The sequence below is a fragment of the Pedobacter sp. KH_004 genome, assembly GCF_057840755.1.
In genome coordinates this window covers 5,016,336-5,072,579 of sequence record NZ_CM174519.1, presented here as the reverse complement: position 1 = coordinate 5,072,579, position 56,244 = coordinate 5,016,336, and the positions used below count along the sequence as shown (strand labels likewise).

The window sequence follows — 56,244 nt, the reverse complement described above, 5'->3', positions numbered from 1 at the left end:
TGATACAACAATTCATTCGCCAAAGCAAAGAACGTCTTCTTTCCTGCCGGAGAATTAATCGCTGTATTGATTCCGAAATATCGGGCAAGTACCCTGAACACATTTCCATCAACAACAGCTCTAGCTTCTCCTGATGAAAATGAAGAAATTGCTGCAGCCGTGTACTCACCAATCCCCTTTAACTTTAGTAGTTCATCATGCAGGCTTGGGAAGATTCCATTGAAATTATTGACTACAATTTGCGCAGTTGCATGCATATTTCTCCCTCTGGAGTAGTAACCTAATCCCTGCCAGAGCTTCAAAACTTTTGTTTCTGTAGCAGCTGCAAAGTCTTGTACAGTTGGAAAGTTTTCTAAGAATTTATTGAAATACGGTAAGCCTTGTTCAACACGGGTTTGCTGTAGTATAATCTCTGATAACCAGATAGTATAGGCATCTTTTGTATGCCGCCAAGGCAAATCTCTTTTGTTTGATTGATACCAATTTATCAGTTCATTTTGGAATGTCATTACTGCAAATTACGGTCTAATTATCGGTTTAAAAAAAAACTTGCAATCGAGTGATAACTTAACTGATAAAAAAATCATCTTTTATTTCCCTATCTCATTAAAAAGCAATACTTTTGCAACCCCAAAACAGTAGTAATATAAAACACAATATATATAAATAAGTAAATATGACTAAGGCAGATATTATTTCAGAAATATCAACAAAAACCGGAATTGAGAAGGTTGATGTACAGGAAACAGTTGAGGCATTTTTCAAAGTTATCAAAACGAGTATGATTGGCGGTGAAAATGTTTATGTAAGAGGCTTCGGAAGCTTTGTTGTTAAAAAGAGAGCGCAAAAAACTGCTAGAAACATCTCTAAAAACACTGCAATAATTATCCCAGAACATTTTGTACCTAGCTTTAAACCAGCAAAAGTTTTTGTTGATAAAGTGAAAAGCAACTCTAAAAAAATTAGCGTAGAAGCCTAAGTCTTAATTTATGAATAGCAGCATAAGATCAAAACAAATCATCATTATCGGAGCAGTTTTATTGCTTGTTGCTTTTTTATTTACCAGAGACATTAAAGGTTTAGTTAAACCAACTGAAGAGAACGGAAAAATGCCTGCAAGCGGCCAGATGGCTGGAGCAGAAAGTTCTCCTACTTCATCCGTACTTAGTATCGAAACTTCTTCTACAGCTGCAAAGAATGTGCTAAACAAAAATTTAGCTACTGATATTACCGCATTAGAAAATAGTTATAAAGGCGCTAAGGGAACAGAGAAACTTGATTTTGCAAAAAAACTGGCTCAGAAATGGGATGATGTTGAGCAAATCACACCATCAGCACTTTATTTAGAAGTTGTTGCGCAAGGCGAACCATCAACTAAAACATGGTTGGCTGCAGGAAACCAATTTATAAAGGCTTTTGAGAGTACACAGGATAGCTTGGCACAACCGGCATTATTGCAAAAGGCTAATACATCTTACAAAAAAGCATTAGAAACAGACTCTACGAATATAGAGGCAAAAACAGGTTTAGGTGTTACGATAGTAAACGGTTTGGGCGCACCAATGCAAGGTATTGCAATGCTGCTTGAAGTGGTTGCTAAAGAGCCTAAAAATGTTAAGGCTAACATGAACTTAGGAATCTTTTCTATTAAATCAGGTCAATTTGATAAAGCGATACCGCGTTTCAAAACAGTTATTGCAACATCACCAACACCTGAAGCTTACTTTTACTTAGGCACAGCCTTGGAAAATTTAGGCAGAAACAAAGAAGCAGTTGATGCTTACTTAGACAGCAAAAAATTAGCAGCTAACCCAACTTTATCGTCGTTCATTGATAAAAAAGTGGCTGAACTAAAGAATAAAAATTAATTAACGGATTAATAAAAACATTTAAAACTTAAAACTATGCCAAGCGGTAAAAAAAGAAAAAGACATAAAATGGCTACCCACAAACGTAAAAAACGTTTAAGAAAAAACAGACATAAGAAAAAATAGTTTCTTATTTTGATTAAGCCTTTTAAGCCTCATAGTGTAAACTGTGAGGTTTAAAGTATTTATGTGATTTTTTTTTCTCATGATAAAAGGCTACATCAAAGTTTTTTTTACGTTTACTATCCATTTGTTAATAGGCGAAAGCCTTAAATCTGTAGCTGTTGGTAAAAGAATTAATTATCAATTCGACTCCTGCCGGAGTTACCATAGCGTTGATTGAAGACAAACAACTTGTTGAGCTTCACAAAGAACAAATCAATAATAACTACGCCGTAGGCGATATTTATTTAGGCCGCATAAAAAAAATTATGCCCGGACTAAATGCTGCTTTCGTAGATGTTGGTTATGAAAAAGATGCTTTTTTGCATTATTTCGATTTGGGCCCTCAGGTGCAATCTTTAATTAAGCTAACTAAGATCAAGCGTAATGGCTCGGTTACAGGCACATTATTAGATAATTTAAAGCTAGAAGCCGATATAAACAAGGCAGGCAAGATTTCTGATGTGCTTTCCAAAAACATGCTCCTTCCTGTACAAATTGCAAAAGAGCCAATTTCTACAAAAGGTCCACGTTTGAGTTCCGACATTTCGATTGCCGGCAGGTATGTGGTACTGGTGCCATTCTCCAATACCATATCTGTATCAAAAAAAATTAAAAGTAATACCGAACGTAATCGCTTAAAAAAGATTATTGAAAGTATTAAGCCTCAAAATTTTGGGGTAATCATCAGAACCGTCTCTGAAGGCCGTGGAGTTGCCGAAATGCAAAAAGATCTTTTAGATCTAATTGCTAAATGGGAAAACTTCATTAAAAAGCTGCCTTCAACAGAGCCCTCAAAGCGAGTTTGGGGCGAAATGGACAGATCTTCTACGTTGATTCGTGATATTCTGAATCCTGATTTTACGAATGTTTACGTGAGCACACCTGAGCTTTTCGACGATATCCGTTCTTATGTACATGATATTTCTCCAGAAATGGAAAAAATCGTGAAGCTTTATAAGCAAAAAGAACCCATGTTCGATCACTTTGGGATAGAAAAGCAAATTAAAAATGCTTTCGGAAAAACAGTAAACCTACCGGGTGGAGCCTACTTAGTTGTAGAACATACCGAAGCACTTCACGTCATAGATGTGAACAGTGGAAACCGTACTGCCAGTAAAGAAAACCAAGAGGAAAATGCTTTACAGGTAAACAAAGAGGCGGCTAAAGAAATTGCTCGTCAGTTGCGCTTGCGTGATATGGGCGGCATTGTGGTAATCGATTTTATCGATATGCACAAGCCTACAAACCGTAAAATGCTATTCGATTATTTGCGTGAGCTGATGTTATTGGATAGAGCGAAACACACCATTTTACCTCCAAGTAAATTTGGTTTGGTTCAAATCACCAGACAACGTGTTCGTCCGGAGATGAATATTGTTACGGTAGAAAAATGTCCAGCCTGTGGAGGTACTGGAGAAATTAAAGCCAGTATCGTTTTAATGGATGATATTGAAAATAACCTGAATTATATTTTACGTGAACAGAATGAAAAAGGCGTAACCCTTTGCGTTCATCCTTACATAGAGGCTTATATAACCAAAGGGATTTTTAATTTACAGCGACGTTGGTTTTTTAAATATGGCCAATGGATCAAAGTAAAAGCTCAATCATCGTATTATCTAAACGAATTTCACTTTATCTCATCAAAAGATGAGGAGATAAAATTATAACTCAAACCTTTACTCAAAGCCTGAACTTTAAACGTTCAGGCTTTTTTGTTTAAAAGTGATTTAGCTTTTGCGAGCTTTAACACTTAAATTCGTAAATCTAAAATCAAAAATCACTTGGCAAAAACTAAAACAGCATTCTTCTGTCAGAGCTGCGGCTACGAATCGGCAAAATGGTTGGGTAAATGCCCCTCATGTAACCAATGGAATACTTTTGTAGAAGAAGTTATTGAAAAAAATGCATCATCAGTACCCACCTGGAAAACAGAAACCAGCGCCAGAAAATTAAGTAAACCCAGTAAGGTGGATGAAATTGAATCATCTATTGAAAGAAGAATTTTAACGGGCGATAAGGAGCTTGACCGCGTTTTAGGCGGTGGTTTGGTAGAAGGCTCATTAGTGCTCATCGGGGGAGAACCAGGGATAGGGAAATCAACATTAATGCTACAACTGGCATTGAACCTTAAAGGCAAAAAAATACTCTACATTTCCGGAGAGGAAAGTGAGCAACAAATAAAAATGCGGGCAGAAAGAATTAAAGAAAGTCCTTCTGCTGATTGCTATATCCTGACAGAAACATCTACCCAGAATATTTTTAAACAAATAGAAATTTTGGAGCCAGAAATTTTAGTGGTAGACTCCATCCAAACTTTGCATTCTTCGCACATCGATTCTACTCCCGGAAGTGTATCGCAAGTGAGAGAATGTACTGCAGAGCTTTTACGCTTTGCGAAGGAAACTGGGGTTCCTGTATTTTTGATTGGCCACATTACAAAAGATGGTGCCATTGCTGGCCCAAAAATACTCGAACACATGGTAGATACTGTTTTGCAATTTGAGGGCGACAGACACCATATTTACCGCATCTTACGTTCGATCAAAAACCGTTTTGGAGCCGCAGCCGAACTTGGAATTTACGAAATGCAAGGGAGCGGTTTGAGAGAGGTTTCCAACCCATCAGAAATTCTTTTATCGCAACGAGATGAGGAGCTTAGTGGAATTGCTGTATCTGCTATGTTGGAAGGTGCCAGACCAATGTTAATAGAGACCCAAGCACTGGTGAGTGCTGCCGCATACGGAACTCCGCAAAGATCTGCAACTGGCTTTGATACCAAAAGGATGAATATGCTCTTAGCAGTACTTGAAAAACGTTGTGGTTTTAGGCTAAGTACACAAGATGTATTCTTGAATATCGCTGGCGGAATTAGGGTGGAAGATCCCGCAATCGACTTGGCAGTTTTAATCGCGATCATTTCATCACAACAGGATATTCCAATATCATCGAAAAACTGCTTCGCTGCAGAGGTAGGTTTATCTGGAGAAATAAGGGCGGTAAATAGAATAGAACAACGAATTGCAGAGGCAGATAAATTGGGCTTTGAAACGATCTATATTTCCAAATACAATTTAAAAGGTATTGACATTGCTAAATATAGCCTGGAAATTAAAGCGGTAAGCAAAATTGAGGAAGTTTTTGGAATGATATTCGGTTAGATATGCGTGGATGTTGGGTGATATCTTCTACAAATTTATTTAGATAGTTGAGTTGTGTAACCATTTCCACATTTGATGTTTTTTGGCCCGACATCCTAAAATGTATTAATAATTGATAATTAATACAATAAAGAATACCTACTTATACATAGGCACTATGGATTAACATTTGCCTAACGCAATATGTTATATATCATGGGATGTGATCTATAACAATGGGGATGATTTTCCTCGTTATTGGGAGCTAACGAGGATTTTTTTTTGCTTTCGCTATTAAGAAAAATTTTAAATAACTTTGGTTCAGATAGGAAACTGCAACAAATCTTAAAAACTAAAATAATGAAAAAGATCATTTTAAGTCTTAGCTTCTGCTTATTCGCAGCGATCGGCTTTGCACAAACTGCATATACAGGTCAGAAATTTGGCGAAGAAGTTAAGCCTGGCGACGTGAAACCTGCGGCTAAAATGGAAGCTGCCATGGGCGACAAAAAAACTATCGACATGAAGATTGAAGGTAAAGTTGTTGATGTTTGTAAGAAAAAAGGATGTTGGATGACTTTACAAATGCCAAACGGCGATCCGATGCGGGTAACCTTTAAAGATTATGCATTCTTCATGCCAATGGATATTGTTGGCAAAAACGTGGTTCTGGATGGTATAGCTAAAAAGCAAACCATTTCGGTAGAAACGCTACGTCACTATGCTGAAGATGCTAAAAAATCACCAGAAGAAGTAGCTAAAATCACTGACCCTAAAAGGGAGTTGGCTTTTGAGGCTAAAGGTGTTGTGATCTTAGATAAATAAGAATAAAGATTAAGGATCAAAGATTAAAATCAAGCTTAACAAAAAAGCCTCGAAAATTTAAATTCTCGAGGCTTTTTTATGCTTAATTTAGACTTATAACACCCAGTTCCAGCCAAATTCATCAGGCGCTAAGCCATATCTGATATCATTTAACTTCTTAGCTATTCCATTAGAGATATGCCTTGTTGATGGATCTGATAATTGGTAGGTTTCCTCTTTGTAACCAATAACGCCAACATGAGTAACTGTAGCCGCGGTACCTGCTGCAAAAGCTTCAGTTAGCGTGCCATTTGTAATGCCTTCAATTACTTCTGCAACAGAAACCCTACGTTCTTCAACTTCAATGCCTGCATCCTTAGCCAATTTAATAATTGTATCGCGGGTAACGCCATCTAATACCGTACTACGAATGGAAGGTGTAACTAACTTTCCATTGATTACAAAGATTAGATTTGCAGTGCCTGCTTCTTCAATATATTCGTGAGTTACAGAATCTGTCCAGATTAATTGATCAAACCCTTCTTTTTTGGCTTGCTCAAAAGGATAAAGTGATCGGGCGTAATTTCCGGCGGTTTTTGCAAACCCAACTCCACCTTCATCAGCACGGGTAAATTCTGTCTCAATTTTAACTTTTAAAGCAGAACTATAATAAGGGCCGGTAGGCGTTGTTAATAAAGCAAATTTGTAAGTATCTGATGCTCTAACGCCTAAATAAGGATCTGTAGCAAACATAACCGGACGAATATAAAGTGCATAATCTTCCTGGTCGGGTACCCATTTCTCATCAACATTAATCAAAGCGGCTAATCCTTGCATAAAAATTTCTTCAGGAATAGTAGCCATAGACATCCTCGCTGCAGATTTATTAAAACGCTCAAAGTTTTTGTCCGCTCTGAAAACACTAATCTTCCCGTCAGGTTGGCGATAAGCTTTTAAACCTTCGAAAATAGCCTGACCATAATGAAGGGCAGAAATTGCCGGACTCATTGGAATAGGTCCGTAAGGAATAATTTGTAAATTTTTCCATTCGCCATCTTCGTAATCGGCGGTAAACATGTGGTCGGTAAAAACTTTACCGAATGGTAATTGAGAAAAATCTGTAACTGTCAAACGAGTTTGATCAGCCTTTGTGATTTTTATATCTAGTGTCTCGGTCATAATTTAAATTTTGGGATGAGAGAATTTTGAATGATCGATTGATTTGCGGATCGCAAATTCACTCACTCTATCACTCAATCCATCTATCATTTTCTAATTGACGCAAATTAGCAAAAAACGAGCTTTTTTAATAGTGTTTTCTGATATTAATGTTTGTTTTTGAGTGTTTTGAGTACACTAAGCACCCAGCCTTTTCCCCATTCTCCCATTTGTTCATCACTCCATAAAAAAGGGTAAAAAATTCGTTTCTGAAAACGCGGAGGCAAATATTTCTGCCAGTTGGTACCGCCGGTTGCGGCTACATCAATCGGATCTTTTTCTAAATAACGCACTGCTGATTTATAGTGCGACAATGGCCACTCGACATTGACATATAAATCGAGCTTCTGCAATTCTTCTGCAAGCGCAGAAACATCAACACCCTTTGCTGCCAGCTGATGATATAAAGCCGAGAAATTTGTAACTGATCTAGCTTTAGCCAGCTGTAAAAACTGAGCGGCATATTTTTTAATAAATTGCTTCAATGTTAAGGTTTGTTTACCAGATGATAACTCTGTAGCACCAAACTTCCAATAAATATGTTCAAACTGTTCTTCGATAGTAGCGGTGCTTAACGTTTCGCGTTTACTTTTATCAACCAAACGAATAAAATCTGTTGCGCATATCTCAATCATTCGATATTGCCCGGATTGAAAACCGCTAGCGGGCAATAAAGACATTCTGAATTTCAAAAATTGTTCTTTCTCCATTCCATCCACCATCACTTCGAAAGAAGTTGTTAATGCATTAAAATAAGCATTAATTCTTTTTACGCGAGCGGTAAAAAATTCGACAGTTAAATTCTCTTTTTCGGCTATTTGCCTGCATTCATGCAACGCCAGCTTAAAATATAGTTCTGTAATTTGGTGGTACATGATGAAAATTTCTTCATCAGGAAAGGGCGTTTTCGGACTTTGTAAACTTAGCAGAGTATCCAAATGGATATAATCCCAGTAGGTGAGAAAATCGGCATATAGAAACCCATCCAGGTAAGAAGCCATATCCTGCCCCATGGCAGTATATTTTTCTTGTAACTGATGAAGTTTATCTTTTATTTCAGGGGTAAAATCCATTATTTGAAGTTAGCTGTACAAAGGTGTTAAAGATTTTGGAACAAATTGCTAAAATTTATACATTTGAAAAACGGCGATGGGGTACCGCCAAAACCGCCAAACAGGCTGATGACTCCTGCAATTTTATTTAAATTGAATTCGAATGCCTGTTAAAAAACTAACAGAAGGATTTCTTCTGTCTATCAATTCCTTTATTAAAAAGGATTTCGGAGTAGTATTATTGAGCACTTTAAAATGGCTTTTAATAGCAGCGCTAATTGGTGCAATAGTTGGCTCTGCATCTGCCCTATTTTTAGTAACCTTAAATTGGGCAACAAATTTCAGAGAAAGCCACCTTTGGATCATTTCATTTTTACCAGTTGCAGGTTTTTTAATTGGCTTAGCATATCATTATTGGGGAAAGCATGTAGTTAAAGGAAACAATCTTTTAATTGAAGAATTACAATCACCCAAAAAGGTAATTCCATTAATTATGGCACCATTAATTTTTGCAGGAACGATCATTACTCATTTATTTGGAGGATCGGCAGGAAGAGAAGGAACTGCTGTACAAATTGGAGGTGCTTTTGCCGATCAGTTTACCAAGCTATTTAAGTTAAAGTCACGCGACAGAAAAATTATTCTCATCTGCGGAATTAGTGCTGGCTTTGCGTCGGTATTCGGGACGCCATTAGCAGGTGCAATTTTCGGCCTAGAGGTTTTCGTGGTTGGTAGTTTAGTGTACACTGCAATTTTGCCTTCGTTTTTAACAGCTATAATTGCCGATTATGCATGCAAAGTTTGGGGCGTTGGCCACACCCATTATTCCATTGGTATTGTGCCACAAATCGATGCCATTAATTTGTTACTATCGTTGGGTGCTGGAATTGTTTTTGGCTTAGTGGCCAGATCTTTCTCCGCCTTGAACCATGGCTTTTCTAACTTGTTCAGTAAAATAAAGTATCCGCCTTTAAGGCCAGTATTTGGTGGGATGATTTTAATTGTGATTATCTATTTCTTGGGTACAACAAGATATATAGGATTAGGAATTCCTGTAATTTCTGAAACATTTACCCAACAGGAGCCTTATTATACGTTTGCCATTAAACTTTTTTTAACGGCATTAACATTAGGTTGTGGATTTAAAGGTGGAGAAGTAACCCCCTTGTTTTTTATTGGCGCAACATTGGGTAGTTTCTTGAGTGTTTTTATTCCCTTACCTATCGGATTATTGGCTGGAATAGGTTTTGTAGCCGTATTCTCTGGCGCAGCAAATACGCCATTGGCTTGTATTTTTATGGGCGTAGAATTGTTTGGTGTAGCATCTGGAATGTACATTGCTCTTGCTTGCGTGGCGGCCTATCTATTTTCCGGGCATACTGGGATCTATCGTTCGCAAGCTATTGGTAGCCCAAAACATTTGTTATTAAAGAGACATCAGTTTTTGAGGTAAGCTTTGACAACGTTCTTTCTTAAGCGCTAGTAAAGTTGTCAAAACTTAAACCCATTGATAATGGTCAAAACCTTGAGCTAATACAAGACCCTAAATTTTATAGTGTGCTCAATTTTTTTTAGGGATTTGAATAATTGTTTATCGTATTCAGCATTGATATCGGTAATTGCATATCCAATTTCGGGATTCGTCATTAGAAACTGGCTTACAATGTTGATATCATGTTTGGCGAACACTGTATTAATTTTGGCCATAATGCCTGGAACGTTTTTATGGATATGAATTAACCGGTGCGATTTATCGATTTTCGGCAACTGCAAATTCGGGAAATTGGCACTCAAATAGGTAGCGCCGGTATTCATAAAATCAGCTACTCGTTTTGGAACAAAATCAATATTACGGGGATTGTTTTTCGGATCATCGAATACTACAATTCCTTGTTTAGTGCAAACATCAAAGTCGATTTTATTTTTTGCGCTTCCTAAATAACCAATCGTTTTAAGTTTCGCTGCATTTTTTAGTTGCTCTTTATCAATCTTTTCACCATCTGCTAAAACGATAATGCCGACATCTTTTACATATTTTTCTTCGAAAGAAGTTTTATGCCTGATGGACAAGCCGTCATTCTTCAGTATGGAAAGCGTTAATGGATCAACATCGCCAATAACTAAACAAAGAATCCTGTTTTTGGGGTAAGAAATTGCTCTTGGCAAATCATTCACATAGAGGAATTCGTCAAAACTCGGTGTTACGTGATCGGCTTTAGCAACAATGCTTTCACGGGCAATATTTTCTGTAAAAGCGAAAAACTTATTGATCAGCCCACTTTCCCGCAGCTGAAAATCTGAATATCCATCGCCAATACCGAAAAGTTCCCCTTCTAATTTTAAATGCTGCAATAACTTTACTTTCCCACCTTCTTCACTTAAAGGGTTCGCGTGATCATAATCTATAATTTTTCCATCGCCAGTGGTCACAAAAGTATTGGCATAAATATTTTCTTTTTTAATGTGATATTGGCTCACCACCGGCGTAATAAATTCTTTAAAACCGCCAGAAACGATTAAAACATCATCAGCATGTTTCTTGAAAAATTCTGCGTTACGCGAAAATGAGGTAGAAACTTTCTTTTTTAAATGTTTGATCAGTTGTTTCAAATGATCTTCATTTGCCTCCAGCAATTTAACCCGTTGCGCTAAACTTTCTGAAAATGAAAGCTTGCCTTCCATGGCTAAATTGGTGTAGTCCTCAATCTTCTGGAAAATCGCCTCTTTGTCTGGGTGGTTCTTCAAAGAGATTCTAGCGAGTTCATCAAGTGCTTCTACCTGAGTAAAGGTGCTGTCGAAATCGATAATGTAATACGCTTTTTGTTTGGGCATTATTTTAAGTGTTGGGTAATTTCATTTATACTTTGAGCAAGCGGTTTAAAAACGATCCCGGTTTGCTCAATCACTTTTTTATTATGGTAATAGCTTAAAGTGATACTACTTTTAGCAGTGTCTTTAGTTATTGATGGTTCATTTCTGGTGAATAAGGATGTGAATTTCAATGCTCTCCAGGCTATACCAAGCATCCATGCTTTTGCTTCTTTTGTTGGCGGCTTAACTCCAAAACCTATTGCTATCTGTGTAAATAAATCTTTGTAATGAATATCTTCAGATGATAAAATATAGCGCTCTCCTGAAACTTCAGCGTCCATTAACAAAATCATCGCTTTCACTACATCTTCTACATCTACAAAACCAGAAGCACCAGTTGTATAGAAAGGAAATCCGTCCTTTACTAATTTGAAGATGGCTCCGCTCCCCTCGAAACCTGCATTTTTCCCAATAATAACCGAGGGGTTTACAATTACGGCATCGAGCCCTTCATTAATTCCACGCCACACTTCCATCTCACTTTCATACTTCGATAATCCATAAGCATGTGCTTTTGAATCATACTGCCAAAAGCCTTTTTCAGAAATTTTATTTCCTCTTTTTGCTATTCCTAAAGCAGCAACTGAGCTCACATGTAAAAGCCTGCAATTATTTTCCGCACAGAGATTTACAATGTTTGATGTTCCATCGATATTGACATGGAACAATTGTTTTTTATGTTTAGCGCTTAAAGATACAAAAGCCGCACAGTGATAAACATGAGTTACTTTTTCAAAGGCTTCTTCCAGGTCAGCTGGTTCATTAATATCGCCCAAAACCCATTCAATTAAAGAATTGTCTTTAATTATAGCCGGAATTTTTGAATTTTCACGTTTCAGCGCTCTTACGGTTAAACCCTTATCGGTTAACTGTTTTAATAATTCAGACCCTAAAAATCCCGTTCCTCCGGTTACCAGTATCATTTTATTTTTTTCGAGCTATATGTGGAAATACGCATTCAAAAATAGATATTTGAGCCGAGAGTTTTAAATATATGTCATTAACGGATTTCTTTTCCCCAATAAACCCCGATAGTTTTATACCAAAGCAAGGATTTTTAACGAGCCAGCTGGGTTTAAAAGCACACATTTATACCGAATCGTTTCCTGATTTTGAAGAGAACACTTACGATTTGGCCATTATTGGTGTATTAGATGGAAGAGGCGCCGTAGATAATGAAGGGTGTGCGCTAGCACCTGATTATTTCAGGGAAAAATTTTACAAGCTTAACGAAGGCGCTTTCAGCACTAGGATTGTTGATTTAGGAAATATTAAGCACGGCGCAACGGTTGCCGATACTTACATTGCTATCAAAATGGTGGTGTCTGATTTGATCAAAAAAGACATTATCCCGATTATTATCGGCGGAGGCCAGGATTTAACCTATGCCCAATATTTAGGCTATGAAGATTTGGAGCAAAAAGTGGATCTGGTAATTATCGACAATCAATTTGATATTGGCGACGATGATACCCCTGGAATAGAAACAAGATCAGACTGTTACTTGAATAAAATCTTTCTTCATCAGCCCAATTATCTTTTCAATTACAGCAACATTGGGTATCAAACTTATTTTGTGAATCAGGAAAGCCTTAGTGTGATGGATAAGCTTTATTTTGATGTTCACCGCCTTGGAGAATTTGCTCAGGACATCACGTTGACAGAGCCGATTATCCGCAATGCGAACATGATCAGTTTTGATCTGGGCGCGATCCGATCGGCAGATGCTGCAGCGAATGCAAACACTACACCTAATGGTTTCGACGGTGAAGAAGCCTGCAGAATTGCCCGATATGCCGGCATGAACGATAAATTGACTTCAATTGGTTTCTACGAATTTAACCCGGCATACGATAATAATGGGCAGACCGCGTTTTTACTGGCGCAGATGATCTGGTATTTTGTAGATGGTTTTTATGCCCGTAAAAAGGATTTCCCGCTTACACCAAAATCACAATTTATGATTTACAGAACCAGTTTAAAAGATGGTTCAGGCGAAATGGTTTTCGTGAAAAGCAAAAAATCAGATCGCTGGTGGATGCAGGTGCCATATCCTTCAGGCCAATCGAAAAATGAACGTTATCACCTCGTACCTTGCCGTTACGATGATTACCAGACTGCAGTAAGCGGAGAAATGCCCGATCTATGGTGGCGTACTTTTCAGAAGTTGTCATAATCCAATAGGTAAACTGTAGAATTGCAAACATTCAAGCGCTACCATAATTTTACACAGGTAGTTGCGTTCTAGCTGTAGATATCACTACTTTTGAAAAAACAAATCTCATTCATGAAAAAAATATTATTATCTGCGCTGGCCTTGTTGCCTTTAGCAGCGTTGGCACAAAAACCGTTTACATTAAACGGCAATATAAAAGGATTAAAAGCTGGCGATAAAGTTTATCTGATTTACCAGGGCGATGGAAAAAATATTACCGATTCTACAACGGTAGTAAACGGAGTATTTTCTTTTAAAGGTACGGTTGAAAATCCTGCACAGGGAAGTCTTTATTTGAACAAAAACCCCTACGTTACCCGTCCTGCTGAAGGGGAAAAATTAGATGGTTTATCTATCTACGTAGAACCAGGAAATATCAATTTAACAGCTACAGATTCGTTGAAAAACGCTACAATTGCTGGCTCTCCAGTGAATGATGATGCCAGGAAATTAAAAGCATTAACCAAACCAGTTAATGATAAGTTGATGGCTATCGATGCTGAATATAGAGCATTTACTCCAGAGCAGAAAAAGGATGAAGCCTTAATGACTAAGTTAAGAGAGAAATTTGAAAAAGAATCAGAAGCGCTTCCGCCGCTTTTATTAAATTTCGCACAGAATAACCCGAAATCATATATCAGTTTGAGTGCGATTGGTCAATTAGCGAGCGATCCGGAACAAGCTGGTGCTGCTGAAAAGGCATTTACAGCGCTATCTCCAGAATTGAAGGCAACTCCCAACGGAAAACAACTTACACAAATGTTCGATGCGGGTAGAAAAACCGCTGTGGGTGTAATGGCCATGGATTTTACACAGGCGGATACTGCAGGCAAACCTGTTAAGTTGTCTGACTTTAAAGGGAAGTATGTTTTGGTTGATTTCTGGGCTTCATGGTGTGGCCCCTGTCGCCAGGAGAACCCAAATGTAGTAGTAGCCTACAACAAGTTTAAAGATAAAGGTTTTACCGTATTGGGTGTTTCGTTGGATCAGCCTGGTAAAAAAGCTGCCTGGTTAAAAGCCATTGCAGATGATAAGTTAACCTGGACTCATGTTTCTGATCTGAAATTCTGGAACAACGAGGTTGCCCAGCTGTATGGTATTCGCTCTATTCCAGCTAACTTTTTGATAGATCCAACTGGGAAAATTATTGCTAAAGGTTTAAGAGAACAGGCATTGCAAGACAAGCTTCAGGAACTTTTGGGAAGCAAATCGAAATAGATTCCATTTTATAACCAAGCCGCAGATTCGCAGATTTTATTTAATAAACAATCTGCAAATCTGCGGCTTTTTGGTTTTAAGGATTATTGTCTAATTTTCCAAAAAAATCAGAACTTCTTTAAAATAATCATTTAAGCCCTCATACTCATCTTCCCCTGGAATCCATGAGGCAAATTTCCAATAGTTCCAACTTCTATCTTCTTCTGAAGGTGGAATAATTAAAAAAAGTTGTTCGTTGCTACCTATTCTTATACTTTTTTTAAGTTGCTGGGAAATATCGTCCAAAGACTCATGTCCACTCCATATCTCGATCAGTTGACTATCCAAATCTTTTAAATAGCCAACTTTTTCAATTGCATCAAAAGTTGGTTCAGTACTATCTCTAGGTGATAAAAACCCATTCGTTACTCTTAGAAACTCTTTATAATCATCTGGAAGACTTATGGAAAGCCTTTCCTCTGCCATAAGTATTTGTAACTCTGTTGCAGGCTCATATCCTAACCAATTAGACTGCATTACCTGATCGGGAAAATCCTGCTCCCCTAGTGAGATTGCAACGTTGGAAATCTGCTCCAGTAGATCTGCTATCATTTATTATATCAAATCAAAACCAATATCTTCTCTAAAGTATTTACCATCGAAGTAAATTCTACCTGCATCGGCCGTAGCGGATTGCAAGGCAGTAAAAAGGTCTTTCTGTAAGCTTGTGATCGCAATAACTCTACCGCCATTGGTTTTCACTACATCATTATCAAGCAAGGTGCCTGCGTGAAAAGCATTTGAATGGCGTAAATTTTCAATCCCCGAAATCGCCTTGCCTTTTAAATATTCTCCAGGATAGCCACCAGCTACAATCATTACCGTGGCCGCAGTTTGTTCAGAGATCACAAGCTTCACCTGGTTCAACTGTTTGTTTGCTGTGGCCATAAATAGCTCTACCAAATCATTTTCGACGCGCGGAATCACACTTTCGGTTTCCGGATCACCCATACGCGCATTGTATTCGATTACAAAAGGATCATCACCTACTTTGATTAATCCAAAAAAAATGAAACCTGTGTAATCGATATTGTCTTTCTTTAAACCTTCTACAGTAGGTTTAATGATTCGCTCTTCCACTTTTCGCAAAAATTCTGGGGTGGCAAATGGAACTGGAGAAACCGAACCCATACCGCCAGTGTTCAAACCCGTATCATTTTGCCCGATTCTTTTGTAATCCTTGGCTGAAGGAAGGGTTACATAGTTTTCGCCATCACTTAAAATAAAAACCGAAAGCTCAATGCCGCTCAAAAATTCCTCTATCACAACCGTTGCTCCAGCGGCACCAAATTTACCGCCAAGCATCAATTTTAATTCTTCTTGTGCTTCAACGGTTTCAGTGCAAATTAAAACGCCCTTACCTGCTGCTAAACCATCTGCTTTTAAAACTACAGGCAAAGCATGCGTTTCAAGGTAAGCTAAACCCTCTTGTAAGCTTTCGGGAGTAAAGGATTTGGAGGCGGCAGTTGGAATGCCATGACGCTCCATAAATTGCTTGGAAAAATCTTTACTTCCTTCCAGAATAGCCCCTTCTTTTTTCGGCCCGATTACTGGAATATGTGCAAGCAACGCGTCGGCTAAGAAAAAATCGTGAATACCATTTACCAAAGGTTCTTCGGGACCAACAACAACGAGTTCGATATTTTCTGCAAGAACTACCTTTTTTATCGAATCGAAATCATTTACGTTGATGTTGATATTGGTACCGTAAACCCCTGTGCCACCGTTTCCTGGTGCAATAATCAATTTATCGCAGTGCGAAGACTGGCTCATTTTCCAGGCAAATGCACTTTCTCTGCCGCCTGAACCTAAAAGTAAGATATTCATATCGGCAAAGATAATATTTTAGTAGCAAGTAGAGAGTATCAAGACCTCAGAGTTTAACTGCCTTTGGCACTTCTGGTCATTTGTTCCAACATATCCCACATCTCATTCGGAATGGCTTCCAAACCGTTCATTTGTCCGGCGCCTTGCAGCCACTCACCGCCATCAATCGTAATCACCTCGCCATTGATGTAACCTGAAAAATCGCTCACTAAGAACGCAGCAAGATTTGCCAGCTCCTGGTGTTCTCCAACTCTTTTTAAAGGCACACGGTTTTTGAAATCGAATTTTTTAGCTAAATCACCAGGCAATAAGCGCTCCCACGCCCCTTTCGTTGGGAAAGGACCCGGTGCAATCGCGTTGGTTCGGATGCCATATTTGCCCCACTCTACCGCCAATGATCGGGTTAAAGCCAATACGCCACCTTTCGCACAGGCCGATGGAACCACATAAGCCGAACCTGTGAACGCATAAGTAGTGACAATATTTAAAACCGTGGCCGTTTGCTTTTCTTTGATCCAATGTTTACCAAAAGCCAGGGTACAATTCACTGTTCCTTTTAAAACTATGTCGATAATAGATGAAAATGCATTTGCTGACAATCTTTCGGTAGGAGAAATGAAGTTACCAGCAGCGTTGTTCAAGAGTACATCTACAGAACCGAATCGCTCTAAAGTTTTTGCCAGTACATTGTCTACCTGTTCGGGATCTCTTACATCGCAAGCTACAGCCAAAACTTTACCTCCTGTTTTTTCTTCCATTTCGTCGGCCGTTTTTTGCAAAACCTCTTGCTTGCGACTTGTAATAACAAGATTTGCCCCCAACTTAAGAAAGTATATTCCCATTGCTTTTCCTAGGCCAGTACCACCACCTGTAATTACAATGGTTTTGCCTTTTAGAGCATCTTCTCTAAGCATAGGAGAATTGTAGTTGAGCATGATATTTTGGTTAGTGGGTTTATTATAGTTAGATTATTATTAGGTTGAAAAACTGTTGAATGGCGAGAGTTGAAGCATAGTTCAATTTTCAGACGAAAACATCAAAATAAAAATCGCATTACCTTCTTTGCAGGCTTTCAATAATAGTTTTCAAAATATGGCGTGTAGCAGGCGACCACCATTGTGCAAGCATTTTTTCGAGAGAAGCGGATTGATCTGCAGACACTGCTGCGATTAATTCTTCGCGGATATTTAGTTTACTTTGCGACCAGGTATTGCTTTCTAATTCCATGAACTTTTTAATCTTTCGCGCTGCAGCGGTAAGCAGGCTTTCGTTCTTCACCAGCTCATCCACCAAACCAACCTTAAGGGCTTCTTCGGGGCTGTAAAGTTTACCTGTCAATAAGCTCCGGGTTGCTTCCGCTTTGCCCAACCAAAAAGAATACATCTGAAAAATGCTGTTTGGAACAATTATCCCAACCGGAACTTCATTTAAACCGATAATATACTGCCCTTCGGCCATAACACGATAGTCACAGGCAAGTGCCAAAACGCATCCTCCGGCAGGACTATGGCCACTGATTGCTGCAACAATCGGCTTCTTAAAGGAGACAAGATTGGCAGTGAAATTTAAAAACAGCTTCCAAAAATCTTTTGCTTCTTCCTCATTATAATTATAAAGTTCAACTAAATCTAAACCTGCTGAAAAGAATGGAGCCGTTCCAGTTAAAATTACTCCACCAACATTGTCATCAGCGGAGATATTTTTAAGCATGTCATCTAGTTCGGTGATCAGTTGTCCATTTAATGCGTTAGACTTTCCTCTGCTCAATGTAATTGTTGCTAACCTATCGCTAACGCTTACTTTAATTGTTTCCATGTTAAATTTCAAAATGTAAATATTGATCGTATCAGGCAAACCTATAAGCTATGCTTGCATAATATTCAAATCTATCTATTTTTCTTTATTTCACCTCATAAGTATAAACTTTTCTGGCTAAATGGCCAAAAGCATCAATGCCTTCCATTACCATGCGGTATTGCCCCGGCTCATCGGCATTATAAAATTCGAATTTCCCTTTGCCATCATTCTCAGCAACAACCTGTGGATTCCAATAAATGGTTGTCCTTAAATCTGCCCGGTTACTATTTGTGCCTGCATCGTATTTTGGAGAATAAAACTCCCTGGAAACAGAAAACCCTTTCGGACTAAGCGTTACCACTCCTGGTGCATACCTATTATAGTTTGCCGTCCCGCCACCGCGTTTAGTTGTAATGACGATTAACCCACCGCTACCTTGCGAGCCATAAATAGCGGTATTGCCAATGCTTTTTAAAAGTTCGATTGATTCTACATCTGAAGGAACAATGTTATCAAGAAAGTCAGCTTCAACCCGCATTCCATCCAATATAATCGACATTGGCGTATTTTGGCTCCGCATCAGATAAGGGATTCCTCCTTGAAAAATAACTCCCGGCAAACGCCCTTGTAAACATTGAGACAAAGTTATGCAGGTGGAAAGATCATCAGCTGTCATGATATAATCTGCTCTTCCTGCGCCATTTAAATTAGCAGAATTTTTTGCCGGATTTCTTTTTTCAGTGATGGTCACCTCCTCTAACTTTATCGTTCGCTCCAGCAAGCCTAGCCGTGTCATTTCGTTAAAATAATTGTCGCTTTCCTTAATATATTTCATCAAAGAATTATTCACATTTACTTCAACATCTCCTGTGTTTTTATTCTTGGTTACGATCTGGTTTGGTACCACATCCAAATTAATATCTACAAACTTACGTTCTGATTTGGTCCTCGCCTGAACCACAAATTTAGTGCTGTCAGGGAAATCTAAATTATCAAACACAAACCTTCCATCTGCATTGGTAACCGTATCTAGAATAAAAAATGTTCCTTTTGATGCCATGATCATTACCTTGCCCCCCGGAACCGGTTTGCCACCTTTGGTAACCGTTCCACTGATGCTAAGCGAATTTTCAGGCTTGTAAGTAATTGCAGGCCCTGTTCCGGCTGCTACATTGCGCCACAAAAATCTACTCCACCCATGCGTTAACATCAAATTATCCAACTCTTTCACTGTTTTAACGTCATCATTTAGAAAGTAATGATTAGGCTTTTCAATGTATCCAGTTAAATCTGAAGTTAACAATAACGATGTCAGGATATTCGACTCGTTATCCTCGTCAGGTGCCACTTTGGTAGCATTGGTAACGGCGACCGAGTAAACACTCAATACCGGCTTATTTTGGTTAGTGGCATCAAAACTAAAAGAGGATTTTCCCTTTCTGGTGGTTGACACGGCCGATGTATTCAAATTTAGATCGATTAAATCGACCTTATGATTTACAAAAATTAAACGTTCGGCTATAGGTTGGTTAGTTGTGGAAAATAAAGTGAATTGTACTACACCAATTGGTAAATTTTTCTTCGGGATATTGGCAACCAAAACCTGTTTATCCATTTTGGCTTTGGAAACATAAAAAACATTCCCACCCTGTTGTGCCACAACTTTTAATTCACTACCATTAATTAAGCTTTCGCTGGCCATTATTTTAACCGTAACCTTTGCTGTATCTGTATTGGTAACGGCGATGGCATATCCCGCTTTTTGAGCTAATGGAAGTTTCAAATCTTTGCTGGATCCATCTTTAAATTTAACTTTCGCTATATAGTTTTTTCCCGGCTGAGCATTAAAAATAAAGTTCCCCATCCCTAAATAACTGGTTTCAAATGAGGTAATCTCAGATCCTGTTTCGTCCACAATCGAGCCTTTTATATCTTCTCCATGTCCACTGGCATTTACTGTTTTAATGGCGATCTTTTGAGGAAGATTCTCAATCATCGAACCGCCTTCGGGTAAAAACTGTACATCAACATCGTTAGAAGTGGAGGTGATTGGAATTGTTTTTACCACTTTCTGCTTATTTTCTAAAGTGAGCGTTGCCACAATTTTCCCTGACTTATTGGCAAGCGCCTGGCTGCTGGTGAAATTTATTACAGCATCACCAGAGAGATTTGTTTTGACTTTGCCCTTGGCAACAGATCTATAATCAAGCTGTACATCGTAGCTGACTTCGTTCTCCTTATAACCAATGCCATTTTTATCTTCGAAATGGATGGTTGCCTCAACCTTATCCACATTGCTTTCCTTTGTAAAGGTGTAATCAGTTTTCGTAAATACCTTGTTCGCCCAACTATTTCCGATTTTTATGGTTTTATCAAAAAAGAATTCAGTTCCAAAGTTTCGCATGTAATTGGTATATGCCCTAATTCGATAATTTCCTTCTCCTAACGAATCTGTTAGCTTAAAATCGCCCCATGTTATACCGCTAATTAATGGTAATTTCACTAATTTCTTTACCGAATCTCTTTCATTAATTAACTCTACATATAAAATTTTGCTCAATTGAGAAGGTGCAGTGGTTTTTGTATTGATCACATACCCTTTAAACCAAATATCATCTCCTATGGCGTAATACGGTTTATCTAAATGCAGGTATACCTTTTCCTGTTGATATTTATTGGTGTAATCCTCTAGCTTTTTCAAAAGCAAGGTAAAAGGATCATCATCGATCTTAAAAGCAGTAAAACCAATAAGCAGTGCGAGAAAACTGATTGCGAGTGTAATTTTGATTTTCATTTGTGGCTAGGGTGTAAAAAAATATGCCTCAAGGTACAAAACCGGAGGCATATTTTTATGAAGGTAACGTGAATTTTAGTTCTAAAATTTGTTCTTCCACATCATGCTTTCCACTGGTTTAGTAGTCTTATTATTATATTTTGCATTCCCTTTGGTATTATACATGGTTTCGATATTTCCTTCTACCACAAAATAAATTAACTGGCCTATGGGCATCCCTGCATAAATTTTTACAGGTTGAGCAACAGAGATTTCCAATGTCCAGGTATTGCAGAAACCCACATCACCCTTACCCGCAGTGGCGTGTATGTCAATCCCAAGGCGTCCGGTGCTGCTTTTTCCCTCTAAAAAAGGTACGTGGCCATGTGTTTCCGTGTATTCAAGGGTTACGCCAAGGTATAAGGTACCTGGGTGTAATACAAAACCATCTTTCGGGATTTCAAAATGCTCAATTTCATTATGCAGCTTGGCATCCAACACGCGGCTTTTATAGGTAGCCAGGTATTTACCTAAATGGACATCGTAAGAATTTGTACCTAAACTTTCTCTTTTAAAGGGCTCGATTATGATTGTTCCCTTATCAATTTCTTCTAAAATCCTTTTATCAGATAATATCATTTTTATGCGTATTTTTGGCCTAAATTATCAATTAATTAAGATAGTTTTGCATGCTAATCTCAATTTTATAAATGCCTATAATTTATAATAAAAATGTTGATGAGCATTCAGTTCTTGCAATCTGGAAAATTGAGGAAACTGAAGCTGAAATGTTGGCTGGCCTTCAGCTTAAGCAACATGAGCTTGATGTTATATCAACGCTGAACAGTGGCAAAAGGCTATTGCATTGGTTAAGCACAAGACTTCTTCTTCGTACCATGTTAAATACCAAAGAATATATCGATTGCCAATTTGATGAAGATGGAAAACCTTATTTAACCAATTTCGATTATCAAATCTCTTTAAGCCATTCGTACGACTATGCAGCTGTTATGATCAGCAAAAAAGATGCTGTTGGAGTGGATATAGAATTGATTAAACATAAAATAAAAAGTATACGCCATAAATTTTTGAGTGATCTCGAACTTGCCCAAAAACAAATTGGCGACAATATAGATGGCCTTTATGTGGCATGGTGCGCTAAAGAAGCTATTTACAAGTGGCATGGAAAGAAGGGTTTGGAATTCAAACGCGACATCCATATAAAGCCCTTTAAGCTTAAAAATGAAGGAAAATTAAATGCCATCGTGGCTCTTCCCTCGGGTTCAAGAGAATTAACGGTAAATTATTTCAAGACAAAAGACGGCTATATGTTGGGCTACGTTGTGCATTGAGTCTAAATGTTATTAAGAATTATAAATGGATGATCAACCTACAAACGCTCCTTTAGTTCCTACGCAATTTATTGATTGGGGCTTAACAGATTACCAGCAAGCCTGGGATAGACAGGAAGAATTGCTTAATAAAACAGTAGCATTAAAAACCGAGAATAGAGTAAACGGCACTCAGTTACCCACACCAAATTATCTTATTTTTAATGAACATCCTCATGTTTACACATTGGGAAAAAGCGGCCATCCAGAAAATTTATTATTGGATGAACAAGGCTTAAAAGATAAGGGCGCCACTTATTATAAAATTAATCGTGGTGGAGATATTACCTACCACGGTCCGGGCCAAATAGTGGGTTACCCCATTTTGGATTTGGATAACTTTTTTACGGACATTCACTTATATCTTCGAACACTTGAAGAAGCTGTTATTTTAACTTTAAAAGATTATGGCATTGAAGCTGGTCGTTACACTGGTTATACCGGCGTGTGGTTAGATGCAGATAACGAAAAAGCCAGAAAAATTTGTGCAATGGGTGTTCGCTGCAGTCGCTGGGTTACCATGCATGGCTTCGCCTTTAATGTAAATGTAGATCTCGATTATTTTAAAAACATTGTTCCTTGCGGAATTGACGATAAAGCCGTTACCTCTTTGGCTAGGGAACTTGGATATCAACCCGATATAGAAGAAGTAAAAGAGAGCCTAAAAAATCATATCGCTGAGCTTTTTAAGATGAATCTGATCTGATTTTAAAAGAATAGCGAACTTGAAACTAATGATCTGCCATTTGCGTAAATTGGGTTATGAAATTTTTATTAAGTGTCGTTTTATTTTCTTTCTTAACTTCGGCTTGTAGTAAGCAACCAAATATGCCCGAAATCGATCAGCCTAACCCAAGCACAATACCTACTTCTGGCCAAAGCCGAACCTATCTCGCTCTTGGCGATTCTTATACCATCGGCGAATCTGTTAAACAGAGTGAATCATTCCCCTTCCAGTTGCAAAGTTTGTTAAAGAATAACGGTATCAATGTGGCAAATCCTAAAATTATAGCCACCACAGGCTGGACAACCAGCGAACTGCAAAGTGCAATTGTGCAGGCTAAAGTCACACAGAAATTTGATTTTGTTACGCTGTTAGTCGGAGTGAATAATCAATATCGAGGCAATTCCATCGAAACATATAAAAAGGAGTTTGCAGAATTGTTACAAACCGCCATTTCATTTGCCAATGGCGATAAAACAAAGGTCTTTGTGGTATCTATACCCGATTGGGGTATAACTCCTTTCGGCAAAAACGCTGGTAAAAGTCCTCAAGTTATCGCCGCAGAAATTGATAGTTTTAATGCTGTTAATGAGCAGATTACTATTTCAGCTGGTGTTAGCTATACCAATATCACACTTGCATCAAGAAAAGCAAGTAACGATTTATCCCTTATTGCAAATGATGGACTTCATCCAAGCGCCAAAATGTATTCCGAATGGGCTGATGCTTTAAGTCCAAAAGTAAGTGCCGTTCTGAAATAATTTGAGGTCGATTCATTCTGTTTTTAAATTAAAAATTTTACTTTAGTTTAACTATTTGAATTAAAACCCTTAAAAACATTTATTATGGATGAGTACGAAGTAAGCGGAGCAGCCGCAGGAATTGGTGCAGGTATGGTTATTTTTTATTTGGCAATAATCGTTGTGATGGTTATTGGAATGTGGAAAGTATTCGAAAAAGCCGGCAAACCAGGTTGGGCTGCTATCATTCCAATTTACAATCTTATTGTGTTGATAGAAATTGTAGGTAAGCCGATGATCTGGGTATTATGGCTAATCATTCCTTGTGTTAACATTGTATTTATGGTTTGGCTTTACAACTTGGTAAGCAAAAGCTTTGGTAAATCAGAAGGCTTTACAGTGGGTATGGTTATTTTCCCTTATATTTTCTGGCCAATTCTAGGTTTCGGTGATGCAAGGTATTTAGGCCCATCAGCTGCTGAAGCACAAAATGGCGGATTTGGAAACAACTCTTTCAACAATCCTAATAATCCGTTCAATAATCCGAATAACCCTTTCGGCAATCAAAATAAGCCATTTGGCGATCAGAACAATCCGAACGATAATCCTCCTCCGGTAGTTTAATCTCAATGACAATTACATTTATATTTTGCAGCTTAATCAACATACTTGATTGGCTGCAAAATCATTTAATACCATGCCCTTTCAAAGCATTGACAGGAATTGACTGTCCGGGATGCGGATTCCAAAGATCTCTAATGGCGCTCTTCCAAGGCGATTTCCTTAAAAGCTGGTCAATTTATCCGCCAACTATACCAATACTTCTTCTCTTTTCACTTGTGGCTATACTATATCGTTTCCCAATCAAAAACAATCATCTGGCCATGAAAGTATTGATCATTATCGTGGGCAACTTCGTGATGATTTCATACTTTATAAAGATGTTTCACTAACTGGATTAGGTACTAAGGTTAGAAGTGATATAATTATAATCCTTTAACACCGTTTCTAAAAACTGCAACTCGTTCATTCCTGCAGGCACACTAACAAAAATATGTTCTTTAGTTTTTGCAGCCATCGCATAAATTAGGCTGGCGTTTCCCGTTTGATAATAACCTGTAAGCACCTCGTGGATCAGTTCTACATCTCTATCGGTTAAATGCATTACCTCTTTAAATTGAGGTTGATATTCTTCTGGCAAACTAAGCTTAAAAGCTACCTGATTGAGTTGGGTACGCGGAATCATTTTTATCAGTGTCGTTTTGGCAAGTAAGTCTCCCAGCCGTTGATGATTTTCGGTTACCGCTACAGATGCCAATGCAATCACCCCCCAGCCTAATGGAAAACCAAAATCAATCATTCTGAATAACCACCTAATTAAGTATTGTCCGAAAGTTGGTTGTGTTCCATCCAGATTAATCACTTTAATTTTCATCACTCGCTTGCCAAACGATTGTCCGTTCATGGTGAGCTCGCAAACTAAATCATAAAACGCATATATAATAAGATAGACAATCAAAATTACCACACCTAATGTTCCAGAAACACTTATAGATCCGATGATAAACAAAATCCAGGCAACAACAAATAGTATCGCAAAGCCTGCTAAATCTATACATCTAGCCGCTATTCGCTCACCCAAACCTGCAATTTCATATTCAATATCGATATTTTGAGCAGTGTTAATTCTGATACTATCCATTTTTCAAACATAATTTTTTTTAAGGATAATCAGACTATTTTACCGTTAAAATTAAAGATGAAATAAAAGCTGTTTTTTTTTGAAGAAAAATTCCGCACTGCCATAGGGTTGTCACTCCGGCATCCTTTCTTTGTTTAAGCAAATCAAAAAAACCATGAGTATAGCAGATTTATTATTGATGGAATTAAACACAATAGAAAAAACAAAACAACAAAATATGGATATTATTAAATTATTATTGAAAGAATTCGAGGCAGAATTCAACACCACTAACAAATTTTTGGCTTTGGTTCCTACAGAAAAATTTGATTGGGCGCCCCACGAAAGAAGCATGAAAATGAAATCATTGGCGAGCCATATTGCAGAACTTCCAGGATGGGTAAGTTTAGCCATTACCGCAGATGGTTTGGATTTCGCCACCACTCCCTACGAAGAAAAAAAGGTAAGTACCAACGATGATTTGATTCATCTCCTGGAAGAGAGTTATCAACGTGGAAGGAAAGAATTAGAAAATGCCGACGCTCAACGGTTAAACAATCAATGGATTTTGCGAAATGGAGATCAAATTCTCGGCGATTTGACTAAATATGAAATGATCCGCCTAGCCTTTAGCCAGACTATTCACCACAGGGCGCAATTAGGTGTTTATTTAAGATTACTGAATATCCCTATTCCAGGTAGTTATGGTCCAAGTGCGGATGATCAAGGTTTTTCTTAAGTAAACAAAGAACACCAATTATTGTTGGTGTTCTTTGTTTCTTAGTGGTCATAACATAATTTATTTCCGTAAAATTGCATCATGAACAATAATGCTGCAACCCGGTTAAATAAATTTATAAGTGAGAGCGGTTTGTGTTCCCGCCGTGAAGCAGATCGATTTATCGAGAAGGGCAATGTTTTCATCAATGGCAAAAGAGCCAAAATCGGAGATCAGGTTTTTGCTGGTGATAAGGTGATGGTTAATGGTCATAACATCGAACCGAAGGAAGAATCAAATTTTATTTTATTGGCTTTTAACAAACCTGTAGGCGTTACCAGCACAACAGAATCTAATGTTAAAGATAATATCGTTGATTACATCAACCATAGCGAACGTATATTTCCTATTGGCCGGTTAGATAAAGATTCATCTGGGTTGATTTTCTTAACCAACAATGGTGATATTGTTAACAAGATTTTAAGAGCAGGAAATAAACACGAAAAAGAATATGTGGTTACAGTTAATAAGCCGATAACCGAAGATTTTGTGTTTGAGATGAGTAGTGGTGTACCTATTTTGGGCGTAAACACCCGCAAGTGCAAGGTCCGTCAAGTCAGTACATTTGTTTTCAACATCATTCTGATACAAGGTTTAAACAGGCAAATCCGCAGGATGTGTGAACATTTTGGTTATGAGGTAACCAAGCTGGAACGTACAAGGATTATGAATATTAATCTGAAAGGCATTCCCACAGGTGAATTTAGAGAGTTGAGTGAAGAGGAGATGAATGGCATCATGAAGAGTGTCGAAAAATCTTCATCTGAGGCTGTAGCAAAACCGAAGAACAGCAAAAAGAAAACAAATTCCTGGGAAGAAATCCCCGAGTTGAAACAAGATCAACCTAAAAAAACATTTAAGTCCAGTAAACGAGTTTCGAAATCGGGTGGAGCAAAAAAAAGCACGTCTCATTCTTCCTCAAAATCTGCTGGGAAAAGTGGAGCTGCCCATAAAAATTCTAAACCTCAAAAAGGTAAACCTTCAGGAAAATCAAATACCAGACAAAGAGGCAGATAGCCTGCAAATTGTAAAATTCGAAACTAAGCTGTTAGCTTTCTGCTTTGATCTTTCAGCTTAAAAGCTTTTTTAAGTACCTTTGCAACAAATGGTAACAGCAAAAAAAATCGATATCCGCTCATTGGATTTGCCTCAATTGCAACAGCACTTAACCGCATTGCAACAGCCTGCATTTAGGGCGAAACAAATCTATCAGTGGTTATGGGAAAAATCAGCCACTACGTTTGATGAGATGAGCAATCTTTCTAAAGATTTGCGCAAAACATTAGATGAAAGTTTTGCCATTAATGCTGTTCAGGTGAACAATTCTCAGTTCAGTAACGACCATACTATTAAAAACACGTTTCGTCTTGCAGATGGAAATATCGTAGAGGGCGTTTTAATTCCGCTTGAAGATCGGATGACTGCTTGCGTAAGTTCGCAAGTGGGTTGTAGCTTAACCTGTAAATTCTGTGCAACGGGTTATATGGATCGTAAAAGAAACCTTAATGCAGATGAAATTTATGATCAGGTGGTTTTGATCGACAAACAAGCCAAGCAAAACTACAATAATCCCCTAACCAATATTGTGTACATGGGTATGGGCGAACCGCTTTTAAATTACACCAATGTACTTAAGTCAATAGAGCGAATTACCGCTCCAGATGGATTAAATATGAGCTACAAGCGGATTACGGTTTCCACTGCAGGAATTGCCAAAATGATCAAAAAGTTGGGCGATGATGGAGCAAAATTTAATCTTGCTCTTTCTCTCCATGCTGCAGATGATAAGAAACGCAATGAGATTATGCCCATCAATGAGGCAAATTCATTAAACGCTTTGGCCGATGCCTTGAAATATTATTTCGCCAAGACTAAAAATCCGGTCACTTACGAATACATTGTTTTCAACCATTTTAATGACGAGATTTCCGATGCGATGGATTTAGTGAAATTCTGTAAACATATTCCCTGCAAAGTAAATTTAATTGAATACAATCCAATTTCATTTGCAGATTTCACTAACGCCGAAGGCGATAAAATAGATGCTTTTTCAAACTATTTGAAAAGCCAGGGAATCAATACAAATATTCGCCGAAGTCGTGGTAAAGATATTGATGCCGCCTGCGGTCAATTGGCTGTAAAAGAAGAAGCTGCTAACTAACTACTGCTAAGCAAAGTTAATTCAGTTAATATGTCATTGAAACCAGGCCGTAGGTGTTGGTTTTCAGATAAGCACAGATTGCGAAGTTTACAAAGCTCATCATAAGCAGAAATATCCGCACTGCAAAGCGAAAGCAAATCATCGAGCAGAAATCCGAAGGCCTTTACTTCAATTCGTTCCAGATGGAAAGCTAAAGCAAGATCTCGCTTATCGTACGATGAAGCCGCACCAAAATCGCCGAATAATGTTTTCCCAGCATCATCAACTAGAACATTATGTGCATATAAATCCCCATGCATAATTCCTCTTTCATGCAGATGTGAACCTACAGAAGCCATACTAATGGCAATTTCGAACAGTTGCTGATCAGTGAGTTTAAAGCCCTTATCAAAAACGTCCCGCGTACACGTATTCAAAGTTGGTGGTTTTCCGAGATTGTAAAAGTGAGGAGGAATTAGTTCCATCACCAAACCCTTTTTACCCTGATCATCCAACTCTATTACAGACTTCAATTTTACAATCGAAGGGTGATGCCCCGCGGCCAAATAAGTTTGCAACTCATCCTCCGGAAAGCCATCACTGGTAACACTTCCTTTAAATATTTTTATGGCAACCTCATCTTGGTTATTAACATCTATACTGGTCGCTTTAAATATCGTACCGGAAGCACCTTCTCCCAGTAACTGCCGAAGCTGAAATTGATCAATATTTACTGTTGCAAATGACTCACCTTTAATCTGGTTTATAATATGATTACCTGAAAAAGCCAGCCATGCTAAACCTGGCATTGAAACTAACCATTCAGGCAGCTTAGTTAAATGATTCGCTGCAATCCGCAACAGTGCAAGGCTACCGCAATCTGCAAGTTCCTTGGGCAACGCCGTCAACTTATTCCCTGCAAGCATCAGCTTTTCCAGCTTTGAACACTCACCAATAGATGCTGGTAAACTGGAAATCTGATTATTGGTAAGGATTAACCACCGCAGATTAGGATGTAATGAGTCATTTGGGATATGCGTTATTAAATTACTCTTAAACCCAATAATTTGAAGATTTTCGCACTTACCTAAAACGGCTGGAAAAATGGCAAATCTATTTTCGGATGCGAAAAAAACCTTTAGCTTTTTGAACTTGCTAAAATCATCTGGTAACGTTGTTAGCTTATTGGATGATAAATCAAGGTATTCTAAGGTATCAGTAAGCTCAAAAAGCTGCCCGGGAAATGTATCAAGCCCTTCAGATATTTTTATAGTAGTGGCTCCAGAAAGTTCCCCGTTAATAAGTTGTGTTAAAGTTTGCAATATGAATTTTTCATCGAAGATAAGTTTTGTCTTGAGAACAATCAAAAATTGGAAATAATATTATTCTCTATTCTTCAGAAGCCGAGATCTATGAGCACAGTTATTAAGAATTTAAATAATTTGATCAAGCTCAGCATTTACAATCATCTTCAATAGCGCAATTTTCAAGGTAGTAAGATGGAAGGATATAGATGATCATCGCCCATAGCGGGCCTTTGCCGAATAGATTTCTGAAGTTGATCTGTCTTCATTAGCAAGCATCAGGGACAATATCCGCGGAGAGGTGAATACATTTTTAGATAGGCGATCAATAACTATAACGCTGACCAATGTTTTTTTGTTAATATTATAGATCAGCTCCACATTATGGGCTTTTTTAAGATATTCAGATAGTTCAGACCGGTGAGCTATTACTGGATTATGTCTAATTACCTTATTTGACCTGTAAATCGGGTACCAAGTTTTATCAGAGAATTCGGAAGTTTGTAAAATGAGGGATTCAATTTCAGCTATTCTATATTTATCAAACGCATTTGTTAGCACAAACTCTTTAACAACTTCTTCCTTTAATCTGAGAAACACTTTTCCATATCTGCAAATTTTGAGCATTCCATCAGATAAGAAACTTTTGTATCCTTGCTGTCGAAGCAGTAATTGGAAATCTGATAGGCACGAATATTTATATCCCATCATTCGGCTAACTTTTTTTTTAAACTCCTCGAGTGAGTCTAAGCCTAATAACGTATTGAGAGCCCCTAATGCTTTGGAATAATCAAATTCATCAGAAATCTTTGATCCGTCCATCCGAATAGTTGTAGAAACAATATGTATATGTCTATTTTGAGTATCCTTATGAAAAAAAATCATATAGGGCTGTTTTTCAAACCCCATTTCTTTCATCCATTTCATTCCCAAAACCTCGAAATTCTTCTTGGAAAACCTTTCTCCTTTTTCTGAAAATACCACATGGAGTTGATCTTTTTTACTGATAGAGTTTGCCCGTGAAACCGCGGAGAAATATTGCTCTATGTCTCGAGCACTAATAGCTAAAAACCCATTAAGTATACCAGCGTTGGCCATACTTAAGATTTCAGCTTCACCTCTAGCCACTTTGGTCATATTATACTTAATGGCAGGAAAACCAACTGACTTTTTTAATATTTTAACTATCATTGAAACCAGGCTATTGTTTGATCATCTGAGATAATAACTTTCTGATAAGCCCTTCAAGAGCTTTCTGTGTATCTATGTATTTTAACAATAGTGTATTATTCAGGCCTTGTCCTTCTCTTGATAAGGCATCAAATCGGTTGCTCGATTTGATTGCTGAATTTATTTTTGCCATCTCATTACCTATACTTACTAACTTTGATAAGACTTCAGCGGAATTGATTCCGAGAAATTGTTCATTAAGTAATCGATACCTTATCATTTCTGATTTTGTCGATCCAAGTTGATGGCAGATCTTTTTGATTTTAATATCCTCTTCCTCCGTAAAACCAGCGGCATACCGGACAGTACGGTTCAATATTTTTCTTCCCATAGCAATATCAAAGGTTAATTGAGTTTTTTGATGAAATAGAAATTAACTAAAAGGCTTGCACGAATTGGATAACAAGGCAAAAGCCACGACCAGGCAAAATGGCATTCTACAACTGGGGGAAATACTTTCTTTTGGTGAGAGATTTACATGAATTTGGTAATGAATGTGCTCAAACAAATATCCAAAATGGAAAACCTTGTTTAGCAGGCAGCGATGGCAGCAATATTGGCGGGATCAATATGAAAACCACCAACGAAATGCTGATTGTTTATCCCGCTTTGTTCGATTGCCTGTGCCTGGTCCCATTCCATATCAACCCTATTATCTTGATCCAAATCCTGATTCAAAACACAATGGTGAAACAAGGGGAGCCAGAGTTGCTGAGTTTTTTATCCGAATAATCAAAAAGTGGCCGGACCAGGTGAAGGGAACTGGATTCGAAAGATTGGTGATAATTACGGTAGAAACTCTAGACAAACCAGGATTTGCGAGCACGGAAAACATCCCTATGAAATAGATCCTGGCAGCCTACTATAATGTTAAATTGTTGCATCAGCTCCTTATTCTCTGTGAAATAAATTAACCAAAATATAGAAGTTATAAATTGCTGCAGGCAATGGAATTTTGTGTATTTAGCAGGAAAAGGCAAGGAATTAACATGATATGTTTAAGCTATTTGACATCCGGACGGTTAAGGGATTTCTTCATCAAAAAGACATCAGTCAACTTCTTCCAAAGTTCAAAGTAATGCAAGAAAATATTAACGGAGTGAAGGCTCATTTTTTCTTCAGCATAAAACTATCGCCTAACGTAACGAGTTTCCCCGGACCCTTGTTGATGTTCCTGTTCACCGGTCATCGAACGCTCGGCCTGCGGGGAAACCGGACGGATTTTTTCAGCAAAAATCAAATCAGGATGAATACTTTGCATCTTTTGATCATAAATATTCAGCGTTTTATCTTCCGGCTCTGCCGAGATGTAAACCTCTTGCCTTTTCCCGTCAATTTCCATGGGAAGGCTAATCAAATTTCCATACCGTAAAGCTTTGATAGCAGATTCCCGCAAATCATTGTCAGTTAGATCTAGAAAGGGAAACCTGCTGAAAGATTGCTCAAGATCGTAACCATGTTTAGGAAAGAACCATTTGATGGGATGTTCGCCAAGCTTGTCAACAGCATTGAAATTGAGCTTATACCATAAGTCTATCTTTTTATATTGCTTTGACCCGGGGTCGTCGGTATCCAAAATCAATGTTGGCTTTTCGAAAGAAAGTCCGCAAAGCAGTTTATAAGATTGAAGCGCGCTCATTCTGTTCTGCTGATCCAGCACAAACTTTTTCACGATGGGTTCAGTGGCATTATAACGCAAAAGTGAAGTTTCCATTGCATTCAGAAAGTAAACTTCACCGTTTTTAGAGCGGTTAAATTTTAGCTCAAAATGCATATCATCAAACTTTTTTTCCACCTGAGACCGGAATTCCGCGGGGATATAACGCTGATTGATTCCGATGGAAAAAAACTGTTCTCCTTTCGAGATAGCATTTTCAAGTGCCGCGTTTAGTTTAGTGCCAAAACCTAAATAGTCAAGGCTCTTTTGCAGGTATTCTAGATTATTTTGATTCATAACTGATAGTTGATTAATGACGCGTCATTTTTCTTGGACCGAGATGTTGAGTTGTATCAGGCTGAAGGGCTTGCTGATCAATCTTTTTAGCACCTTCCATTTCTCCAAGTGCCTGATTGAATGCAGGAGTGCGGTGATTAGCCTGAATGGCTCCATCTCTTAACGATTGTATGCCACGAATTAAAAGGTAACTGATTCCTCCATCAAGTAATACCGAAAGCACCAGGGCCTTCCGGTCACTGCGAATTCCATTTGGATCTGATGCCCTGTGCTGCACCCTTGTCCCATCGGTAAGCTCAATGAGTTCGCCCCTTTTAAAAGCAGACTTTTCTTCCTCACTCAGCAGCATTCCATTGATCCGATCAGGAGTTTGCACTTTGGAAACATCATAGCCTACAAAATCCCTTGTAACGGGATCATATTCGATGTTGTACATGGCCCATCTCCCCTCTTCCTTTTCAATGCGTCTGCCAACAAAATCCTTTCTTCCATTGATTAAATCATCCATTTCTCCAGCAGTAAGCAAAGGATGCTCACGTGCAACTTTATAAATGGGATGGATCATTAAGGAGAGTTCTCCGCTATCCTCACGCTGAAGAGACAACCTGGCATCGAGCCTTTCTATTTCAAACCCTTCGCCTTTTAGCCCGCTAAGGGAAATCAGATCGGTTCGCCTTCCGTTCAAAAGCGCGTGAATTTCTTCGGGACCGAGCAATAGCTGCTTGTCGTGATAAAGCCCTAAATCCTTGAACTGGGACAAGGGTAAATCCTTGATATCAAATAATGTAGTCATCATTTATCTTTTATTGGTTAATGAACTGTTTACTTGCGCCGGATCTATAGTTCTATCCTGGCGCAGGGATAGCTTTTGATCAAGAAGCGAACGGTAAAGCGGATCAGAAGAAGAAAGGGTAAAATGGAGTCCGGAAGGCAGCTGTTCCATACGGAGCCGGCCCTGCTTCAAGTGACCCTCGACCCTGTAGATGCAATCTCTGTAGGAAATCTGGTCTCCTGTAGATAGAAAATTTTTTGGCCGCTGGTCAAAAAAAGAGACTTCAAGATCCGGCGAGGCTTCGATCTCGCGTTTACGTTCAATATTCATCAAAAAATCAAATATTTTTTCTGCATCCATCGCCGCAGAATGGATTTCAAAAGGAGTATCTTCCAATATCGACACCCAGCTTTCCACGTACGCGGCATGCTGACCGGTATCATGACCGATGCCCAGCTCACCTGCTATGAACATAGAGGCAATTTCTGCTCTAAGCTCTTCTTTGCTATAGGCAATCATTCCACTATTCATCAGCGTGGCGCGGTCCAGTCTGTCCGGATGCCCGGTCCAATGGGCAAGCTCATGGAGCGCGGTAGCATAATAGCCCTGCGCGTTTGCAAACTGTGCCCGCTCGGGAAGGGTTATACTGTCATAGCGAATATTATAAAAGGCGTTATCGATATAGCGGTGGCTGATATCCGCGCCGCTGGCCTGGATGAGCGCCTCGGCTCTTTCAATAGGATCCCAGGCGACTTCTTTTTTAGGATCATGGGATAGTGCGGGAAGACCTGTAGTCTGCTCAGCGTTGAATACCCATGCACTGGAAACGATGGGTCTGGCAAGCTGCGTTTTTTCCATCAGCGGCTGCCCGAGTTCATCATAGATGATCTTACCCTTATCATCCCTCAGGGTTTTCTGCTGATGGGTTTTGATGAACTGTATGAGTGTGCCTTTTTCTCCCCTGTTTATTTTAGCATCTATTGCCTCTGCCTGCTTAAAGGTAAGCCACCTGGGATCTTCTCTACCGGAAATCATTAAGTTTATCGCATTAATTCCTCTGTAACGGTTTCCGCTTTGCACATTATAGGGAAGCATGGGTAAGGGTATCCCCTCGCCGCTCCAGGGCTTAAGCCAGGGCACTGTACCTTTTTTGAGCTGCTCGATAAGCGAATTTGCGACCTGGACATGCAAGGGAAGGTTTTTATTTTCCATTGTCTTCCTCCTCAAGGTCAGGTAACTCATCAGCGACTCCACTGCCATATTCTTCCGCCTGGGCGGGAGATAACAGGACTTTATTATGATCGGTAAGTAGCATTAATAATGCAGGCAAACTCAGCTGATCCTCTTGAATGACTTGCTTTTCTTTCATGATTGGGATAAATTGGGAATGGATTATTTTTGTGATTACAGCTACCGGATCAATTGTCTTTCCCAGAAGACGCATGGCAAAATGAAGATGTGGGGCGGTAGTTCTGCCGCTATTTCCGCTCACCCCGATCTGATCCCCGCTTTCGACCAGGCAGCCGGGGCCTACCAACAGCTTAGATAAATGGCCGTATACAGTTTCAAGAACGCCATGTTTGATTCTGATAAACTTGCCCAAAATTTCATGCTCTCCACTTGCAATCACCCTGCCCTCCATTACTGCGAATACAGGTTCGTACCTCGCCCTAAAATCAGTTCCATAATGATGCTTGATCTGGTTTGATACCGGATGGCATCGAAGTCCGTACGAGCTTGTGATCCTGATATGGGCTAATGGCAAGCAAAACTGCGCTACTGCTGAGGAGGTGATATGGCAAAGGAAAAGCAGCATAGCGCTACAGACTACAGTACCGTTCATCTTGAGAATGCTTTAAGCGCTTCAGGATTTAGCGGCTGTTTGGAGCGTTGGAAATCTGAAAGGATATCAGTTGCGCTGTCTACAGCACTGGGATTGTTTTTTAATAAATGATAAGCTTCCAAAATCGAAGCCGGATCCCCACGGTCCTGCAGCATATTGATTTTGAAAAGTGTTTTGAAATCCCCAAGATCAATGTCAGCTGTGCTGGACAGTAAGTGACGATATAAACTCGACCGGTCTTTTAAAAGACGTATATCATTGACATCTACAATTTCTCTGTGAAGATCACCAAAACTCACATGGGCGCTATTCTGGTCAATGTTTATCTCGCCCATAAGCCCTATGCGCGCAGCTGCGCCAGGGTTCTGCCGATCGATAACAATGATCAGCGAACCGTTTAATTCATCTTTCATAATTTATTGGTTTAACTTTTTAGAAACCTCCCTGTGATAAGTTTGATTTCGTTATTGATTTTTTTGAAGTTTTCAGAAAGTACCTTCATTTTATTTCCCTTAAAATCGTAGAATACAGGAAGTGGTAGATAGGATGCCTCTTCAGCCGCGACTGCTTTCAGATCAAGATTAATTTTACAGTTAATGACTGAGGGTTCGTATGCTTTCGCATAATTTTCGTTGGGCTCCCTGGCTAAAATCCCTACCATTTCTCCAGTTGAAAGGGCAGCTATTTTTCCTGAAGGAATCAGATTTTCTAAACGTTCAGACAACGATATCGATAATTTGGACCGGTCAATGGACAGACTTTCAGACTCCTGCTTTACCCTTCCAAAGAGTTTTTCCAGCCAGTCCAGCGTTTCCTTACTTCTTACAGAGCCTGAAAGGACGTTTCCTACCACCGAGCAGATGGTGTTGGCTACTTCCTTTCCATAATGCTGGTGGAATTGGGGAAGTTCCTGCAACCCCATCAATACCGCCACTTTATTTGACCTGGCGGTCGCAATCAGATTTTCAATCCGGTGGACAAAAATGGTCGGAAGCTCATCGAGTATCAGTGCACTGGGCAGGTTGCCCTTGGAATTGATTAACCGGGTAAGCCGGTTAAGAACAACGGAATAACAGGTAGAGTTGATATTCTGGGTGGCGGGATCATTTGCAAGGACCAAAATCGAGGGGTGCTCAGGGTCACTGATCTTGAGCGAAAAATCATCCCCGGAAAAAACCCAGAAGGTCTCCAGGGTCGCCATGCGGGAAATAAATATTTTAAGGGTTCCCACCTGCCCTTCTAGCTGGTCAAAAGCTTTTGCGCGGTAGGCGCTCATAAAAGGGGAAAGCAGCGAGGAGAGCTCCTCATTACTGGTCAGACAGTCAAATATCTGCTGATAGGTGCAGTTTAAAAAGGAAAGCACATGGGGTAGGGTAGAATATTTTCCGCCTTCCAGCCTGGCAAAAAAATAAATACACGCTGCTAGAAAATTAACAGCGCTCTGGGTGAAAAACTGATCGCTTCCCCCGGACTTATCTCCTTTTTTTAATGCCTCAACCAGCGCCTCAGCTGTTTCTGCCGCATCAGCGAGGGTCTTGATGTACCCGGAGTTAAAAACATTGATCCGCCGGCTCATTTCGACTTGATTGAGGTTAATCACATGAAAATCCATATTTACCCCCTTGGCCCTGTTATTCAGGTAGCGCAGGTAAGCAAGGCTTGCCAAATCGGGAAACTTAAAATCGTATAAGCATATGCAAAACCGGTTATCTATCAACTCACGAATGAACGGCATGACCACGCCAAAGGATTTCCCTGAACCAGGGGTGCCGATGAGTAAAGTGCCCCGAAAAATGTTTTCGATATTGATGAATCCCTTTCTGACCTTTTTTTTATAATAATAAAGCATAGGAATACTTACCGATAGAGGAATCCTGCTTTTATTTTCTTCCTGTTTAAAAGATTCTCCTTCCCTGTTCCAGATATCTTTCCCGAGTTTAGAGGAAATAATCTTTGAGATATTATCCAGGGCAAGGTGAAAAATAATGGTACCCGCTAACAGTAACAGCACATAAAATACCCATGGTTTTATGATTATACTCAGCCATACAAACGGCTGAAGGGAATAAAATAACAGGCTTGAAAAAAGTAGGATCAAGGAAACCGATAAGGGAATAACAATGTGCTTTTTCGCTGAAAGTTCGCGGCTTTTTTTACTTAGCGTCCCTAATGAGGTTAAAAGAACAAGCAGCATAATAAATAACCGGCTATAAAGGGGCTTCTGATAGATCAATAAGCGGCTTAAACCTCGGTGCAGGTTTAAAATAGCCAGTTCACTACGTTCGCCTGAAAAAGTCAATGCGGGCAGGATGATAAAGTAGGCGATATCCAGAGATACAAATAAATAGATGCTGAACTGCATGAAGCGGTGCAGTCCCTGAAGCTCTGTTCTTTCTTCCATAGATCTGGCCGCTTAAAAACTGTCTGCTCCCAGCAGCTTGCCATAGGATAATGCTAAACAGACCTGACGGGAACTGGGCTGCTTTTCACTGACAGTAACTACGAGCTGTTTAGAGGGAGAAAAAACGGCCTTTGGTAACACATAAATGTTCCTATGGCTTTTATCAAAGTGATCAGCAGGGTTTAACACGAACTTGGGGAGCATTGAAAACTGTTGAAAGTTTGTGGATCGGGATACCTTTTTATCCTCGATGGTAAAACTGACCTGCTCGATCTGATAGCCAATATGAGTATCATTGGTCAGAGTGAGATCTAAAAAAATATGATCTCCTGCGCTAGCGATCCGGTTAAGCTGCAAACCGATTCCCTGTGAGAAGCGCTGAAGAATTGGTTTTTTTACCTTTCCGGAAAATAGCGCAAGCGCCTTTTGCTTCATCTGGGGAGTAGAGAGAGACTGATCGGATGGCAAAATCGGCACCATGTCTTTGGGCAATATCTCAACCTGGGTGGGATGGGTAAGTTCGGGAGAATCTGAATAGATGAGCTGGTACTGCGCTAAAAAATGCTCTCCGGTAAGGGTAAGTACCCCAAGATTTTTTCTGTCAGAAGGGGTAAAACTTTTATCCAGTCGCAAACGCAGCAGGTTTTTTAATGGCAAATCTCCGCTTAACATGCCTATGGGCAGATCCACATAGCTGATGGGCTCTGGAGACCTGAGGTGAATAGATGCCGATGGGCCGAGCCAAAGCACAGGAAGCGTTTTGATGTTCTGGCCATGGCTATAATAGCTCAGCAGCAAAAGATGGGCAACAAGAAATATTGTTAGATTTTTCATCAGATAAGTATTATTTGTGATTGGATTGATCGACCAGGTAAAGCATTGAGGGATAACGGATACGGGCCTTGTTTGATCGGATGAGTTTATTGAGCGCCCCGGTAGTGGATTGAAACATCCTGCCGAGCAGGCTCATGATCTGTTGGTTCTTTTCAGAAGAAGAATCCATGGCGATGCCCGAAACTGCGCTACTGGAAAGTTCCCTGCTGAATTCCCGGTAAATAGAAGAAGGAATATAAACCCCCTTTATTCCGTCCATATCATATACTTCAAGCTTTACGGGCAATATCTCCCCCTGATAAAAAATGGAAGAAATACTCAGATTCACCCTTTGGGAAGCAAAGCCGCTGATGATCGCATAGATGGTGGTTCCCGCTTTGATTTCTCTGCTTCCCACCCTTACCGGACTGGCAAGGCGAACGCTCACCCTGGATCCGGAAAATCCGGTAAGCGATTCGCCGATCATGGCCTGGATAAAAGTTCCCTTGTTCTCTTCGGCCCTGATCGTGTATGGATCTATGGATAACCCCGTTGATAACTTCACCTGTAGCGGCCTGGTCGTGTCTGCCGGAATGGCTTTGTTTTTTGATTTTACAGGGGAAGATGTCGCAGAAGCTGAAGAAACAGCAGCTTTATTCATACTGTCCACAATAGCCATCTGCTGCCGAAAAATCCTCATCGGGTCTGAGGAAGGAACTGGTTTGTATTCTTTGGTACCAAGCGGGGAGAAAACCTGGTTTAGCTTTTCAGCACCTGTGATGGCTTGGCGCTGCCGATAACCGGTCCGCTCTTGCAGATCCGGCGCCATGTAACGCTGCTTCTGGGATTTTAAGGCCGCACTGATAGAATCAAGCATCTGCTTCTCTTTTTGGTTGTAAAGGGATCCCTGCTCCTCTAGCGGGAGACCCTCTGGATCAATAGTAGCTAAAGCGGTATAGCCATCGCCTTTTTTATATCGCTGCTTATAAGCCTGTAGCTTATCTTCTATCGCTTTACCGGAAACCGCTGGGGCAACTGCAGAGATTTCGCTTTGCAGGGCGGGATCATCAGAAGCCACACTTTGACCCGCCGTATAAATCCGGAAGACATAAAATAGCAGTAATATAAAAGGCAGACAGATCAATGGGATTACGTAGCGGGGCTGCTTAAGGTTTATGGATTTCATTTGTGGTCAATTTTGATTGAGTTGCTGGATTCTTTTTAAAATCTGCGCCATCCGGAGACTGTCCAGGGGGCCTGGCTCATCTTTATCAGCGAATGATTTAAGCTCGGACTGTAAGGCTAACACCTCGAGTAGTGCACTTGGACTTATCTTGGGAGGAGTTCCGGGATATTGAGCGATCTTTGCAGAAAAAGATGTGGAGGGTTCCCCGGCCCGCATGAGTGTAAAACTCAGCGCTGCAGATAAGACCATCAGTAGAATCATGCCCGTAACAATACTTCTGGGATACCGTCTTGCAGCAAGCGTTAGATATTTTCCAACAAAATGCAGGCGCGAGGCAAGAGCGCTGCTAAAAGCAGAAGAAAAAATGTTGTCTTTCATAAGCTAAACTATAATGGGTTTTTCTCTACGGTGGACCTGTCGGTATTTTCCAGGGTTTTCCAGGAAGTGATCAGCACCGCATGTGGATTATTTTCTGATCTGGAAGGCAGATCCCGCAAGTGGCCTTCTGTGACCAGTGAGCGCAGGGTAACTGCGCTTCTGCGGTCGATGCGCTGGGTAGCATAATACTTAAAATATCCTTTTTTTTCATCCAAAGTGATCGAATCCATATGAATGGTAAGCACCGCGGAGGAGGAAAGAACCGAACTGAAAAAATTTCTTTCTTTTAAGTTGTTGTACTGCTGCGCGCCGCTTTCATCAATGAGATACATCGCCTGGCGCATCTGGGACTCAATGAAATTCTCATCGGGTATCAAGGAAAAAAAAAGAGAATGAAACCTGGCAATATGTGCCCTGTATTCCGCTCCCCTGTTAATTTCAAGATCTGTTCTCCTGGCCAGTACCGGGCTGTTTCCGTCCTGCAGTACATAGATGGATTTTCTGGAATCCGAAACCTGCCGGTAGGCATAGATGCTTACCGTAAAGCAAATGGCGAAAGCCAGGATGAAGCTTAAAAGCGACAGCCTGGTCGCCAGGCGAATCTTTTCTTCTATGTTTTTTACAATCATCATATCCCCCCTACTGCGCTAGTGGCCATACTGCTGATTCTGGTGGCGCCGCTGCCCATTGCGCTCGCCGCTGAACTTACCCCTGAAGTGCTCACAATCCAGGTAGAAATACTCGGAACGGTAAACATGGTGATCGCGCCAATGATAAAGGTAATGATCACCATTCCAAAGGAGAGTACCCCGTTGGCGGCAAACCAGCTCAATTTTTCAATGCTCTCTCCCTCTCCGCTGAGCAGTTCGCTATAGCGCAGAATCTCAGCTTCCAGCGCATACTGCTGAAAAAGGGATGCGACATACATGACCAGATAAGCAATCCCTGAATACAGGCTTACCGAAACAAACCTTGCGATCCATTCGGTGAAAGACTGCCGGAAAGCGGGCAGAATACTTGCCGCTACCGAGAAAGGCCCGAGGATGATCAGGATGGTTGAAAAGATGATCTGCACAATAAAAATCACATAGACGCTGATCCTTAAAATCCAGATGGCCATGGTTTCCAAAAGCGAGCTGGCCAATAGCTGAAGGCCCACCTGCAGGCGGTTGCGCATTTCCACTACCGGATTCCAGACCTGGGAAAAGCCTTCCTTTACCGAACTCTTTACAGATTCCCACGCATTTTCATACCAGGTATCCGCTTCGCTTTTCGCAATTTCGGTACTGGCCTGGAGCTTAAAAAGTGCATCGGACACATCCACCATCAGCTTTGCCCGCTGCATTCGAAGGTCATTGATATGGCTTTGACTGCCATCAAAAAGCTGTTCGGTGCGGTTTTCTACCAATGCTCCGGGATAGGCGATAACTTTAGTGAAAGCTGGCCACCACAAAATAACCATCACCAGCCCAAAGGGACGCAGTAAGGGCATCACTTCCAGTTTTTTATCTCCCGAAATCATCCCGTAACAGATAATGGCAAAGTAAATCAGCATCAATATCGCGCATAAGGCCTGCGCATCGGCCAGGAACACATCGTAATGGGTCCAGATGGTTTCCTTCATACCCTTTAAAAAGTGCATCATCCCTTCCTCATACACCCCATTGCCCTGCAGAAAATTGAAGGTATCCTTGAAAGATCCCGGAACCTCAACCTGGAGTATGGGCACCATTTTGGAAAAATTCAGTAAGCTCATAATTTCGAATTTTTAAGAATTTTGTTTGCTATTTCGATATCGCTTTTAGCGGTTTGGCTTATGGCAGTTTCTCTTGTTTTCACCTTTTCTTTAGCAACGGAGAGATTCAGATAGCTTCTGCAATGGCTTTTTTTATCCTCCCAGGCTGCCCGGAGCTTTCGGTATTCCAGTAATAGCCGGTGATAGGAAAGGATTCTGGATCCCCTTTCCATAGGCAGACTTCTGGCAAGGGAAAGGCGCTCGGACAAAGAGGCATACTGCTCATCATACCACAAGCTTAACCCGCTGGAATTCAGGTAGGCGATTTCCCTGGGGCCAAGGCCGCGAAACCTTTTGGTATAATCAGCGGAAAAGGCGGAAAATTCGCCCGAATAATACAGGGACCACAATGGGTCAAGATCGGATAGCGAAGGTGAATAGGCCGCATAATTCGCCGCTGAGGTCTGGGCGAGGGTATCGGAATGCTTTTTATAAGCCTGCGTTGAAACACCCGTAGCGATTGCCAGTGCTAAGCGCATGGTCTGCGGCCCTACAGGACCCAGCGGCCTGAGATCCTGCTTTGGATAATTGGGATGAAGCCCCCAGGTCATCCAGTAAAGCGGATTGAGGCCTAAAAAACTCGAGGTAGGGGTAAACTTGTTTCGGTCCCATGATTTGAATACCATCCGCTCCTGCTGATTGATGATCGCACCGTCGCGGATTTTCATCTGGGCGTTCAAACCCAGGTTGAGTGAAAACAGGGTTAAACACAAAATTGTTAATTTCATTTTTTTAGCGTTTTATAGTTTAAAATAATTTGCCCCGCGAGCCTTCGATCGGTATTGACAAAATCCTTAAAGGGGTTGATCTGCATAATAAAAGAGCGCTGGGCAGCCCAGAACATGGTCTTGTGCAGGGAAAAGACCAAAGCCCGGATAAGCTTTAATTCAAGTGAAATCTTTTTTATAAGTGCATCACGCCTTTCAAAATTCAGCAGTAAATTTTCGCCCTCCTTTAATGCCAGCTGGGATACTTCCTTTACCAGCCTGAGTCCCCTGTCTTTTAACTGAGAAGAAACCTGCTCTGCGAAAAGTAAAAGATGAGGATGCCGGGAGGCAAAACCGATCATCTCCTGCGAGGCGGAAAAGATTTCACCACTCAAAGCAGAGATCTCTTTTACCGCCAGCGCAGTTTTGAGGCCCTGATCAACCTGGGTGAGCGAGCGGTAAATGAGCTGTTGGCTCAAAACCAGCGCCGAGGTATTGATTTTAATGTTTTTAAGACTTTGATTCATCTCATCGATTTTGACCTGCATCATCATTTCCGAAGATATCCGTGCAAAGCCGTTTTCATTCACAATAGCGAAGTGATCTTTATCAAAAACCACCGTTTGTGCGCAGCTGGATTTTCCCAAAAGCAATGGGAAGACCAGTAGTGTCCATAAATGTCTCATATTATTTGAGTTGCTTTATCCGGGAGAGAATCTGATCGATCAATTGCCTTTCCTTTTTGCCGGTATCAGAAAATACAGGCCCGCGGGAACGGAGTTTTTTCCTTGCAGATTTCAGGGTAGTGCTTAATCCGGACAGCATGAGCGAAACAGTCCTCAGCTCGCTCACCACAAAGCCCGAAAGAATACGCCGGTCAGCTCGCTCCATGGCATTGATCTGCCCTATACTCAGAGAAATTCCGTACAGGTAGTTCAGCAGTTTAACGGACCGATCTACAAGATCTACCTGGGTTTCCATGGCAAGAACGATCAGCAGCGGGTCATCCGCGCAGAGCAATAAAACCGTTCTCTGGTCAGCAGCGATTTTGGAAATCAACGGAAGCGCTTCCTGCCCGATCTGAACAGCATCAATAGTGAGTCCGATGGCCGAAAACCGTTTTGCGTTGTTGCGGTAAGTGGTCTTCAGCCATCCCTGCTGAAGATTATTGCTCTGCTCAATTGCCGCGGACAACCCTTGCTTATCGCGCAGTTCGCTCTGGCGGGAATGCTCTGAGCGGCTGTTATCAATGAGCTGATGAAGCAGGGCAACATTCACCTGCGAAAAGCAGGAACAGCTGATTGCCATCAGCAAAAACATAAATCCCGCCGACTTCATTTTTTGATAAGTTTACTTTTGGAAAGCACCTCATCGGCAATTCGCTTATCTACGTTTATAAATCCCGAATAGGGATTTACCGAATTCCAGAATCCGCGCACCGATGCCCAGTACATGCCCCTGTAAATTCCGTAAATCACGCCCCGAAGAATAGAAAGCTCAGTTACAATCTTTGCAAGCATCCGGGAGCGTTCACCCGCATCCATGAGATTATCTTTGGATCCATGGAGTACAAAACCGCTTACCTCAGCTGACAGGCGCAGCGCCCTGGCATGAAATTCTTCGGCTCCCTGCTGTGCAAAAAGAAGCAATGCAGGATTTTTCGCTGCAATATTCATTGCTTTTTTCCCATCGAGAAAAATATCCTCGGTGATTTCGTAAATATCTTTCACGGCCAGCAGACTGCTTAGCGCTGATGATACCTCGGTAAGCCCGCGGTATATCCTGCTCTGCAGATCATTGGCGATCGCAAGTTCCGCTGCAACGCTCAGCTGCGCACGTTGCAGCAGGGTGAGCTTTTCATTGCTGCTGTTCAACTGGGAATTGATCAGAACCGAATGGCTGGCCATTGCCGCAGACGTGCTCGGATCTACATAGATCTGGGCGCTGAGCAAAGTTGGGATACTGCTAAAAAGAAGTGCATAAAGTAGTTTTTTCATCACGAATGGCTATTGACTTGGTTGATAAATTCATTTAAAGAAAGGCCTGATCCTTCCAGATCCAAAATAAAAGCATCCAGCGCATCCTGATAGTTTCCATGATGCGCTAAGTAAAATTCAAGCGCTCGCTTTTCAGGCTTCTCGGTAGAAAAAGTCATGTACTGCCTGAGCGAAACCTCCACCCCATACACCTCTCCGGTGCTGCCCCGTTTGATGTAAACTTCCTTGAACCTTGAGCGGGCAGACTTATTATCCAGGGAATTGATGGTAAAGATTTTTTTCTGTTCGGTTTCATTTAAAGACAGCAGCGCAGCGACTTTGGTATAGTCATCCCGGAATTTGCCCTGGTCAAGCAGACAGATGGTATCGGAATTGGCGATAATGCTGTTTTTGACTGTTGGACTGGAAATGATGTCTTCGAGTTCCTGGGTTACTACGATCGCCTCGCCATAAAACTTTCTCACCGTTTTATACATGTATACCAGATAAGAGGCCATTAGTTCAGATGCGATCGCTTTCCAGGCTTCTTCCAAAATCAGCGCCTTGCGCTGATGATCCCTGAGTCTCATTTTTTGCAGAAAAACATCCATGATAATCAGCGTGACGATAGGAAAAAGCACCTTATGTTCACGGATCGCATCAATCTCAAAAACAATGAGCTTTTCTTCCAACAGTGAAGAATCTGTAGCCAGGTTCAGCAGCAGACCAAATTCTTCACCCAGACAAAACTTCCTGAGCACAAAGCGGTAAGCATCCACATCAAAACCGACATGATCCTTGGCGCAGATTTCGCGTATCCTCTGAATGGAATAAAAATAAAAAGCATCAAAGTTGAGTTCGCTCTTTGCCTCACCTGCGCTAAAATGAAGGGCATAAAAGGAAGAGATGACGCTGGAAATGATGCTGTCCTCTACCGCTGATACCTCGCCATTTACCCCCTTTAGAAGCAGAAAGATAAGTGTCTTTAAAAAATCGCGCTTTTCGATATTATATTCCGATGCTTTAAAGGCAAAGGGATTCATCGTTATCGGCTCCTGTTCAGAGTAGGTCAGATACCTTCCCTTATAGTAGGCACAAAGTCCGCTATAGGAATGCCCGGTATCCACGATCACCACATCCATATTATAAAGCAGGTACTGTTCCACCAGGCTGTTCATGAAAAAAGACTTTCCTGAGCCTGATCCGCCCAGAACAAACTTAGATCGGTTGGAAATTCTTCCGCTGCTCATCGGCAGGTCTGCAGGGTCGATGTTGATGGGAATTCCCCGCCTGTCGGTGAAGCGGATTAAAAATCTGGAATCTTCGCTCCTTGACTGCCTTTCTTTGAAAAACAGGCAGGCTGCAGCTTTGGCGCTGAGCAGCGCCAGGTCATACTTTTTTAAGGCAGATGCATTCGCCGGTAATGATGCCCTGAAGAGCTCAAGCTGATTGTAGGCGTTTCTGCTGGGAATAATGCCCAGTGAAAAAAGAGAAGACTCTACGAAATTTACAGCCTGCTGAAGCCCCTGGCCCTTGCTGCAGAGCATGCAGTTAAAATGAGCATGAACTAAAAGCTGATTATCCCTTGCTACCTCGGAAAGCAATTGCGCGATATCCTGCTCGCAAAGGCGGTTAGCAGGATCAGGAATACCTGCATGCCGCTTTTGCTTTAGGGTGAGCGAGGAGATAATGCCCCGCTGGGAGGGAATGGAAATGACCTGGTTATAAATCATGCACTCAATTCCCGGTACCTGGTGAAGGAAGGAAAGGTTGTCCATGGGAAAATCCCGCATGGACTTACCATCGCTTTTTTTCTGATATGGAGATAGCGCAGCAGGTAAATCCATCACATCGCTGTCAATCAGGGATAAACAGCGAACCGACTTTTCTCCGATCTCCAACTGATGATCTGCGCTAAGGATATTGTTTTTTACGCCAAGGTTTCCGCTAAAATCCATGCAGAGGCATTGTTGTAGATAACGGTCAATCTCCGCCTTTTTCAATATCATGGGATCTCTTCCTGCCTGCTGTAAAAGATCAAATATTTTGGAGACTGAGGTGGAAAAACTGTGGAGTAATTTTTCATCAAAAACATAAAATCTTCCCCTGTCTACCACTTTGGTAAGAACCAGATAAGTTCTCATTTCGATGAATGGTCGACCTTCAAAGTGTGCATTATATGCTTTTTGAAGATATTCCCCGCTTGGTGGGGACTGAAAGTTCCTGGATATGAACACATCCTGTTTTTGTAAAAGATGACCCTCCCCGATCACCTTTATGATTTTCATCAGCAGCTCCTGAAAATCCTGGTATCCCCTTTCATCCGCACTGAGCACCAAAACAGGATTTTCAATCTGAATGACTACTGAATAATCCCCGGCTGAGGTGTAGAGCATGTCAACGCCTTCAAAATTGCCGTATCCAAGATAAGGCAACTCAAAAACATGGGTTTTCATAATCGAAGTCTGTTTTGGTGTATGAATAAACCACTGGTCTTTGTTTTATTGTATAATCCGCCTTTCTGACGGTACAGGGTATAGCTGAAAAGTCCACCCGAGAGTAAAATGCTCAGCAAAAACCCCAGATACATGCTCGATAACGCACCGATGAGTCCGCCAAAAAATAATCCTGAGCCTAGTGAGGCTATTCCCCAACCAATGAATTTTCCCTTTAGCCCTTTATAACTTAAGGGCTGTTCCAGGCCTTTGTAAATGGGGTAACGTTCCATAGGCATATGGTTTATACGCCAAAAAATGCTTTAATCACCACAGACACCAGTACCAAAAAGATGCACGATCCGCCCCAGCTCATGACCTCTTTACTGATATCCCGGTCTCCGGAATTCCACTTGATATACACCATAATGCCACCAATGATCCCCACGACAGCCCCGATGGCCAAAGTCAGGGTAGATACCGGATCGATGTAACTGGTAAGGGTAGAGGTTGCAGCATTGATTCCGGTGGTGCCTCCGCCGGTCTGAGCAGATGCCTTGGCACCCGCGAGTATGCCTATTAATAAGGCAATTGATAATTTTGAGTTTTTTTTCATGTTTTTTTGATTTTTATAATCTGAATAATCCGCGGAGAAATATCCCGCAGAGATTTAAAAAGAGGCAGGAATATAACCAGCCCGTCACCTGAGCATCAATATGATGCCTTCCCGATTGCCAGTTGGCGAAAACACGTAAGCCGCCCAGTAGCCCAGTGATCGCCCCGATCACAAAGGCCAGATCACTAAAAGAAAAATAGTGGTTTCGAATTTCAGCACTCGCCTGATAAAATTCGGGGATTCCCGGGACCTGGGCTCTTAGTATCCCTGAAGCGCTGCACAGAATAAGAATACCGAGCATTGTGCAGATCTGCCTGGAAGTGATTTTCATGAGTGCATGATTTTCTTTGTGCATTCGATGGCTTCCGCCTGCGCCTCCTTGATCAGCTCGTCTAATTTTACAGCACCTGTAACTTCTAGCGCTCCGGAGGAAAGCACCTGAGCTTCTTCAGGGGTATAGGATTCTTCTTGGGGAATCATGGAGGCATCTATTGGCTCGGGCTCCGTTTGGATCTGGTAAACCGGGAAAGGCTTAGCTTTAGCATCCCCCGGAGATCTGATAAGCAGATCCAGCAGGACGTTGACCAGGTAATATAAACCATATGCGCCAAGGAGATAAATAAGAAAGGTTGTCCAGTTCATTAGTGATGGATTATTAAGGTTAGCGAATTAATTCACCTGTAGGTACTGATCGCAAAGAAGTCCCAGGGGAGCCCAGAAATCAAAAAGAATTTGAGCCGGGATGCTCAGGCTTTCCAGGCTTTTTAGCCCCAGATGAAAACTTAAGGGTGCTGACAGCTTTCCTAATTTTCTCAGTAACTCCTGTGCAGAGGCGCTATGTTCACCTGTGATATTTTCACCCTGTCCATTAGGCAGAAAAATGGTGTTAGCGTGTTTTGCAAGTTTAGAGGCGATCAATGCATACCGAACAGCAGCGCTAATGCCGAGCGTGCCATAGGTAAAGGGGATGATAAAGGTATTGATCTGCGTGAATATCCTTAGATAATGCTGATCTTCTGATAACTTGGGCAGATCAAAAAGTAACACCACATCTCCCTTGGAGAGCCTATTGATCAGCAGTAGTGCTTTGGAAAGGTCGGAGGAAAAAAATTCAAAAGGCAGTTTTTCTTCCAGCAGCAAAGATTTCTGGTGTAGTATTTCTAGCGAACGCTCATGAGTGAGATCGATCAGATACACGGTTTTATTTAAGCTGGCCAAATAATGCGCCATGAGTAAAACCAGGGTCGTACTGCCGCAGCCGCCCTTTAGGTTGGAAAATGCAATGTTCATAGTTTTGTTTTTTTTTAGGCTTTAGCGTTGCAGAACCCTGCTAGCCTGGAAGCATAGCCGGCAGATTCTCCTTTGAGCTTCACTTTTCATCGGCTTAAAAATTTGGTTTCATCAACTGACCCGTTCATATCCTTGCTTTGCAATTTGCATTCCGGGAGCCCCCTTGCTTTCAGCTGAGATTGATGGTACTCATTGAAATCATTATATCCGGCATAAACTACCGAGCGGTCTACTGCCCATGGGAATTGCTCTTTTAAAGCAGCAGTCGCGTTTTGTCCGGCCAGATCATGATCAAAATAAATATCAATAATGGGAAAGTGCCTGGCCAGCTTGATTCCAGAAGAAAGCAGCGAGACTGAATTGAGTATAATTGCGGCAGATCCTTGAGCACCAGATTGTACTTTCCAGCTCAAAAAGTCCATCATCCCTTCAAAAAAGCTGACCTTATTCTCATTTCCGGCAATAAAATTTACCCCTTTATTGCCCAGGCATCCTTTAAATCCGCTACTCCTCACCTCCCATCCTCCCAGATCATTTTTCCAGCCTGCTGCTGCAAAGGACATCCTTGTTTTTCCTTCCGGCTTTATTGAATAATAAAGTTCTCTTAAAGGAGAACTTTGATCATATACGCCTCTGGACTGGAGATAGGCTTTGATCTGCTTATTCCCACCAAGGGCAAGGTCTTCGTGAACGATGTAACTTGGGTGGCGCAATGGAATTTCAAGCTGCGCGGGTTTTGGCTGTAGAGGTAAATGGTTCTGGTGAGCGGATCCCATAGTTGCCAGAATCTTTTCCACGACATCCTTAAAGTCAAGCGTGGGCCATAGCGCTTTGCCCAGGTCGAAAATTGTTCCCCCTTTGCCCAGACCATGATCATACCAAAAACCCAGTTTGTCATTTACACAGAATGATGGATTTCTATCCCCGTCCCGGAGCATAGAGTGATAAAAGTGTTCACCTCCCGAATAGCGCTTAGGCTGCTGGCCGAGCTGGTGAAGAAAGGAACTTAGCGGGTATGCATTTCGGATCTGTTCTAAATCAAATCTGTTTTCATTCATAAAAATCTTGATTAAATCCGTTAGCCATCGGGATTAAAAAAAGGCGGATGTTTTAGAAACTGATATCGGTGCTGATGTATCGTTGACCTTTTAAGAGACCATTGAAGTCAAAAGCCCTCCTTTAGCTAAATTGGTTGTAGTCAAATCTGCCATTAGTTTTTCATTGTAGTTTTTGAAGCCCTCATAATTGAAGGAGCAGTCCGCACTATTGCTTACTTCCCTGGTAAAATCCCGGGTAGCCGAAATACCCGCGTTATCCTGATCGAAATAAAGCTCGACCCATCGGAAGTGTTTGGATCTTGCCTTTGCCGCCTGAAGAAATGAAAGCGAGTTCAATACCAGTATAGATGCTGGGTCCCGGGGATGTTCCAGCTTCCAGCTTAAAAAATCAAAATAACCTGCGAACACGCTAAGTCGGTCAACTGATCCCTGGAGGAAGGTCATGCCCTTGTACCCAATGCAGCCTTTGACGTATTTGTTCCTTAACTCCCACCCTCCGTTTTCGTTGGGCCATGCGGATGCAAAATAATTCTTTCCCGGCTGTCTGTTATCCATAACAGCATAATGAAGTTCATATAAATAGCCCTCAGCAACTTCAGCTATTCCCCTTGCTTTGAGGTAAGCGTCAATGGCTTCATTATCTATTGCTTCAGAAACCGTCATGACCTGATATTCGCGGTTTTTTTCAAGCGGATGTTTACGTTTTCCTAGAACAACGCCGTTGTGTGGTTTACTCAGGTCCAGCTGCGCATATTCTACAATTTTTCTTAAAACCTCCGGAAAGGTTGAGGGATACCAATAAGCCAGGCCGAAATCGATTATGCTTCCGCTTTTTATGCCCGATACCCCGGCCCCTGCATAGTCGAACCAGACACCAAGTTTGTCATTGATACATAACGAGGCGGTATATTCTTCACGCAGCATGCTGAGAAAGAAATGCTCTCCACCGGAAATTTTCTGGGGCGTAAAGCCCAGATTCTTCAAAAGTCCAAGAAGAGATACCTTCTCCTTGATCTCGTTCACGTTTAAAAAAGCTGACATATTGTTTTGGTTTTAGAAATTCATAAAATGAATAAGGGCCTTAACGCTCCTCGAGGTAGAAGTCTCAGAGAAAAGCCTCTATCTATAGTATAATTTGGAAATACCAAGGTCGGGTTTTACAAACCGGACCCATCGTCCACCAGTACGCTTTCACTTTTTAGCATTTGCTCAAAGCTTCACAAAACCTGATAAGCTTTCTCATCAATCGCTCAAGATCGATTTTGACCTCATTGTTTTCCGAGCTAAAGCCAAAGCCGCTCCATCACTAAAGCTGAAAGCAGTTCATCCTATTTAAGATCTTAGCATATCGTGCAAGCTGATAAATTTTGCACACAGACCCCAGGAAAACTCCAGGACTTTAACATCCGGACCATTGTCCACCGGCATCCTTTCACCATCCAAGAGCGACTTCTTTTAGGTCGGATTCGCTTTTTTCCATCTCGGAAGAACCTCCCACTAGCAGAAACCAGGTCAAACTTTCCTTTGGGTTAATTAGACATATTGTTTTTGATCCCTTCCCCCAAAACTAATGGCGGTCCACCCATCTATTTCATATGTAAAAGATCCTAAATGAACTGCTTTAAAACTTCAAAAAATGGAAAAGAGTTGCGAGTTTCCTTTACCTTTTATACCGAGCGGATCCATCCAAAGAATAAGGGGGGGGCTGTCAGGTACGAAACATCTTGCCAATAAAAAAACAATACCTCATCCATATTAACCTGGCTCCCCATATTAAAGAAACTAAAAAGAAAGAACCTTAACGGATCCGGAATTTAAGGCACAAAAAAAGGGCCTTTCAGCCCATACACCTTAACCAAAACACAAACAAACCATGTGCTCCAAAAAGGTAATTCGGAATTACTCACGTCAATCCATACGGACCGGGCCCTCGCCTGCCCCTGCGCTTTCGCCATATTGAAATAATCTCAGCTTCGCAGGATTTTCCGCTCCTCGCAGAATAATGCTTTATTCCCAAATGTCAAAGATCCCAAAGACCATGGCTGAAAGCAGCTTATGCTGCGCCCGGATAGATCCGTATCTGCCTAGCAGCGAAAAATGAGCTAGCTAATTTTCTTTAGACAAACCTATTAATGGAAGAAGAACTTTGAAATTTTTGGACTGAAATGGGCTGAATTGGCCTGTATATGAGCGGGATATGAACCTAAATGACTTAATAACAAAAATATAGCTAGGCAAAACAATTACAGACTAACTTGTTGTCTATCAAACTAAAGCTATGCAAGTGTATAATTTTGGCATTAATACCTAGGCTTTTTTTAAATATAATGGCTTCACTAGCGGAATATGAAAGAGAATTAATTAGAGAGAGAACGAAAGCCGGTTTAGAATCTGCAAGGGCAAGAGGAAGAATGGGTGGTAGACCAAAAGGTTTTACCAAAGATACCATATCCAAATTACTGGTTATGCGCTCTGTTTATAAGGATTTAGATAAAACTCCAGAGGAGATTTACAAGGGACTTCAATTAACAAGAGCAACATTTTACCGATATGCCAAGATTCTGGATACCCATACTAATGAGAAAATAAAAAAAATGCAGAAGAAATAGGAAAAGATGAATACTCCAATCATAAATAGAGAATACAATAGCTTAATAGAATCTATTTCTAATACCTATACCAATGGTAAAATTACAGCTTTGAGAGTAGTAAATAGTGAGCTCCTGCTGACTTATTGGCAAATTGGGCGCAACATTATTGAGTTTGAACAAGGAGGAAAAGCAAAAGCGACTTATGGTAAAGGTCTCCTTGAGAATTTATCTAAAGATCTTCATAGTTTACATGGGAAAGGCTTTAGTCGTAGTAACCTCAATTATATGAGGTTGGTTTATGTATATGTTTTCCAATTTGTGAGGAGCTTCCTCACAAATTGAGTTGGACACATGTTTGCGAACTGGTAAAAATAAATGATCCCTTAGAACGAAGTTTCTACCAACAACAAGCAATATCCGAAAATTGGAGTAGCACTGAGTTAATTCGCTAAAAAAAAAGTTCATTATATCTACGTCTGGCATCATCAAAAAATAAAAAAGAAATTTTAAAACTTGCACAAGAAGGACAACCTATAGCGCAACCAACCGATATTTTAAAAGATGTTTATGTGTTCGAATTTCTAAAAATAGCTGAGCCCTATCATTTATCTGAAACCGATCTAGAGCAACGATTAATAACCCATTTACAAAGTTTTCTATTAGAGCTGGGCAAAGGGTTTGCTTTCATTGGAAGGCAATACCGAATAACATTAGGCAATAGAAATCACTATGTAGACTTAGTATTTTATCATCGTATTTTAAAGTGTTTTGTTCTAATAGATTTAAAAAGAGAGGAAGCTAGTTACCAGGATGTAGGACAAATGAATATGTACTCAGGCTATTTTGAAAGTGAAGAAAACACAGAGAGCGATAACCCTCCTATTGGCATTATCTTGGCAAAAGAAAAAGATGAATTGGTTATACAATACGCAATGCACAATATCTCCTCACAATTGTTTGTACAAAAATACCAGTTGTATTTACCCAATAAAGATGAATTAAGAAAAGTAATTGAAGATCAGCTAAATAGTGAGAACTGATAGCCCGCATCAACATGATAAAATTAAATTATTATCAAGCAAAAAAAATGGCTCCAAGATATTGCTTCAGCCGATATCTCGGCGAGTTCCAATATTTAATCGTAAATATACCTAAGTTGAATTCAGGAGTTACATAAAGCATATTAACCAAGCGGCAATGAAGAAGTATTATCCAAGCCATATGTCTAAGAAAACGAAGAAATAAAAAAATATATAACAATAAAACAATAGCATGCAAAAACATATTACATATATTGTGTATATAATATATTTCATATATTTTTACGTTAATAAAATATTAAAATGAAAAAGAACATTGATATTGACGAAAGTCTTTTAACTAAATTAAAAATATTATCTGTTTTTGAAGAGGTAAGTGTTAAATCAGTAATGGAAAAGGCTGTTTCTTTTTACGTGGAATATAAAGAAAAAGAACGCTTGAAGACATTATCTGAAGAAGATAAAGAGGATTTGGGTTTACTATTACTTATGCAACAAGCAGATAGAAATGATGTAGTAAGTCGTGATGAATTAATGAAGGCTTTGGACTAATGGAAATTATTATTTTACGAAGTTTTCTAAATGACATTAAGAAACTCACCGATAAAAAATTGAAAGATAAAATCAAAGACTTTGTTATAGAGATTGAAAATGCTGAAAGCTTAGAAGAGCTTGTAAAGATAAAAAAAATGAAAGGTTTCTCTACAGCTTATCGTTGGAGAGTTGGTGATTATCGATTGGGATTTTATAAGAATGAAAACACTATTGAGTTAGCCCGATTTGTGAAAAGAAATGATATATACAAGATATTTCCTTGATCGCAATTAAATAATACAAAACCTCAAAAAATTTTAATTGGCCAACAGGCTGTTGACCAATTAAAAGATAAGAGAACTCTACTATAAAACATCACTACACTTTGCTAATCATTTCTCCGATTGCAATCAGAAGATTCCGTCTCACAAAACGAACTTTTAATTTGCCATTTTAGTTTATCATTTACTCATTATCAAAAACTAAAAATTGAATTTGATTAATGAAATGAGTTTATGATAATATTGGGAAAAAGCAGAGTACAGTAGGACAATATTAGGCGACTCTGCGAACTATAAAATTCTCAAGTCCTAGCTCGTGAAACTTATTAAATAATCAGGGGATAATGAGAATGCAAGTAGGTTAGCTATATAATAGACCTCGCCAGATAATTAGACGTGTACTATATTTCTCCCTAGCCATGCTTCAACACATCAGAAAATTATATATTTATAAAAAGATCACACCCTGGGACCTTACTCTACTTAATTTTGCCAATATGTTAACTACACCGAAAATATTTATGATTTCGTTATTTCTTTTATCTCCAATCCTGAGCTACGGGCAGTTGTTAAAACCGACTGATGAAAAAATAAACAAAAGTGGTGCATCTAAGCTTGTTTTCGCTGATAGTCTGGCACAAGCAAAAAATTTAGCTAACGCAGATATAATTGAAGGTACTCGATTTTTACTCCTAAGAAGTGGAATATCTCCTGTGGAATTTGCAAGCGATGCGAAATTTCAACAAGATTATAAGATTTATTACCACGAGTCAGGTTGTACCGGTCCTAGGGAAAAGATAGCTATTGAGTATAATAGAGTTATGTTTAAGTACTTGACGCAGACATATGGGAAGAAATGGTTAAAGACCGTAAGGAAAGACATATTAGGTCTGAAAAGTTATAAGTAAAATGTCAAAAAAGGGTCGATTTTTGATAGGTTGAGGGGTTTGTAATTATATTTTTCGTCTCAAAAAATGAAGCTTTGTAGGTTTTAAAAATGCCGCATTAATGCCAATATAACAACTGGTCGCTTTACTTTCAGCATTTTCGCTTTATAGACGGAGTTTGAATGAAAATTAGTTCCTAAAAAACTAATGCAGGATTGAGATCAGCCAGGGCAAGAAATAGAAAAGGTGGCAAGCCTGCTGGATAGATCCAAAACACGGTTACAAAAATTAAAGTGGTTAAAATTCTTTATGACATTGCTGATAACCAGTCTGGCAAAAGATTGCATAGAGTCTTCATGTAAGTTGCGCAACTGGTTAAAGGTATCTAAAAATTTCTGATAAAATAACTTATGCTACAGGCAAATAGACTATAAAATAATATAGGTCAACGAGCAGTTGACTGATTGCCAACAAAATTCAAGGACATTTAGAGTTCTTGTATTCATCATCGAATTAGTTCCCCATTTTCTCTAATTTTGCAACTTAATATTGCAGAATTTAAAATAATCATACAGTAATAGCAGATTTCATTACAGATAGAAATTATTGAGTTTTATACTATTAATTTCTTAACAAATATGTCATTGCAAAAGGAAGGCAGTTCTGATGAGAATGTACTTTACAGCGATATTGCGCAAATTATAGACAACAG

The 56,244-nt window shown here is 40.2% G+C and carries 62 protein-coding genes, 1 pseudogene and 1 riboswitch (2 of these 64 running past the window's edge); of the genes and pseudogenes, 25 read left to right on the top strand and 38 right to left on the bottom strand.

The genetic code is table 11. The features are described from left to right. On the bottom strand, positions 1–509 hold the start of the coding sequence (gene mutY, locus AC3ITD_RS21855; RefSeq protein ID WP_489362789.1) for an A/G-specific adenine glycosylase. 535 nt of this gene lie to the left of the window's left edge; only the first 509 of its 1,044 coding nucleotides appear in the window; it begins with the start codon at positions 507–509; its stop codon lies off the left edge, out of view. A gap of 167 nt (positions 510–676) precedes the next feature. On the opposite strand from mutY, the gene AC3ITD_RS21850 reads away from it, so the two are divergent. From AC3ITD_RS21850 to AC3ITD_RS21830, 5 genes are all read left to right on the top strand, one after another. Further along, positions 677–979, top strand: coding sequence for an HU family DNA-binding protein (locus tag AC3ITD_RS21850; protein WP_010601128.1), 303 nt, complete (start codon positions 677–679; stop codon positions 977–979). Between the two features lie 10 nt (positions 980–989). After that, positions 990–1,868, top strand: a complete 879-nt coding sequence (locus tag AC3ITD_RS21845; RefSeq protein WP_489362788.1) for a tetratricopeptide repeat protein — start codon at positions 990–992, stop codon at positions 1,866–1,868. Between the two features lie 284 nt (positions 1,869–2,152). Continuing rightward, positions 2,153–3,703, top strand: a complete 1,551-nt coding sequence (locus AC3ITD_RS21840; protein ID WP_265800794.1) for an Rne/Rng family ribonuclease — start codon at positions 2,153–2,155, stop codon at positions 3,701–3,703. 114 nt (positions 3,704–3,817) lie between these two features. After that, a complete protein-coding gene (gene radA / locus AC3ITD_RS21835) occupies positions 3,818–5,194 on the top strand; it encodes a DNA repair protein RadA (protein ID WP_489362787.1) in 1,377 nt (458 codons plus the stop codon). 339 nt (positions 5,195–5,533) lie between these two features. Then, complete coding sequence (locus AC3ITD_RS21830) at positions 5,534–5,998, top strand: DUF4920 domain-containing protein (RefSeq protein WP_489362786.1); 465 nt, start codon at positions 5,534–5,536, stop codon at positions 5,996–5,998. 93 nt (positions 5,999–6,091) lie between these two features. Here AC3ITD_RS21830 and AC3ITD_RS21825 read toward each other — a convergent pair whose 3' ends face one another. Together AC3ITD_RS21825 and AC3ITD_RS21820 are read right to left on the bottom strand one after the other, a co-directional pair. Further along, complete coding sequence (locus tag AC3ITD_RS21825; RefSeq protein WP_489362785.1) at positions 6,092–7,156, bottom strand: branched-chain amino acid aminotransferase; 1,065 nt, start codon at positions 7,154–7,156, stop codon at positions 6,092–6,094. A gap of 146 nt (positions 7,157–7,302) precedes the next feature. Beyond that, positions 7,303–8,268, bottom strand: a complete 966-nt coding sequence (locus tag AC3ITD_RS21820; RefSeq protein ID WP_489362784.1) for a tryptophan 2,3-dioxygenase family protein — start codon at positions 8,266–8,268, stop codon at positions 7,303–7,305. A 63-nt stretch (positions 8,269–8,331) separates the two neighbouring features. Then, positions 8,332–8,393: riboswitch (Fluoride riboswitch) on the top strand. A gap of 17 nt (positions 8,394–8,410) precedes the next feature. On the opposite strand from AC3ITD_RS21820, the gene AC3ITD_RS21815 reads away from it, so the two are divergent. Beyond that, a complete protein-coding gene (locus AC3ITD_RS21815; RefSeq protein ID WP_489362783.1) occupies positions 8,411–9,700 on the top strand; it encodes a voltage-gated chloride channel family protein in 1,290 nt (429 codons plus the stop codon). A gap of 77 nt (positions 9,701–9,777) precedes the next feature. Here AC3ITD_RS21815 and AC3ITD_RS21810 read toward each other — a convergent pair whose 3' ends face one another. Together AC3ITD_RS21810 and AC3ITD_RS21805 are read right to left on the bottom strand one after the other, a co-directional pair. Then, a complete protein-coding gene (locus tag AC3ITD_RS21810) occupies positions 9,778–11,079 on the bottom strand; it encodes an HAD-IB family phosphatase (RefSeq protein WP_265800786.1) in 1,302 nt (433 codons plus the stop codon). Next, positions 11,079–12,041, bottom strand: a complete 963-nt coding sequence (locus AC3ITD_RS21805; RefSeq protein ID WP_489362782.1) for an NAD-dependent epimerase/dehydratase family protein — start codon at positions 12,039–12,041, stop codon at positions 11,079–11,081. Before AC3ITD_RS21805 ends, AC3ITD_RS21810 begins: the two co-directional genes overlap by 1 nt. Before the next feature lie 71 nt (positions 12,042–12,112). On the opposite strand from AC3ITD_RS21805, the gene AC3ITD_RS21800 reads away from it, so the two are divergent. Together AC3ITD_RS21800 and AC3ITD_RS21795 are read left to right on the top strand one after the other, a co-directional pair. Continuing rightward, on the top strand, positions 12,113–13,294 hold the full coding sequence (locus tag AC3ITD_RS21800; RefSeq protein WP_265800782.1) for a formimidoylglutamase: 1,182 nt from the start codon (positions 12,113–12,115) through the stop codon (positions 13,292–13,294). A gap of 111 nt (positions 13,295–13,405) precedes the next feature. Further along, a complete protein-coding gene (locus tag AC3ITD_RS21795) occupies positions 13,406–14,551 on the top strand; it encodes a redoxin domain-containing protein (RefSeq protein WP_489362781.1) in 1,146 nt (381 codons plus the stop codon). Positions 14,552–14,641: 90 nt separating this feature from the next. On the opposite strand, the gene AC3ITD_RS21790 is transcribed toward AC3ITD_RS21795, so the two are convergent. From AC3ITD_RS21790 to dcd, 6 genes are all read right to left on the bottom strand, one after another. After that, positions 14,642–15,142: an SMI1/KNR4 family protein gene (locus tag AC3ITD_RS21790; protein ID WP_489362780.1), complete on the bottom strand. Its 501-nt coding sequence runs from the start codon at positions 15,140–15,142 to the stop codon at positions 14,642–14,644. Positions 15,143–15,145: 3 nt separating this feature from the next. Then, complete coding sequence (gene purD, locus AC3ITD_RS21785) at positions 15,146–16,417, bottom strand: phosphoribosylamine--glycine ligase (protein ID WP_489362779.1); 1,272 nt, start codon at positions 16,415–16,417, stop codon at positions 15,146–15,148. Positions 16,418–16,470: 53 nt separating this feature from the next. After that, positions 16,471–17,352, bottom strand: a complete 882-nt coding sequence (locus tag AC3ITD_RS21780) for an SDR family oxidoreductase (RefSeq protein WP_265800775.1) — start codon at positions 17,350–17,352, stop codon at positions 16,471–16,473. Positions 17,353–17,470: 118 nt separating this feature from the next. Beyond that, positions 17,471–18,232, bottom strand: a complete 762-nt coding sequence (locus AC3ITD_RS21775) for an enoyl-CoA hydratase/isomerase family protein (protein WP_265800774.1) — start codon at positions 18,230–18,232, stop codon at positions 17,471–17,473. 85 nt (positions 18,233–18,317) lie between these two features. Continuing rightward, complete coding sequence (locus AC3ITD_RS21770) at positions 18,318–21,008, bottom strand: carboxypeptidase-like regulatory domain-containing protein (RefSeq protein WP_489362778.1); 2,691 nt, start codon at positions 21,006–21,008, stop codon at positions 18,318–18,320. 81 nt (positions 21,009–21,089) lie between these two features. After that, positions 21,090–21,626, bottom strand: coding sequence for a dCTP deaminase (gene dcd, locus AC3ITD_RS21765; RefSeq protein ID WP_489362777.1), 537 nt, complete (start codon positions 21,624–21,626; stop codon positions 21,090–21,092). Positions 21,627–21,697: 71 nt separating this feature from the next. Between dcd and AC3ITD_RS21760 the strand changes: the two genes are divergently transcribed. The 5 genes from AC3ITD_RS21760 to AC3ITD_RS21740 all read left to right on the top strand — a co-directional run bounded on the left by AC3ITD_RS21760 (position 21,698) and on the right by AC3ITD_RS21740 (position 24,795). After that, on the top strand, positions 21,698–22,339 hold the full coding sequence (locus tag AC3ITD_RS21760; RefSeq protein WP_265800770.1) for a 4'-phosphopantetheinyl transferase family protein: 642 nt from the start codon (positions 21,698–21,700) through the stop codon (positions 22,337–22,339). Between the two features lie 25 nt (positions 22,340–22,364). Continuing rightward, the gene (gene lipB / locus AC3ITD_RS21755) at positions 22,365–23,084 is read left to right on the top strand and encodes a lipoyl(octanoyl) transferase LipB (protein ID WP_489362776.1); all 720 of its coding nucleotides are present in this window, start codon (positions 22,365–22,367) and stop codon (positions 23,082–23,084) included. Positions 23,085–23,140: 56 nt separating this feature from the next. Further along, positions 23,141–23,863 (top strand): SGNH/GDSL hydrolase family protein, encoded by a 723-nt coding sequence (locus AC3ITD_RS21750; RefSeq protein WP_489362775.1) that lies wholly within the window; start codon positions 23,141–23,143, stop codon positions 23,861–23,863. 84 nt (positions 23,864–23,947) lie between these two features. Further along, positions 23,948–24,466 (top strand): DUF5684 domain-containing protein, encoded by a 519-nt coding sequence (locus tag AC3ITD_RS21745; protein WP_056851156.1) that lies wholly within the window; start codon positions 23,948–23,950, stop codon positions 24,464–24,466. Between the two features lie 5 nt (positions 24,467–24,471). Beyond that, positions 24,472–24,795, top strand: coding sequence for a DUF2752 domain-containing protein (locus tag AC3ITD_RS21740; RefSeq protein WP_489362774.1), 324 nt, complete (start codon positions 24,472–24,474; stop codon positions 24,793–24,795). Between the two features lie 5 nt (positions 24,796–24,800). Here AC3ITD_RS21740 and AC3ITD_RS21735 read toward each other — a convergent pair whose 3' ends face one another. Then, positions 24,801–25,544: an RDD family protein gene (locus AC3ITD_RS21735; RefSeq protein ID WP_489362773.1), complete on the bottom strand. Its 744-nt coding sequence runs from the start codon at positions 25,542–25,544 to the stop codon at positions 24,801–24,803. A 154-nt stretch (positions 25,545–25,698) separates the two neighbouring features. Here AC3ITD_RS21735 and AC3ITD_RS21730 point away from each other — a divergent pair, with 154 nt between their 5' ends. The 3 genes from AC3ITD_RS21730 to rlmN all read left to right on the top strand — a co-directional run bounded on the left by AC3ITD_RS21730 (position 25,699) and on the right by rlmN (position 28,462). Continuing rightward, on the top strand, positions 25,699–26,262 hold the full coding sequence (locus AC3ITD_RS21730; protein ID WP_489362772.1) for a DinB family protein: 564 nt from the start codon (positions 25,699–25,701) through the stop codon (positions 26,260–26,262). Between the two features lie 81 nt (positions 26,263–26,343). Then, on the top strand, positions 26,344–27,318 hold the full coding sequence (gene rluF / locus AC3ITD_RS21725) for a 23S rRNA pseudouridine(2604) synthase RluF (protein ID WP_489362771.1): 975 nt from the start codon (positions 26,344–26,346) through the stop codon (positions 27,316–27,318). 88 nt (positions 27,319–27,406) lie between these two features. Beyond that, positions 27,407–28,462 carry a dual-specificity RNA methyltransferase RlmN gene (gene rlmN, locus AC3ITD_RS21720; RefSeq protein WP_265800761.1) on the top strand — a complete coding sequence of 352 codons (1,056 nt, stop codon included), beginning with the start codon at positions 27,407–27,409 and terminating at the stop codon, positions 28,460–28,462. Here the strand turns inward: rlmN and AC3ITD_RS21715 are convergent. The 3 genes from AC3ITD_RS21715 to AC3ITD_RS21705 all read right to left on the bottom strand — a co-directional run bounded on the left by AC3ITD_RS21715 (position 28,459) and on the right by AC3ITD_RS21705 (position 31,306). Beyond that, complete coding sequence (locus AC3ITD_RS21715; protein ID WP_489362770.1) at positions 28,459–29,763, bottom strand: leucine-rich repeat-containing protein kinase family protein; 1,305 nt, start codon at positions 29,761–29,763, stop codon at positions 28,459–28,461. The genes rlmN and AC3ITD_RS21715 overlap by 4 nt on opposite strands. A gap of 195 nt (positions 29,764–29,958) precedes the next feature. Further along, complete coding sequence (locus tag AC3ITD_RS21710; protein ID WP_489362769.1) at positions 29,959–30,936, bottom strand: relaxase/mobilization nuclease domain-containing protein; 978 nt, start codon at positions 30,934–30,936, stop codon at positions 29,959–29,961. Positions 30,937–30,946: 10 nt separating this feature from the next. Then, a complete protein-coding gene (locus tag AC3ITD_RS21705; protein ID WP_489362768.1) occupies positions 30,947–31,306 on the bottom strand; it encodes a hypothetical protein in 360 nt (119 codons plus the stop codon). A 98-nt stretch (positions 31,307–31,404) separates the two neighbouring features. Here AC3ITD_RS21705 and AC3ITD_RS21700 point away from each other — a divergent pair, with 98 nt between their 5' ends. Then, positions 31,405–31,707 (top strand): Type 1 glutamine amidotransferase-like domain-containing protein, encoded by a 303-nt coding sequence (locus AC3ITD_RS21700; protein ID WP_489362767.1) that lies wholly within the window; start codon positions 31,405–31,407, stop codon positions 31,705–31,707. 397 nt (positions 31,708–32,104) lie between these two features. On the opposite strand, the gene AC3ITD_RS21695 is transcribed toward AC3ITD_RS21700, so the two are convergent. The 23 genes from AC3ITD_RS21695 to AC3ITD_RS21585 form a co-directional block, all read right to left on the bottom strand. Continuing rightward, positions 32,105–32,929: a hypothetical protein gene (locus tag AC3ITD_RS21695; RefSeq protein WP_489362766.1), complete on the bottom strand. Its 825-nt coding sequence runs from the start codon at positions 32,927–32,929 to the stop codon at positions 32,105–32,107. Positions 32,930–32,942: 13 nt separating this feature from the next. Then, complete coding sequence (locus AC3ITD_RS21690) at positions 32,943–33,725, bottom strand: DUF4099 domain-containing protein (protein ID WP_489362765.1); 783 nt, start codon at positions 33,723–33,725, stop codon at positions 32,943–32,945. After that, complete coding sequence (locus AC3ITD_RS21685; protein WP_489362764.1) at positions 33,726–34,913, bottom strand: ArdC family protein; 1,188 nt, start codon at positions 34,911–34,913, stop codon at positions 33,726–33,728. It lies immediately after the preceding gene. Then, on the bottom strand, positions 34,903–35,544 hold the full coding sequence (locus AC3ITD_RS21680) for a M23 family metallopeptidase (protein WP_489362763.1): 642 nt from the start codon (positions 35,542–35,544) through the stop codon (positions 34,903–34,905). The genes AC3ITD_RS21685 and AC3ITD_RS21680 overlap by 11 nt, the downstream gene beginning before the upstream one ends. Next, positions 35,541–35,957 carry a hypothetical protein gene (locus tag AC3ITD_RS21675; protein ID WP_489362762.1) on the bottom strand — a complete coding sequence of 139 codons (417 nt, stop codon included), beginning with the start codon at positions 35,955–35,957 and terminating at the stop codon, positions 35,541–35,543. The genes AC3ITD_RS21680 and AC3ITD_RS21675 overlap by 4 nt, the downstream gene beginning before the upstream one ends. A gap of 11 nt (positions 35,958–35,968) precedes the next feature. Next, positions 35,969–37,945 carry a type IV secretory system conjugative DNA transfer family protein gene (locus AC3ITD_RS21670; RefSeq protein ID WP_489362761.1) on the bottom strand — a complete coding sequence of 659 codons (1,977 nt, stop codon included), beginning with the start codon at positions 37,943–37,945 and terminating at the stop codon, positions 35,969–35,971. A 12-nt stretch (positions 37,946–37,957) separates the two neighbouring features. Then, positions 37,958–38,779, bottom strand: coding sequence for a DUF4138 domain-containing protein (locus AC3ITD_RS21665; protein ID WP_489362760.1), 822 nt, complete (start codon positions 38,777–38,779; stop codon positions 37,958–37,960). 10 nt (positions 38,780–38,789) lie between these two features. Beyond that, positions 38,790–39,944 carry a conjugative transposon protein TraM gene (gene traM / locus AC3ITD_RS21660; RefSeq protein ID WP_489362759.1) on the bottom strand — a complete coding sequence of 385 codons (1,155 nt, stop codon included), beginning with the start codon at positions 39,942–39,944 and terminating at the stop codon, positions 38,790–38,792. Positions 39,945–39,950: 6 nt separating this feature from the next. Further along, positions 39,951–40,322: a hypothetical protein gene (locus tag AC3ITD_RS21655; protein WP_489362758.1), complete on the bottom strand. Its 372-nt coding sequence runs from the start codon at positions 40,320–40,322 to the stop codon at positions 39,951–39,953. Between the two features lie 8 nt (positions 40,323–40,330). Further along, positions 40,331–40,954 (bottom strand): conjugative transposon protein TraK, encoded by a 624-nt coding sequence (gene traK, locus AC3ITD_RS21650; protein ID WP_489362757.1) that lies wholly within the window; start codon positions 40,952–40,954, stop codon positions 40,331–40,333. Then, the gene (locus AC3ITD_RS21645; RefSeq protein WP_489362756.1) at positions 40,951–42,078 is read right to left on the bottom strand and encodes a TraJ family protein; all 1,128 of its coding nucleotides are present in this window, start codon (positions 42,076–42,078) and stop codon (positions 40,951–40,953) included. The genes traK and AC3ITD_RS21645 overlap by 4 nt, the downstream gene beginning before the upstream one ends. Then, positions 42,075–42,845 carry a hypothetical protein gene (locus AC3ITD_RS21640; RefSeq protein WP_489362755.1) on the bottom strand — a complete coding sequence of 257 codons (771 nt, stop codon included), beginning with the start codon at positions 42,843–42,845 and terminating at the stop codon, positions 42,075–42,077. Before AC3ITD_RS21640 ends, AC3ITD_RS21645 begins: the two co-directional genes overlap by 4 nt. Beyond that, positions 42,842–43,510, bottom strand: coding sequence for a hypothetical protein (locus AC3ITD_RS21635; RefSeq protein WP_489362754.1), 669 nt, complete (start codon positions 43,508–43,510; stop codon positions 42,842–42,844). Before AC3ITD_RS21635 ends, AC3ITD_RS21640 begins: the two co-directional genes overlap by 4 nt. A 1-nt stretch (position 43,511) precedes the next feature. Next, positions 43,512–44,162: a hypothetical protein gene (locus AC3ITD_RS21630; RefSeq protein ID WP_489362753.1), complete on the bottom strand. Its 651-nt coding sequence runs from the start codon at positions 44,160–44,162 to the stop codon at positions 43,512–43,514. After that, positions 44,159–44,821 carry a hypothetical protein gene (locus AC3ITD_RS21625; RefSeq protein WP_489362752.1) on the bottom strand — a complete coding sequence of 221 codons (663 nt, stop codon included), beginning with the start codon at positions 44,819–44,821 and terminating at the stop codon, positions 44,159–44,161. Before AC3ITD_RS21625 ends, AC3ITD_RS21630 begins: the two co-directional genes overlap by 4 nt. Then, positions 44,821–47,256, bottom strand: a complete 2,436-nt coding sequence (locus AC3ITD_RS21620; protein ID WP_489362751.1) for a TraG family conjugative transposon ATPase — start codon at positions 47,254–47,256, stop codon at positions 44,821–44,823. Before AC3ITD_RS21620 ends, AC3ITD_RS21625 begins: the two co-directional genes overlap by 1 nt. Then, positions 47,253–47,528: a DUF4133 domain-containing protein gene (locus tag AC3ITD_RS21615; protein WP_265800733.1), complete on the bottom strand. Its 276-nt coding sequence runs from the start codon at positions 47,526–47,528 to the stop codon at positions 47,253–47,255. Before AC3ITD_RS21615 ends, AC3ITD_RS21620 begins: the two co-directional genes overlap by 4 nt. 11 nt (positions 47,529–47,539) lie before the next feature. Next, positions 47,540–47,851 carry a DUF4134 domain-containing protein gene (locus AC3ITD_RS21610; RefSeq protein WP_265800732.1) on the bottom strand — a complete coding sequence of 104 codons (312 nt, stop codon included), beginning with the start codon at positions 47,849–47,851 and terminating at the stop codon, positions 47,540–47,542. A gap of 13 nt (positions 47,852–47,864) precedes the next feature. Beyond that, entirely contained in the window at positions 47,865–48,182 is a 318-nt protein-coding gene (locus tag AC3ITD_RS21605) for a DUF4134 family protein (RefSeq protein ID WP_265800731.1), read from the bottom strand. Continuing rightward, positions 48,179–48,493 carry a hypothetical protein gene (locus AC3ITD_RS21600; protein WP_489362750.1) on the bottom strand — a complete coding sequence of 105 codons (315 nt, stop codon included), beginning with the start codon at positions 48,491–48,493 and terminating at the stop codon, positions 48,179–48,181. The genes AC3ITD_RS21605 and AC3ITD_RS21600 overlap by 4 nt, the downstream gene beginning before the upstream one ends. A gap of 27 nt (positions 48,494–48,520) precedes the next feature. Then, entirely contained in the window at positions 48,521–49,141 is a 621-nt protein-coding gene (locus tag AC3ITD_RS21595) for a hypothetical protein (RefSeq protein WP_489362749.1), read from the bottom strand. An 86-nt stretch (positions 49,142–49,227) separates the two neighbouring features. Then, positions 49,228–50,199, bottom strand: a complete 972-nt coding sequence (locus tag AC3ITD_RS21590; protein ID WP_489362748.1) for a DUF8464 domain-containing protein — start codon at positions 50,197–50,199, stop codon at positions 49,228–49,230. A gap of 90 nt (positions 50,200–50,289) precedes the next feature. After that, positions 50,290–51,240 (bottom strand): DUF8464 domain-containing protein, encoded by a 951-nt coding sequence (locus AC3ITD_RS21585; protein ID WP_489362747.1) that lies wholly within the window; start codon positions 51,238–51,240, stop codon positions 50,290–50,292. A 1,286-nt stretch (positions 51,241–52,526) separates the two neighbouring features. Here AC3ITD_RS21585 and AC3ITD_RS21580 point away from each other — a divergent pair. The 8 genes and pseudogenes from AC3ITD_RS21580 to AC3ITD_RS21545 form a co-directional block, all read left to right on the top strand. Beyond that, positions 52,527–52,808 (top strand): recombinase family protein, encoded by a 282-nt coding sequence (locus tag AC3ITD_RS21580; RefSeq protein WP_489362746.1) that lies wholly within the window; start codon positions 52,527–52,529, stop codon positions 52,806–52,808. A gap of 6 nt (positions 52,809–52,814) precedes the next feature. Next, positions 52,815–53,132, top strand: coding sequence for a DUF1016 N-terminal domain-containing protein (locus AC3ITD_RS21575; protein ID WP_489362745.1), 318 nt, complete (start codon positions 52,815–52,817; stop codon positions 53,130–53,132). Then, positions 53,129–53,242, top strand: coding sequence for a DUF1016 N-terminal domain-containing protein (locus tag AC3ITD_RS21570; protein WP_489362744.1), 114 nt, complete (start codon positions 53,129–53,131; stop codon positions 53,240–53,242). The genes AC3ITD_RS21575 and AC3ITD_RS21570 overlap by 4 nt, the downstream gene beginning before the upstream one ends. Positions 53,243–53,266: 24 nt before the next feature. Then, positions 53,267–53,830: a PDDEXK nuclease domain-containing protein gene (locus AC3ITD_RS21565; RefSeq protein ID WP_489366727.1), complete on the top strand. Its 564-nt coding sequence runs from the start codon at positions 53,267–53,269 to the stop codon at positions 53,828–53,830. A 303-nt stretch (positions 53,831–54,133) separates the two neighbouring features. Beyond that, entirely contained in the window at positions 54,134–54,382 is a 249-nt protein-coding gene (locus tag AC3ITD_RS21560; RefSeq protein ID WP_316851258.1) for a hypothetical protein, read from the top strand. Continuing rightward, positions 54,382–54,648, top strand: a complete 267-nt coding sequence (locus AC3ITD_RS21555; protein WP_489362743.1) for a type II toxin-antitoxin system RelE family toxin — start codon at positions 54,382–54,384, stop codon at positions 54,646–54,648. The genes AC3ITD_RS21560 and AC3ITD_RS21555 overlap by 1 nt, the downstream gene beginning before the upstream one ends. Before the next feature lie 494 nt (positions 54,649–55,142). Beyond that, entirely contained in the window at positions 55,143–55,553 is a 411-nt protein-coding gene (locus tag AC3ITD_RS21550; protein ID WP_489362742.1) for an FEKKY domain-containing protein, read from the top strand. Positions 55,554–56,170: 617 nt separating this feature from the next. Continuing rightward, a pseudogene (locus tag AC3ITD_RS21545) lies at positions 56,171–56,244 on the top strand (DUF1016 N-terminal domain-containing protein) (its annotated part continues 361 nt past the right edge of the window); the annotation flags it as partial.

Coding starts and splice junctions, on each gene's coding strand:
- AC3ITD_RS21585 (WP_489362747.1), bottom strand. CDS start 51,240: ATGTCAGCTTTTTTAAACGTGAACGAGATCAAGGAGAAGGTATCTCTT.
- rlmN (WP_265800761.1), top strand. CDS start 27,407: ATGGTAACAGCAAAAAAAATCGATATCCGCTCATTGGATTTGCCTCAA.
- AC3ITD_RS21655 (WP_489362758.1), bottom strand. CDS start 40,322: ATGAAAGACAACATTTTTTCTTCTGCTTTTAGCAGCGCTCTTGCCTCG.
- AC3ITD_RS21685 (WP_489362764.1), bottom strand. CDS start 34,913: ATGGAAAATAAAAACCTTCCCTTGCATGTCCAGGTCGCAAATTCGCTT.
- AC3ITD_RS21780 (WP_265800775.1), bottom strand. CDS start 17,352: ATGCTCAACTACAATTCTCCTATGCTTAGAGAAGATGCTCTAAAAGGC.
- AC3ITD_RS21850 (WP_010601128.1), top strand. CDS start 677: ATGACTAAGGCAGATATTATTTCAGAAATATCAACAAAAACCGGAATT.
- AC3ITD_RS21615 (WP_265800733.1), bottom strand. CDS start 47,528: ATGGAACGTTACCCCATTTACAAAGGCCTGGAACAGCCCTTAAGTTAT.
- AC3ITD_RS21640 (WP_489362755.1), bottom strand. CDS start 42,845: ATGAAATTAACAATTTTGTGTTTAACCCTGTTTTCACTCAACCTGGGT.
- AC3ITD_RS21700 (WP_489362767.1), top strand. CDS start 31,405: ATGGCATTCTACAACTGGGGGAAATACTTTCTTTTGGTGAGAGATTTA.
- purD (WP_489362779.1), bottom strand. CDS start 16,417: ATGAATATCTTACTTTTAGGTTCAGGCGGCAGAGAAAGTGCATTTGCC.
- AC3ITD_RS21710 (WP_489362769.1), bottom strand. CDS start 30,936: ATGATAGTTAAAATATTAAAAAAGTCAGTTGGTTTTCCTGCCATTAAG.
- AC3ITD_RS21750 (WP_489362775.1), top strand. CDS start 23,141: ATGAAATTTTTATTAAGTGTCGTTTTATTTTCTTTCTTAACTTCGGCT.
- AC3ITD_RS21815 (WP_489362783.1), top strand. CDS start 8,411: ATGCCTGTTAAAAAACTAACAGAAGGATTTCTTCTGTCTATCAATTCC.
- AC3ITD_RS21605 (WP_265800731.1), bottom strand. CDS start 48,182: ATGAAAATCACTTCCAGGCAGATCTGCACAATGCTCGGTATTCTTATT.
- AC3ITD_RS21620 (WP_489362751.1), bottom strand. CDS start 47,256: ATGAAAACCCATGTTTTTGAGTTGCCTTATCTTGGATACGGCAATTTT.
- AC3ITD_RS21695 (WP_489362766.1), bottom strand. CDS start 32,929: ATGAATCAAAATAATCTAGAATACCTGCAAAAGAGCCTTGACTATTTA.
- AC3ITD_RS21595 (WP_489362749.1), bottom strand. CDS start 49,141: ATGAACATTGCATTTTCCAACCTAAAGGGCGGCTGCGGCAGTACGACC.
- AC3ITD_RS21625 (WP_489362752.1), bottom strand. CDS start 44,821: ATGAAAAAACTACTTTATGCACTTCTTTTTAGCAGTATCCCAACTTTG.
- AC3ITD_RS21770 (WP_489362778.1), bottom strand. CDS start 21,008: ATGAAAATCAAAATTACACTCGCAATCAGTTTTCTCGCACTGCTTATT.
- AC3ITD_RS21690 (WP_489362765.1), bottom strand. CDS start 33,725: ATGATGACTACATTATTTGATATCAAGGATTTACCCTTGTCCCAGTTC.
- AC3ITD_RS21805 (WP_489362782.1), bottom strand. CDS start 12,041: ATGATACTGGTAACCGGAGGAACGGGATTTTTAGGGTCTGAATTATTA.
- AC3ITD_RS21705 (WP_489362768.1), bottom strand. CDS start 31,306: ATGGGAAGAAAAATATTGAACCGTACTGTCCGGTATGCCGCTGGTTTT.
- AC3ITD_RS21775 (WP_265800774.1), bottom strand. CDS start 18,232: ATGGAAACAATTAAAGTAAGCGTTAGCGATAGGTTAGCAACAATTACA.
- AC3ITD_RS21830 (WP_489362786.1), top strand. CDS start 5,534: ATGAAAAAGATCATTTTAAGTCTTAGCTTCTGCTTATTCGCAGCGATC.
- AC3ITD_RS21550 (WP_489362742.1), top strand. CDS start 55,143: ATGTTAACTACACCGAAAATATTTATGATTTCGTTATTTCTTTTATCT.
- AC3ITD_RS21555 (WP_489362743.1), top strand. CDS start 54,382: ATGGAAATTATTATTTTACGAAGTTTTCTAAATGACATTAAGAAACTC.
- AC3ITD_RS21600 (WP_489362750.1), bottom strand. CDS start 48,493: ATGAACTGGACAACCTTTCTTATTTATCTCCTTGGCGCATATGGTTTA.
- AC3ITD_RS21800 (WP_265800782.1), top strand. CDS start 12,113: ATGTCATTAACGGATTTCTTTTCCCCAATAAACCCCGATAGTTTTATA.
- AC3ITD_RS21590 (WP_489362748.1), bottom strand. CDS start 50,199: ATGAATGAAAACAGATTTGATTTAGAACAGATCCGAAATGCATACCCG.
- AC3ITD_RS21645 (WP_489362756.1), bottom strand. CDS start 42,078: ATGAGCTTACTGAATTTTTCCAAAATGGTGCCCATACTCCAGGTTGAG.
- AC3ITD_RS21580 (WP_489362746.1), top strand. CDS start 52,527: ATGGCTTCACTAGCGGAATATGAAAGAGAATTAATTAGAGAGAGAACG.
- AC3ITD_RS21820 (WP_489362784.1), bottom strand. CDS start 8,268: ATGGATTTTACCCCTGAAATAAAAGATAAACTTCATCAGTTACAAGAA.
- AC3ITD_RS21630 (WP_489362753.1), bottom strand. CDS start 44,162: ATGAAGTCGGCGGGATTTATGTTTTTGCTGATGGCAATCAGCTGTTCC.
- AC3ITD_RS21795 (WP_489362781.1), top strand. CDS start 13,406: ATGAAAAAAATATTATTATCTGCGCTGGCCTTGTTGCCTTTAGCAGCG.
- traM (WP_489362759.1), bottom strand. CDS start 39,944: ATGAAATCCATAAACCTTAAGCAGCCCCGCTACGTAATCCCATTGATC.
- AC3ITD_RS21575 (WP_489362745.1), top strand. CDS start 52,815: ATGAATACTCCAATCATAAATAGAGAATACAATAGCTTAATAGAATCT.
- AC3ITD_RS21675 (WP_489362762.1), bottom strand. CDS start 35,957: ATGAAAGATGAATTAAACGGTTCGCTGATCATTGTTATCGATCGGCAG.
- AC3ITD_RS21730 (WP_489362772.1), top strand. CDS start 25,699: ATGAGTATAGCAGATTTATTATTGATGGAATTAAACACAATAGAAAAA.
- lipB (WP_489362776.1), top strand. CDS start 22,365: ATGGATGATCAACCTACAAACGCTCCTTTAGTTCCTACGCAATTTATT.
- AC3ITD_RS21735 (WP_489362773.1), bottom strand. CDS start 25,544: ATGGATAGTATCAGAATTAACACTGCTCAAAATATCGATATTGAATAT.
- AC3ITD_RS21680 (WP_489362763.1), bottom strand. CDS start 35,544: ATGAACGGTACTGTAGTCTGTAGCGCTATGCTGCTTTTCCTTTGCCAT.
- AC3ITD_RS21845 (WP_489362788.1), top strand. CDS start 990: ATGAATAGCAGCATAAGATCAAAACAAATCATCATTATCGGAGCAGTT.
- traK (WP_489362757.1), bottom strand. CDS start 40,954: ATGATGATTGTAAAAAACATAGAAGAAAAGATTCGCCTGGCGACCAGG.
- dcd (WP_489362777.1), bottom strand. CDS start 21,626: ATGATATTATCTGATAAAAGGATTTTAGAAGAAATTGATAAGGGAACA.
- AC3ITD_RS21635 (WP_489362754.1), bottom strand. CDS start 43,510: ATGAGACATTTATGGACACTACTGGTCTTCCCATTGCTTTTGGGAAAA.
- AC3ITD_RS21760 (WP_265800770.1), top strand. CDS start 21,698: ATGCCTATAATTTATAATAAAAATGTTGATGAGCATTCAGTTCTTGCA.
- AC3ITD_RS21740 (WP_489362774.1), top strand. CDS start 24,472: ATGACAATTACATTTATATTTTGCAGCTTAATCAACATACTTGATTGG.
- AC3ITD_RS21810 (WP_265800786.1), bottom strand. CDS start 11,079: ATGCCCAAACAAAAAGCGTATTACATTATCGATTTCGACAGCACCTTT.
- rluF (WP_489362771.1), top strand. CDS start 26,344: ATGAACAATAATGCTGCAACCCGGTTAAATAAATTTATAAGTGAGAGC.
- AC3ITD_RS21825 (WP_489362785.1), bottom strand. CDS start 7,156: ATGACCGAGACACTAGATATAAAAATCACAAAGGCTGATCAAACTCGT.
- AC3ITD_RS21670 (WP_489362761.1), bottom strand. CDS start 37,945: ATGGAAGAAAGAACAGAGCTTCAGGGACTGCACCGCTTCATGCAGTTC.
- AC3ITD_RS21610 (WP_265800732.1), bottom strand. CDS start 47,851: ATGAAAAAAAACTCAAAATTATCAATTGCCTTATTAATAGGCATACTC.
- AC3ITD_RS21745 (WP_056851156.1), top strand. CDS start 23,948: ATGGATGAGTACGAAGTAAGCGGAGCAGCCGCAGGAATTGGTGCAGGT.
- AC3ITD_RS21790 (WP_489362780.1), bottom strand. CDS start 15,142: ATGATAGCAGATCTACTGGAGCAGATTTCCAACGTTGCAATCTCACTA.
- AC3ITD_RS21560 (WP_316851258.1), top strand. CDS start 54,134: ATGAAAAAGAACATTGATATTGACGAAAGTCTTTTAACTAAATTAAAA.
- AC3ITD_RS21665 (WP_489362760.1), bottom strand. CDS start 38,779: ATGAAAAATCTAACAATATTTCTTGTTGCCCATCTTTTGCTGCTGAGC.